The sequence below is a fragment of the Prosthecobacter sp. genome (genome assembly GCF_044222565.1).
In the GTDB taxonomy this organism is placed as follows: Bacteria; Verrucomicrobiota; Verrucomicrobiia; order Verrucomicrobiales; family Verrucomicrobiaceae; genus Prosthecobacter.
The window spans coordinates 1-45,775 of sequence record NZ_JBGANA010000038.1 but is presented as its reverse complement, the minus strand read 5'-3'; the positions used below and the strand labels follow the sequence as shown (position 1 = coordinate 45,775).

33 protein-coding genes and 1 pseudogene are annotated in these 45,775 nt (G+C 60.4%); 16 read left to right on the top strand and 18 right to left on the bottom strand.

What is annotated here, in order from left to right; translation table 11 throughout:
* Positions 1-253 precede the first annotated feature (253 nt).
* Complete coding sequence (locus ACILSR_RS31345) at positions 254-1,504, bottom strand: MFS transporter (protein ID WP_395753768.1); 1,251 nt, start codon at positions 1,502-1,504, stop codon at positions 254-256.
* Positions 1,505-1,635: 131 nt separating this feature from the next.
* On the opposite strand from ACILSR_RS31345, the gene trxB reads away from it, so the two are divergent.
* Positions 1,636-2,568, top strand: a complete 933-nt coding sequence (gene trxB, locus ACILSR_RS31340; protein WP_395753767.1) for a thioredoxin-disulfide reductase — start codon at positions 1,636-1,638, stop codon at positions 2,566-2,568.
* A gap of 109 nt (positions 2,569-2,677) precedes the next feature.
* Here the strand turns inward: trxB and ACILSR_RS31335 are convergent, their stop codons facing one another.
* Together ACILSR_RS31335 and ACILSR_RS31330 are read right to left on the bottom strand one after the other, a co-directional pair.
* Positions 2,678-3,568, bottom strand: a complete 891-nt coding sequence (locus tag ACILSR_RS31335) for a DUF1963 domain-containing protein (protein ID WP_395753766.1) — start codon at positions 3,566-3,568, stop codon at positions 2,678-2,680.
* 89 nt (positions 3,569-3,657) lie between these two features.
* A complete protein-coding gene (locus tag ACILSR_RS31330) occupies positions 3,658-6,084 on the bottom strand; it encodes an SMP-30/gluconolactonase/LRE family protein (protein ID WP_395753765.1) in 2,427 nt (808 codons plus the stop codon).
* Between the two features lie 182 nt (positions 6,085-6,266).
* Here ACILSR_RS31330 and ACILSR_RS31325 point away from each other — a divergent pair, with 182 nt between their 5' ends.
* The 3 genes from ACILSR_RS31325 to ACILSR_RS31315 all read left to right on the top strand — a co-directional run bounded on the left by ACILSR_RS31325 (position 6,267) and on the right by ACILSR_RS31315 (position 8,306).
* Positions 6,267-6,881: a L,D-transpeptidase family protein gene (locus tag ACILSR_RS31325; RefSeq protein WP_395753764.1), complete on the top strand. Its 615-nt coding sequence runs from the start codon at positions 6,267-6,269 to the stop codon at positions 6,879-6,881.
* A gap of 21 nt (positions 6,882-6,902) precedes the next feature.
* The gene (locus ACILSR_RS31320) at positions 6,903-7,247 is read left to right on the top strand and encodes a rhodanese-like domain-containing protein (protein ID WP_395753763.1); all 345 of its coding nucleotides are present in this window, start codon (positions 6,903-6,905) and stop codon (positions 7,245-7,247) included.
* Positions 7,248-7,331: 84 nt separating this feature from the next.
* A complete protein-coding gene (locus ACILSR_RS31315; protein WP_395753762.1) occupies positions 7,332-8,306 on the top strand; it encodes a magnesium transporter CorA family protein in 975 nt (324 codons plus the stop codon).
* Between the two features lie 252 nt (positions 8,307-8,558).
* On the opposite strand, the gene ACILSR_RS31310 is transcribed toward ACILSR_RS31315, so the two are convergent.
* The 3 genes from ACILSR_RS31310 to ACILSR_RS31300 form a co-directional block, all read right to left on the bottom strand.
* Positions 8,559-21,116: an autotransporter-associated beta strand repeat-containing protein gene (locus tag ACILSR_RS31310; protein ID WP_395753761.1), complete on the bottom strand. Its 12,558-nt coding sequence runs from the start codon at positions 21,114-21,116 to the stop codon at positions 8,559-8,561.
* A gap of 435 nt (positions 21,117-21,551) precedes the next feature.
* On the bottom strand, positions 21,552-23,066 hold the full coding sequence (locus tag ACILSR_RS31305; RefSeq protein WP_395753760.1) for an arylsulfatase: 1,515 nt from the start codon (positions 23,064-23,066) through the stop codon (positions 21,552-21,554).
* The gene (locus ACILSR_RS31300) at positions 23,063-23,218 is read right to left on the bottom strand and encodes a hypothetical protein (protein ID WP_395753759.1); all 156 of its coding nucleotides are present in this window, start codon (positions 23,216-23,218) and stop codon (positions 23,063-23,065) included. The genes ACILSR_RS31305 and ACILSR_RS31300 overlap by 4 nt, the downstream gene beginning before the upstream one ends.
* Before the next feature lie 73 nt (positions 23,219-23,291).
* Here ACILSR_RS31300 and ACILSR_RS31295 point away from each other — a divergent pair, with 73 nt between their 5' ends.
* Entirely contained in the window at positions 23,292-24,464 is a 1,173-nt protein-coding gene (locus tag ACILSR_RS31295; protein WP_395753758.1) for a right-handed parallel beta-helix repeat-containing protein, read from the top strand.
* Between the two features lie 543 nt (positions 24,465-25,007).
* On the opposite strand, the gene ACILSR_RS31290 is transcribed toward ACILSR_RS31295, so the two are convergent.
* The 4 genes from ACILSR_RS31290 to ACILSR_RS31275 all read right to left on the bottom strand — a co-directional run bounded on the left by ACILSR_RS31290 (position 25,008) and on the right by ACILSR_RS31275 (position 28,190).
* Positions 25,008-26,183, bottom strand: coding sequence for a serine hydrolase domain-containing protein (locus ACILSR_RS31290; protein WP_395753757.1), 1,176 nt, complete (start codon positions 26,181-26,183; stop codon positions 25,008-25,010).
* On the bottom strand, positions 26,180-26,665 hold the full coding sequence (locus ACILSR_RS31285) for a TPR end-of-group domain-containing protein (protein ID WP_395753756.1): 486 nt from the start codon (positions 26,663-26,665) through the stop codon (positions 26,180-26,182). Before ACILSR_RS31285 ends, ACILSR_RS31290 begins: the two co-directional genes overlap by 4 nt.
* Positions 26,666-26,808: 143 nt before the next feature.
* A complete protein-coding gene (locus ACILSR_RS31280; protein WP_395753755.1) occupies positions 26,809-27,384 on the bottom strand; it encodes a DUF2062 domain-containing protein in 576 nt (191 codons plus the stop codon).
* A gap of 2 nt (positions 27,385-27,386) precedes the next feature.
* On the bottom strand, positions 27,387-28,190 hold the full coding sequence (locus ACILSR_RS31275) for an undecaprenyl-diphosphate phosphatase (protein WP_395753754.1): 804 nt from the start codon (positions 28,188-28,190) through the stop codon (positions 27,387-27,389).
* 267 nt (positions 28,191-28,457) lie between these two features.
* On the opposite strand from ACILSR_RS31275, the gene ACILSR_RS31270 reads away from it, so the two are divergent.
* From ACILSR_RS31270 to ACILSR_RS31260, 3 genes are all read left to right on the top strand, one after another.
* Positions 28,458-29,312 (top strand): M23 family metallopeptidase, encoded by an 855-nt coding sequence (locus ACILSR_RS31270; protein WP_395753753.1) that lies wholly within the window; start codon positions 28,458-28,460, stop codon positions 29,310-29,312.
* Between the two features lie 317 nt (positions 29,313-29,629).
* Positions 29,630-31,132 (top strand): OmpA family protein, encoded by a 1,503-nt coding sequence (locus ACILSR_RS31265; RefSeq protein WP_395753752.1) that lies wholly within the window; start codon positions 29,630-29,632, stop codon positions 31,130-31,132.
* Between the two features lie 255 nt (positions 31,133-31,387).
* Positions 31,388-33,733: a tetratricopeptide repeat protein gene (locus tag ACILSR_RS31260; protein ID WP_395753751.1), complete on the top strand. Its 2,346-nt coding sequence runs from the start codon at positions 31,388-31,390 to the stop codon at positions 33,731-33,733.
* A 12-nt stretch (positions 33,734-33,745) separates the two neighbouring features.
* On the opposite strand, the gene ACILSR_RS31255 is transcribed toward ACILSR_RS31260, so the two are convergent.
* From ACILSR_RS31255 to ACILSR_RS31240, 4 genes are read right to left on the bottom strand one after another with little or no spacing between them, the layout of a single operon-like run.
* Positions 33,746-34,177 carry a type II toxin-antitoxin system VapC family toxin gene (locus tag ACILSR_RS31255; protein ID WP_395753750.1) on the bottom strand — a complete coding sequence of 144 codons (432 nt, stop codon included), beginning with the start codon at positions 34,175-34,177 and terminating at the stop codon, positions 33,746-33,748.
* Positions 34,177-34,449, bottom strand: a complete 273-nt coding sequence (locus ACILSR_RS31250) for a hypothetical protein (protein ID WP_395753749.1) — start codon at positions 34,447-34,449, stop codon at positions 34,177-34,179. The genes ACILSR_RS31255 and ACILSR_RS31250 overlap by 1 nt, the downstream gene beginning before the upstream one ends.
* Before the next feature lie 27 nt (positions 34,450-34,476).
* On the bottom strand, positions 34,477-35,118 hold the full coding sequence (locus ACILSR_RS31245) for a bifunctional nuclease family protein (protein ID WP_395753748.1): 642 nt from the start codon (positions 35,116-35,118) through the stop codon (positions 34,477-34,479).
* A gap of 55 nt (positions 35,119-35,173) precedes the next feature.
* Positions 35,174-35,740, bottom strand: coding sequence for a gamma carbonic anhydrase family protein (locus tag ACILSR_RS31240; protein WP_395753747.1), 567 nt, complete (start codon positions 35,738-35,740; stop codon positions 35,174-35,176).
* A gap of 120 nt (positions 35,741-35,860) precedes the next feature.
* Here ACILSR_RS31240 and ACILSR_RS31235 point away from each other — a divergent pair, with 120 nt between their 5' ends.
* Entirely contained in the window at positions 35,861-36,136 is a 276-nt protein-coding gene (locus tag ACILSR_RS31235; protein WP_395741013.1) for an HU family DNA-binding protein, read from the top strand.
* 138 nt (positions 36,137-36,274) lie between these two features.
* Here ACILSR_RS31235 and ACILSR_RS31230 read toward each other — a convergent pair whose 3' ends face one another.
* From ACILSR_RS31230 to ACILSR_RS31220, 3 genes are read right to left on the bottom strand one after another with little or no spacing between them, the layout of a single operon-like run.
* A complete protein-coding gene (locus ACILSR_RS31230; protein WP_395753746.1) occupies positions 36,275-36,565 on the bottom strand; it encodes a CopG family antitoxin in 291 nt (96 codons plus the stop codon).
* Between the two features lie 18 nt (positions 36,566-36,583).
* Positions 36,584-36,862, bottom strand: coding sequence for a BrnT family toxin (locus ACILSR_RS31225; RefSeq protein WP_395753745.1), 279 nt, complete (start codon positions 36,860-36,862; stop codon positions 36,584-36,586).
* A 17-nt stretch (positions 36,863-36,879) separates the two neighbouring features.
* Positions 36,880-37,257: a VOC family protein gene (locus tag ACILSR_RS31220; protein ID WP_395753744.1), complete on the bottom strand. Its 378-nt coding sequence runs from the start codon at positions 37,255-37,257 to the stop codon at positions 36,880-36,882.
* A gap of 107 nt (positions 37,258-37,364) precedes the next feature.
* Here ACILSR_RS31220 and ACILSR_RS31215 point away from each other — a divergent pair, with 107 nt between their 5' ends.
* From ACILSR_RS31215 to ACILSR_RS31185, 7 genes and pseudogenes are all read left to right on the top strand, one after another.
* Positions 37,365-38,123: an SDR family oxidoreductase gene (locus tag ACILSR_RS31215; protein WP_395753743.1), complete on the top strand. Its 759-nt coding sequence runs from the start codon at positions 37,365-37,367 to the stop codon at positions 38,121-38,123.
* 949 nt (positions 38,124-39,072) lie between these two features.
* Positions 39,073-40,521, top strand: a complete 1,449-nt coding sequence (locus ACILSR_RS31210) for an acyl CoA:acetate/3-ketoacid CoA transferase (protein ID WP_395753742.1) — start codon at positions 39,073-39,075, stop codon at positions 40,519-40,521.
* A 459-nt stretch (positions 40,522-40,980) separates the two neighbouring features.
* Entirely contained in the window at positions 40,981-42,126 is a 1,146-nt protein-coding gene (locus tag ACILSR_RS31205) for a thiolase family protein (RefSeq protein ID WP_395753741.1), read from the top strand.
* Between the two features lie 870 nt (positions 42,127-42,996).
* The gene (locus ACILSR_RS31200) at positions 42,997-43,413 is read left to right on the top strand and encodes an Imm70 family immunity protein (protein WP_395753740.1); all 417 of its coding nucleotides are present in this window, start codon (positions 42,997-42,999) and stop codon (positions 43,411-43,413) included.
* A 296-nt stretch (positions 43,414-43,709) separates the two neighbouring features.
* Positions 43,710-44,174, top strand: a complete 465-nt coding sequence (locus ACILSR_RS31195) for a hypothetical protein (protein WP_395753739.1) — start codon at positions 43,710-43,712, stop codon at positions 44,172-44,174.
* A gap of 31 nt (positions 44,175-44,205) precedes the next feature.
* A pseudogene (locus ACILSR_RS31190) lies at positions 44,206-44,316 on the top strand (hypothetical protein); the annotation flags it as partial.
* Positions 44,317-44,432: 116 nt separating this feature from the next.
* The gene (locus ACILSR_RS31185) at positions 44,433-45,161 is read left to right on the top strand and encodes a hypothetical protein (RefSeq protein ID WP_395753738.1); all 729 of its coding nucleotides are present in this window, start codon (positions 44,433-44,435) and stop codon (positions 45,159-45,161) included.
* A 363-nt stretch (positions 45,162-45,524) separates the two neighbouring features.
* Here ACILSR_RS31185 and ACILSR_RS31180 read toward each other — a convergent pair.
* Positions 45,525-45,775, bottom strand: a 251-nt coding sequence (locus ACILSR_RS31180) for a hypothetical protein (RefSeq protein ID WP_395753737.1), incomplete at its 5' end; no start/stop codon positions are given.

The following is a 45,775-nucleotide window of genomic DNA, read 5'->3' as shown; positions in this document are numbered from 1 at the left end:
GAGGCAGCGAGAAGCACAAACCCTTGATGGATAAAATATTGGAGTGGCAAAAACGAACTTCGCCGAAGCAGCCTCCCGACCAATTGCCCTCTCCAGACACAGATCTCAAAAACGCTGCTTAACTTCGGTATCCGGGTTAAGTGGGATGGGTGTGGCGTCAGCACGCCCGTCACCCACTTTTCCACAAATCATCGCATTGCCCATCGCAGGTAGGGCGGCTTGTCCCCGAGCCGCCGCCACCGCGCCCTATGCCTTACTGCGTCCTCGGTCGCCCCCGATACGCCACGGCGAAGAAAACGCACACCACCGCCGTCAGCCCCACCTCCCCCCACCAGAAGCGGGGCCAGTCGGTGATCTTTACCGTCAGCGACGGCGGGCACCACCACGGCCATGGCACATCGACGACCGTGGTGCAGGCATCATACCACCAGCCTCCGCCAAGGTACCCCAGCAGATTCCCCACGCCGCTCATCAGCATGGCCAGCAGCGCCTGCGCCCGCACGCGCCATTTGGGGTCTATGCGCTCCTCCAGATAGATCTGCGTCGTGATGAAATAAAGCGTGTACGCAAAGCCGTGCATGAAGGTGCCCAGCATCACCGCAGGCAGGCTGTTCAGTGCGTTTAGGGAAAACCGCACCACACAGATGGCGATTCCGGAAAAGAAAACCCACTTCAGTCTGAACCGCGCCATCACATTCGCCAGAATAAGCATCACCAGCACCTCCGTCGTCTGTCCCAGCGACATCACCGCAGAGATGTTCTCCACGCCAAGATCATGCAGCTGCCGTGAGGTGTAAGGATAAAACGCCGCCAGCGGTATGCAGTACAGCGCCGCCGTCAGAAACACCACGCGATGATCCCGATGCACCAGCAGCCCCAGTGCATCCAGCCCCAGAATCTGCTTCCACGTACGATGCTGCACCACCTCGCCCGGGGGGATCATCGGCAGCTTCCATGTCAGCGCCATCACCACCAGCCACAACCCCGCCGCCGTCACCGCCGCCAGCAGGGAGGCGTCCGCCCGCAGCACAAAGCTCACCACCCAGCAGCCCACCATCCACCCTCCCGTGGCCCACGCGCGCAGCGGGCCAAACTGCGCCTTCGCGTCATGCAGCTGGGAAAACACAATGCTGCTCGTCACGCTCCACGCCGGCAGGGCCACCAGCGCCAGCGCCTGTGCACAGATCAAAACCGCCGCGTCACTCCACGCCCAGGCCAGGGCGGCGCTTGTCAGCAGCAGGGTCAGGCTCGTCGCCGCCGTCAGCCAGCGCAGCAGCAGCACCGGCGAATGCTTCTGGTCCGCCATCGCCCCCACAAACAGCGGGGAGATGAACGCCGCCGTGGCTGTCGTCGCAAACACCCACGGCACCAGATGCCCTCTCCCGTGCGCATTAAAAACATTCGAAAGCGGCACGCTCCACATCCCCATGGGCATCGCTGTGCAGAAAAACAGCGTCGCCAGCGATTTGCGGCTGGCTTTGGCATCCGGGGCGGGGTTGGACATCGTTGTAAATTTGAAATAAGCCGGAAGCCGCGAAACTCCAACAACGAGTCTGGAAAAAGCTCAGGGTTGCGCCGCCGCTCCGCCTTTCCATCTTCCGCGACCTTTCTCGCCCCTCCCCACCTCCCTTTCTCATGGAAAACGTCATCATCATCGGCACCGGCTGCGCCGGCTACACCGCAGCCATCTACACCGGCCGCGCCAACCTCAAGCCCCTCATCCTCTCCGGCAACATGCCCGGCGGCCAGCTCACCACCACCACCGAGGTGGAAAACTTCCCCGGCTTCCCGAACGGCATCATGGGTCCCGAGCTGATGATGAACATGCAGACCCAGGCGGAAAAATTCGGCGCACGCATCGAGTACACCCTCGTGAGCAGTGTCAAAAAAACCGACGCAGGCCACTTCGAAGTCCACACCGAAGGCGGCACCGTCTATGAGACCCGCACCGTCATCGTCGCCACCGGCGCATCTCCCAAGCACCTCGGCCTCCCGAATGAAAAAGGTCTCATCGGCAAGGGCCTTACCAGTTGCGCCACCTGCGACGGTGCCTTCTACCGCAACGTCCCCGTCTGCGTGGTGGGCGGCGGGGACAGTGCCTGCGAAGAAGCCGGATTCCTCACTAAATTCGCCAGCACCGTTTATCTCATCCATCGCCGTGACGAACTGCGCGCCTCCAAGATCATGGCAGACCGCGCCCTGGCCAATCCCAAGATCAAGCCCGTCTGGAACTCCACCATCAGCGAGTACATCACCGACGAAAAAGGCGAGATGCGCGCCGTCACCCTCGAAAACCTCGTCACAGGTGAAAAGAGCGAGCTTGAGCTGAAGTGCGTCTTCGTCGCCATCGGCCACGTGCCAAACGGCAAGTTCCTCGGCGACCTCGTCGATACCGACGAAAACGGCTACATCCTGCAAACCCAGGGCACCCGCACCAAAACGGAGGGCCTCTTCGCCGCCGGTGACGTCGCCGACCACGTCTATCGCCAGGCCATCACCGCCGCCGGCCAGGGCTGCGCCGCCGCCCTCGAAGCCGAACGCTACCTCGCCGACCACGGCGTGCATTAAACTCAGCACACATCAAGCTCCCCTCGTAGGACGGTCGTGGCTTTAACCCGCCCGCCTGCGAGCGTGCTACAAGCAGTATGGCAGCAAGAACATAGGTCCTTGTGTATATTTAGTGCGATTGCATGATCGCCACCACACGATCAAAAGCCAGGGCAGCCAGATCTTGCTTGCGAATCATATAGCAGAGCATGCCCATGTCGGACCAGCATGTTCCGGTGGTTTCATCATAATCGCACTGGAGCAATTGGACCCAGTCTTGAGACATTGCTTTTTGTTGTTCCTCAAAGGCGATTCCATCCTCGGCAGGAAGCTCCCAAAATTCTTCGTCGCTCATCTCACACACATAGCTCTGGCATTCCCATTCCACAGGGTCTTGGACAAGTTTGGTGGGAAATCCACCCAGCGCATGCCAGGGTTCTGTTTCTTTTTCCGGCCACCCCAGGGTGCCCCGAAGATGGTCAAACAACCGAGTGTTATAATCATTGATTGCCAGCAAATCTTCTTCGCTGGGGGCCTGGGTGCTTTGCCAGATTGGAGCCCATGGAGGCGCGTTCTGCTGCAAAGGATGCCGCTCGATTTTGCAGAGAGGGCACTGATGTTCCGCGCCCTCTGCGATGTCAGCCGGGAAGTCTGCCCGGTGCAAATCTTTGCGCGAAGCCGGGGAATAAATGACACCTTGAAATCCTTCCTGCTTCGGCCCCAGTTCCCACGTGTGATCTTGATCGTGGAAGAAGTAAAGATGACCCGCTGCTGGAAGCCCCATCATTTGCGCCCAGCCTCCAAGATCCCCAAGTGCAAACTGCGCGACAAACACCAGATGTTTGCCTTCATATTGGGGCCATTCCATGTCCGCTGGCAGATCGGGCCGTCCTCCCATCCGGCTCTCGCCCAGCGCCAGTTCGCTCTCGGAAGCAGGAATTGGCCGCAGGACAATGCTCGGACGAAAGACGCTGTTAAAAACAGGAGGCAACGACTGAAATTCTTCGGCAAGAGTATGCATGAGGTGAGTGAGTCGGCACAAACGAAACGGCTGTTCCCATCTAGTTCAGCGCTTCACTTGGGTTCAAGCTCAAAAAATTGACAATAAAATCACTCCGTAAACAGCACCCGGTGAATCGGCGCCGGATACGGCGCATCCGGTCCCTTCGCCTCCGTCCACAGAATCCGGTTCAGCTCATCCTCAGGTGCCTCATCATACTCGTCAAAATCCATCATCGCACTCGCCTTCGCCCCGGGTGAGGCAGTCGTATTCTTCGCCAGCAGATCCACCTTCGGCTGCAGCACCTTGTATTCTTTCGCCACAGCCTCATTCGTGAAGCAGCGAAACATCGGCGTCGCTCCCGCATCATACTGCGTCATCGGCGGCAGGCCCAGGATCAGCTCCATCGTCCGGATCATGCTCGCCGTCGTGTAAAGCGTGTGGTCGATGCTCTTCTGCTTCACCCACGGGCTGATCACCGAGCCGATGGTGCGGTGCGCATCCACATGGTCGGGCCCGTTCTGCGCATCATCCTCGATCACGAAAATGGCCATCTGCTTCCAGAACTTCGACTTCGTCGCCGCCTCCACAATTTTGCCGAACGCCACGTCATTGCTGCCCACGCAGGCGGCAGGCGTGAATGCCCCGGGCGTGGTGCCCTTGGTGTGGTTCTCGCCCAGAGCCATGATGGTAAAGCGCGGCATGTCACCCGTCTTCTCCGCCTCATGCAGGTCTCGGATCCAGTTCTCGCATTTGTCCATGTCACGCGGCTCGCCCCACTTGCCGCGGTTCACGCTGGGCACCCGCTGCGCTCCTTCGCCGTACGTTTTGAAGCTGATCCCCGCACGCTTGCACTGGTCCCAAAGATAGCCCGCCGTGGGCGTTTCCAGCTCGTCATTGCCGGGCAGCTTGTCTTTGCGGCTGGAGTAGCTCTGCGTCCACGAGCGCTGGTTCCAGTCCGTCGCCATCGCGGCATCGCACCAGCTGTGCCCGTCCACGCTCACCTCGCCATTGCAGTACAAATTGTCCAGCAGCACGTAGTCGCGTGAGAGCTGGTGCTGGTTCGGCGTCACGTCCTCGCCATACAGGGTGATGCTCGGGTCGCCATTGCCCATCGGCTTCCCCTTCGCGTCCTTCATGTCTCCCAGCACCTGGTCATACGTGCGGTTCTCCTTGATGATGTACAGCACATACTTGATCGGGCATGGCGCGCCCACCTTGTCCGGAATCACGCAATCATTCGGCTTCTTCACCGCGCGCAGCATCTCCGGCGTGTAGGGAGAGTTTTTCCGCACCTGCGCCGTGTATTCGGTCATCTGCTTGTCATCTGGCTTGGCAATGAAGCTCACGCTGCCGTCCAAGGTGCGTCCAGGATGGATGGCCTTCTGTTTTTCCCCCGGCTTGAGCTCGCCGTCCCTGCTGGGATCAGGTGTGGTGACGATGCCCTTGCCATTGCCCACCAGCAGCGTGCCACCATCGCTGCTTACCACCAGCGAAGCCGGATACCACCCTACGGGAATAAATCCCTCCACCGTGCTGATCTTCTCCGCATACTTTTCACCCGGTTCATTCACCGACTCGCCGATGTTCACCACCATCACGCAGTTGTTGTCCGCATTGGCCACAAACAGCGTCCGCCCATCCGGCGAAACTGCCAGCGCATCCGGCGTGCTGCCTTCCGGCGACTGCGGATACAGCGATGTGGAAATAATCTCCCGCGTGCCATCCCACAGCCTCCGTGAGGAGTCCGCCTCCTCCCCCTTCTTTTCCAGCGTGCGCGTCTGGATCACATGCACCGTATTGTCTCCCGAGCATGCCACGTATAACCGCCCGTCCGGGGCGATCGCCATGTCATTCGGCCGCACTCCCACGCTCAGCTCACGCAGCTCTTTCCCGCTCTGCGAGTCCACGATCGACACACTGCGGGAGCCCCAGTTGCTCACATAGAGATGCCGCTTGTCCGCGCCAAACAGGCACGAATGCGGATGCAGCCCCGTCGGCACTGTCGCCTCCACCGCCAGCGTCTGCGCATTCAAAACCCACAGCTCATGGCTTGCCTCATTGCACACATACAGCCTCCCGTCCTCAGGGTGCACCGCGATGCCGGACACAAACTTCGGCGCTCCCTCCGGCGCCACCTTTACCGAATTCAGCGCTGAAAGCTGCCCCGCCTCATACTGAAACACATGCACCTCCCCCGAGGCCCCGCCACTGACGAACAGTCTCTTGCCTTCCCGGTCAAACGTCAGCCCGTTCCAGATGTGCGGGATGGGGATGAACTGTGTCTGCTTCTGCTCCACCACGTTCATCACCACAAGCCCGGGACTGTTGTAGCCCGCACACACCGCGATCGCAGACTGCCCGTCCGGGGAGAGGATCATCTTCAGCGGCATGTCACCGGGCAGCCCCACATGCTTGCCTGCTGGCGAGAGCTTCCAGCCGTTGAACAGCGTCCCGTTGCCAGGCGTTTGCAGGCCAGGCGGAGGTTCTGCGAGAGCGAACGAGACGAATACAAGGGGCAGCAGATGTCGTAGCATGGGTTTCAAAACGTAGCAGACAGCCCTTTTTCGCCGCCGGTTTGCAGCCTTTCACCCGGCCCATGTCAGCCCCGTTGTGCCCCAGTTTCGGCCCGGCCCGCCCCGATTGACGCTGGACAGAAGCCCTCTGTCACGGCATATCTCCGCGCCCTTTCACGCCACGCACACGTAACCCCCTACGCATGAGTCAATTGGTGATCCCCCAAGCCGTCCGCCTAGTCCTCCTTTCCGCCTTAGCCTTGCTGGCATCCTGCCAGAACTCGGGCGATCGCGGCCAGACCCAGTACCTCGAAGCCTTCGCCTCTACCAGCGTTCCCCATTCCGCGATGTACAGCGCCGATCAGGATTCCTACTGGGATGGTGACAGCATTCCCGGCTCTCCCAGCATCATCATCGATATCAGCGACCAGAAAGCCTACTTCTACAAAGGCGGCACCCTCGCCGGCGTCTCCGCCCTCTCCACCGGCGATGAACGCCATGCTACCAAAACCGGCAACTTCAAGGTCATTGAAAAAGATCAGTGGCACAAGTCCAACCTCTACGGCGACTTCGTGGACGGCGCTGGAAACGTCGTCATGGCCAACATTGACGTCACCAAGGACAAGGCCCCTCCCGGCACCCGCTTTGAAGGCTCAAAGATGCACCACTTCATGCGCTTCGTCGGTGGCATTGGCATGCATGAAGGTTTCCTTCCCGGCTACCCGGCCTCCCACGGTTGCGTCCGCATGCCTCCCCACATGGCGGCCGTTTTTTACAACAACGTCACCAAGGGCACCCCCGTCACCGTCCGCCCCTGATGCCCGCCTGCTGCTGATGTCATGACTCCGGAAACTCCGCTCGAAATCGGCCCCACAGACGTCAGCTACTTGCTCGAGCGTCCCGGCCAGCGCACCTTCCGTCTCATTGACTGCCGCGAGGAAAGCGAGTGGCAGATCTGTCACCTGCCGGACGCCCAGCTCGTCCCTCTCTCTCAGTTCGGCGAACTCGCTCAGCAGGTCTTCACCAATACTCAGGAGCACCTCATCATTTACTGCCACCACGGCATGCGCAGCCTGCGCGCCGCTCAATTTTTGCGCCAGCACGGCTTCGTCCACACGCAGAGCATGCGCGGTGGCATCGATGCATGGTCAGACATGGTCGATCCCGCGACGCCACGTTACTGAACTGATACACCTCTCAGGCGAGTTTGCTGTGGCGCATGGTTGCCCCACGCTTACTCTCCCTGCTACCCCCAATCGCACGCACGCATGGTTCGACTCATCACCCAGCAAGGACAGCTCATCGACTGGAACGACGAAAAGACACTTCCGTTCCCGGACAACCTCGTCTTCCTCGATCTGCTTAATCCTGCCCGTGCTGAAGAACTCGAGGCCGAAAAGTGGCTCGAATACCAGCTCCCGACCCGCGAAGAAATGCAGGAGATCGAGGAATCCAGCCGACTCTACACAGAAAAAGGCACCCTCTACATGACCGCCTGGCTCCCAGTCGGCCTCGACACGCCTGACCCGGACAACACCTCCATCTCCTTCGTCATCGCACCGGACTGCCTCACCACCGTGCGCTATGCCGATCCCCTGTCCTTCCGCATCCTCGCGGATCAGGCCAAGCGCCAGTGCAGCACTCCCCTCACCAGCGACGCCGTCTTTCTTCTCCTCCTGGAGCTCATCGTCGCCCGCATCGCCGATGCCCTCCAGAGCGTCGAAGGCGACATGAAAAAGATCTGCCGGGACGTCTTCAATCTCGATCCCCACAAGGCCCACGCCGGCGTGGAAAAAGACCTCAGCGATGTCGTCAAGCTCCTCGGCCGCCGCAGCGCCCTCGTCGCCAATGTGCGCGAGAGCCTTCTCAGCATCAGCCGCATGCTGCAGTACTTCCTCAACAACGCCGCCACCTGGATGCGTGGAGATCTCGCCGCTCAATTCCGCAGCGTCATGCGCGACATCAAGAGCATGGACGACTACACCAATCAGCAGACACAGGAGATGACCTTCCTGCTTGAGTCCACCCTCGGCCTCATCAACATCCAGCAGAACCAGATCATCAAGATCTTCACCGTGGCCAGCGTGCTCTTCATGCCGCCCACCCTCATCGCCAGCATCTACGGCATGAACGTCGGCCTCCCCGCCGCCTCCAACGGCTGGGCCTTCCTCCTCGTCATGATCCTGATCGTCCTCTCCGCGATCCTCCCCATCGTTTACTTCAAGCGCAAGCGGCTGCTGTAACGGCTGCTTCGATCAATTCTTCGCCTCTAACGGCGCAAGCATGATCGTAGAGACCATGTAGGCGCATGCCGGACCGTAGGATGAGTGTGGCGACAGCCCGCCCGTCTGCGAGCGTGCCGCAGAGACTGTGGCCTCCGAACGTCCTCGCAGTCGGTCGGTTTGGCGGAGCGGGTCGCAGACGTTGAAACGCCCTCGACGCCAAACACAACCGAGCTACGGCGGCAACGCCTGAGTCCCCCAAGCGCCCCCTCCTTAAAACCTGTAGCTGAACCTCACGCTCCCAAAGTGCGCCTGCAGGTCATGCCGGAAGAATTGCCCCTGATAAGACAGCAACATGCTGAACTGCTGGTTGAAGGCAAAGTTCACCCCAAAGCCGGCCACCAGATAATCCTGACCCGGACTCTGATTCCCTGCGGTGGAGGAGAACGGCACATTCAGCAGCGCCACACTCGTGCCGTTGTTGTTCCGGATGTTCTGCCGTTCATAGCTCAGACGCAGCTGCGGCGTGATCGTGGCAAAACCCGCGTCAAACTTCTTCGAGGCAGACCAGCCAACGCGGCTGACCAGAGATTGGAAGCTCTGCGAGCTGTAGTGCAGTGCCGCGAGCCCGCCTCCAGTTTCGTTGTACGCATCCACTGTCCCATGCAGGTAATCCAGCCCGATGAAAGGCCCGGTGACCAGCGTGTTGTTCTGAAAGCGGAAATTCCAGCCAGTATTGTATTGGATCGAATGCGTGTAGGCGCGCGTGGAGCCGTTCGCCACCGGAAACGGCGCTCCCGGATTGCGCACCGAATCCATCTGGTACGTGCCAAAGCTGTACAGCAGGCTGTTCCAGAACCCGCCGCGCACATACGAGACGTAGGTGGACAGCGCCGGACCTTCCAGATACAGGCTGCCTGCATTGCCAGTGTAGCCCTGCGTGCTCTGCAGGAAGGACGCGGCAAAGCCCACCGTCAGCCCCCGCGTAAAGTGGCGCTCAACGCCTGCGCCTGAGGCCCAGGAGTCCACCTGCACGCCCGACTGTGTGCGGATGGGGTTCAGCTTCACGTTGCCGTAGTTCACCGTCGCAAACACTTCCCACTGACGCGAGTGCGGCACACGTTTGGCCACCGGAGAGTCCTTCTTCTTCGGATCTCCATCGCCCTCGCCCACCAGCACACCTTCATCGAGGGCGGCAGTGATGGAACCAGAGTTCGCTTCATCCTCTTCTCCACCTCCCGCGCGCAGGTTGAAGAGGTGCCCGTTCAGATCCGCTGTCACCGTATTGCCACCCGAGATCAGTGCCTGCCCCTCGACCGCCGCCGTGGCCAGACCTCCATTCGTGTCGATCACGCTGAATACCCCTGTGCTACGATCCAGAAAGCTCGTCACCCCGCTCGCCAGTCCCAGGCTGCTGTCATTCAGCGCCAGATCCCCGGCGATGCTCCCCGCATTGGCGCTGCCCGTGTTGAGCTCAAAAAGCTGCCACTGATCTCCACCGTGGAACTGCGTCATGCCGTTCGGGTTGCCGACCTCCAGCGTGCCACCTGCCGTCGCGTCAAGCTTGCCATGCAGATTGATGGAGTCCGCAGCCGCCGCGTTACCCGTGTTGTTTCCGAGCCCCGCCCCGCTGAACAGATCCAGATGGATCAGGCTGCCTGCACCCAAAACCACCGCACCCGTGCCCGAGGTGGTCAGGGCAAAACTCGTCGCCACCGTAGCCACCACGGGATCTCCCACCAACATCGTGCCATTGATCAAAAGGGACTGATCCACCGTCGTGGTGATGCTTCCCGTCCCTGTCAGAGTGCTGTCGCTGCTGAGATCAAACTGAGTCGTGGTGATCGCCGCATTCGCCACCAGCGTGGCGCTGTTCTTCACCGTGGTGGGCCCGTTGTAGTCGCTGTCCGCACTCACCACCAGAGTGGTCCCGTCCACCACAAGATCCGAGTTCGCACTCGCCCCGCTGATACCCGTGCCGCTTACATGCACTGTGCCGCCGCCGGTGAGGGTCAAAACCGTGCCGTCTTTCACCAGACCACCCGTCAGGGTCAGAATGCCGCCGCCGGTATTGATGCTCGCATCCGTCGCCGCCGTGATCTGCCCCGTGTAAATGCTTGTGCCGCTGTTGCGCAGCGCACCGCCGCTGCTGACCCCGCTGCCATTGAGCGTGAGGGCTTCCGCCGTGCTGTAGTTCACATCCTTCAGCAGCAGCGTCGCGCCACTGCTCACCGTGGTGCCCGCGGCATTCGTGCCCAGCGCCTCATTGCTCGTCACAATCAGAGTGCCCGCCCTGACGCTCGTGGTTCCAGCATACGTGTTGCTCGCATTCAGAGTCAGCGTCCCGCTGCCCGCCTGCGTCACTGCGCCGCTGCCGCTGATCACACTGGCAAAATCCGTTCCCTGCGTCACCGCATTCGAACGGTTAAACACCAGCGTCCCATCGTTGTTCAGGGCGCTGCTCGTGGACAGTGCCCCCGTCGTACCACCATCGCCGATCTGCAGTGTCCCTCCACTGATCGTTGTGCTGCCCGTGTAGGAATTTGCTCCGCTCAGCACCCAGGTTCCCGCTCCGGTTTTCGCCAGCGCCGTGGCCCCGCCATTGTCACCAATGACCGCCGCCAGCGTATTGCCATCCGTGTTCGATCCCGTGAGCGTCAGTGTGCGAATGCCGCTCTGCCCATTGAAGCCCACACTGCCCGTGTTGGTAAAATTCACCGCACCCGTGCCCGAGGCATCCACCGTGCCGCCATTCGTACCCACGCTGAACAGACGGTCCGTGCTCACCGCCGCTCCCGTGTATTGCAGGGTGCCGCCGTTCACCACCAAATTGCCCGCCGCATTCGTTGACGCACCAATGTTGCTGTTCGCACCTCCATTGGCGAGCTCACCCACGCTCAGCACTCCGGCATTGATCGTCGTGCCGCCCGTGTAGCTGCTGCTTCCGCTCAGCGTCGTGGTGCCCGTCCCCGCCTGCGTCAGCGATCCGCTGCCGCTGATGGCATTGGCCACCGTGATCGCGTTCGACCGGTTCACAATCAACTGCGCATTGTTCGTCACCGCGCCGGTGCCCAGCACACCCGTCGTCCCGCCCGATCCCAGTTGCAGCACACCGGCATCGATCGTCGTCGTGCCGCTGTACGTGTTCGCACCCGTCAGCGTCATCGTCCCCGTCCCAGCTTTTTCCAGCGACAGCGCACCCGCGCCGCCGTCACGAATGATTCCGCTGAAGATCGTATCAGTATTGTTTCCACCCATCGTCAGCGTCGCCGCAGTGGCTGCGTTGTTCTGCACAATGCCAGAACCCGCCAGCGAACCGATGCTCGCATTCGCTCCATTGATCTCAAGCGTGGCATTCGCGCCAATGATGAGCGCGGAGACCAGGCTGCCCCCGCCGATTTGCAGCACCCCGGAACTCAGCGTCGTCGCTCCTGTGAATGTATTCGCCCCGGTAAGCAGCCACGTGGCCGCGCCATCAATCGTCACCGAAGTCGCCCCTCCAAAATCGCCGATCGCCGCTGCGATGATGTTCGTCCCGCTCGTGTTCGTACCCGTCAGCAGCAGGTTGCGCGCACCGCTCTGCCCGTTGAAGCCCATCGCTCCGGTGTTGGCAAAGTTAACCGTGCCAGTGCCGGAAACATCGATCACCGCACTGCCAAGGCCCACGCTGAAAAGCCGGTCCGTGCTCACATTGCTGATTCCGGTGTATTGCAGCGTGCCACCATTGATCACCAGGTTGCCCGCCGCATTGCTTGAGGCCCCGATGCCGCTGCTGCTTCCGCCATCGGCCAGGCTCGTCACATTCAGCACCCCGGATGTGATCGTCGTCACGCCCGTATAAGAGTTCGTGCCGCTCAGTGTCGTCGTCCCCGCTCCAGCCTGGGTGAACGAACCCGTGCCACTGATGGCATTCGCCACCGTGATCGCATCCGAACGGTTGATCACCAGCGCCGCATTGTTCACCACCGCTCCGCCGCCCAGCGTGCCCGTCGTGTTGCCATTGCCCACCTGCAAAGTGCCCGCGCTGATCGTCGTCGTGCCCGTGTAAGTGTTCGCTCCCGTCAGCACCCATGTTCCCGTACCCGATTTCACCAGCGCCGTGGCACCGCCATTGTCTCCGATCACCGCCGCGACCGTATTGCTGCCCGCGTTCGTTCCCGTCAGCGTCAGCGTGCGCGCGCCGCTCTGTCCATTGAAGCCCATGCTGCCGCTGCTGCTGAAATTCAACGCTCCCGTGCCTGAGGCATCCACAGTACCGCCGCTCGTGCCCACGCTAAACAAACGGTCCGTCGTGGCCGCGGCGCCCGTGTATTGCAGCGTGCCACCATTCAGCACTAGATTGCCAGCAGCACTGGTGGATGCTCCGATGTTGCTGCTTACTCCACCGTTCGCGATGGACGCCACACTCAGCACTCCGGAGTTGATCACCGTGCTGCCCGTGTAGGTGTTCGCTCCGCTCAGCGTGGTCGTGCCGCTGCCCGCCTGTGTCAATGAACCGCTGCCACCGATCGTGTTCGCCACCGTGATGGCGTTCGAACGGTTCACCACCAGGCTCGCGTTGTTCGTCACTGCACCGCTGCCCAGCGTGCCCGTCGTTCCACCGTCGCCCACCTGCAGCACACCGCCGCTGATCGTCGTGGTTCCAGTGTAGGCGTTCGCGCCCGTAAGCACCCACGTGCCGACATCAGATTTCACCAGCGAAGTTGCGCCAACGTTGTTCCCAATCACCGCCGCAAGTGTGTTGCTGCCCGTGTTCGTCCCCGTCAGCGTCAGGGTGCGCACACCGTTCTGGCTGTTGAATCCCATGCTGCCCGTATTGGTAAATGCGATCGCCCCCGTGCCCGAGGCATCCAGCGTGCCGCCGCTCGTTCCCACGCTGAACAGACGGTCCGTGCTCGTCGCAGCCCCCGTGTATTTCAGCGCGCCTCCGTTCAGCACCAGATTGGTCGATGCATTGATCGATGCTCCCAGATTGCTGTTGCTGCCGCCATTCGCGAGGGACGACACACTGAGCACGCCGGCATTAATGATCGTCCTGCCCGTGTATGTATTCGTGCCGCTCAGCGTCGTCGTTCCAGCCCCTGCCTGGGTCAGAGAGCCGGTGCCGCTGATGGTGTTGCCCACCGTGATCGCATCCGAGCGGTTGAAGATCAGAATCCCGAGGTTCGTCACCGCACCACTTCCCAGCGTTCCCGTGGTGCCACCACTGCCCACTTGCAGCACACCGCCGTTGATGCCGATGTTCGTCGTGCCCGTGTAAGTGTTGTTTCCCGTCAGCACCCAGGTGCCCACGCCCGACTTCGCCAGCGATGTCGCTCCGCCGTTGTCACCGATCGCCGCGGCCAGCGTATTGTTGTCTGTGTTCGTACCAGCGAGCGTCAGCGTGCGTGTGCCGCTCACGCTGTCAAAGCCCATCGCGCCAGTGTTCGTCAGGTTCAGCGCTCCTGTGCCCGACGCATCCAGTGTTCCACCACTGCCAACGCTGAAGAGACGGTTCGTGCTCGCAGCGCCACCGGTGTATTTGAGCACCGCGCCGGGAAGCTTGAGAACAAGGTTCGTTGCCGCGTTGCTTGATGCGCCAACGCTGCTCGCGCTGCCTCCATCGGCCAGATTGGAAACAATCAGCGTTCCTGCAAAAATTCGCGTGGCCCCTGTGTAGGTGCTCGCGCCCGAAAGGGTGAGCGTGTAAGCCCCCCCAAGTTTCTCAACGGACATGGTTCCCGCTCCCCCGTCGATGATCGTCCCACTGAAAGTGCTGCTCGTAACGCTGCCGCTTCCCAGAATGGCGATGATCTGGGCCGTGGCCCCGCCATTTTTCACCGTTCCATCCCCCGCGAGCGATCCCACCGCCGCGCTGCTGCCCAGCCCGCTGATGACCAGAGTCCCGGGAGCATTCACCGTCATGGCGGACGAAGGCCCAAAGCTGGACGTCGTGCCCGCGATCAAAGTCCCCGCATTCACCGTCGCGCTGCCCCATGAATTGCTGCCGCCGAGAGTCGTTGCTCCAGTTCCATTTTGAATGAAAGCGCCCGTGCCGCTCATGGCACCCGAAATCGTGATCGCATCAGACCGGTTCACGATCAGCGTCCCGTTGTTCGTAATCGCCCCGCTGCCCAGCGTTCCCGTCGTGCCACCATTGCCTACCTGCAACGTGCCCGCGCTGATCGTCGTCGTCCCGCTGTAGCTGTTCGTACCCGTCAGCGTGGTGGTGCCCGCGCCCGCCTGCGTGAGGGAGACGCCGCCAGAGATCAAGTTTCCAAAAGTCACCGCATCCGAACGGTTGATCACCAGGCTGCCGCTGCCGATCACGCTGCCAGATCCCAGAGTTCCCGTCGTACCGCCGCTGCCCAACTGCAGCACCCCGCCCACGATGGAAGTCGTACCCGTATAAGTGTTCGTCCCCGTCAGCACCCACGTGCCTGCTCCCAGCTTGTTCAGCGAAGTCGCCCCGCCGTTGTCCCCAATCACCGCCGCGATCGTGTTCGCTCCCGTGTTGTTTCCAGACAGAGTCAGCGCACGCGCACCTGTCTGGCTGTTGAAGGCCATGCTGCCCGTGTTGGTAAAATTAATCGCCCCGCTGCCCGAAGCATCCAGCGTACCGCCGCTCGTCGTCACTGAAAACAGCCGGTCTGTCGAAACGCCAGGCCCCGTGTAGCTCAGCGCACCACCCGTGAGGATCAGGTTGAAGGCCCCATTGCTGGAGGCGCCAATGTTGCTCGCCACACCACCATTCGCCAGCGTGGAGACGCTCAGTGTCCCGGCACTCACGACCGTTCCGCCCGTGTACGTATTGGCTCCGGTCAGCGTCAGCGTGCCACCCGTTCCTCCCTTGTTGATGGACATGAAGCCACTCCCGCCATTTTGAATGATCCCGTCAAACGAGGTGCTTGCCGATCCCCCGATGTTCAGCGTGGCCCCCGTCGCCGCCCCGTTTTGCACCGTGCCCGCCCCGCTGAGACCGCCCACGAGAGGGTTGAAACCGTTGACCTCCAGTATTGCTCCGCTCGCCACCGTCACCGCAGATGCCGTGCTAAACGCATTCGCGCTTCCCGCCTGCAGCTTGCCCGCGTTCACAAACGTCGCGCCCGAATAGCTCTTCGTCCCGGTGCTGAATGTCGTCGTACCAGTCCCCGCCTGCGTGAAGGTACCCGTACCACCAATCGCATTGGTGATCGTCACCGCGTCCGAGCGGTTGATGATCAGCGCCGAGGCAATCGTCACCGTGCCAGTTCCCAGTGTTCCCGAAGTACCGCCGTTGCCCACCTGCAAAGTGCCAGCGTTGACGTTGGTCGGCCCGGTATAAGTGTTGTTGCCCGCGATCACCCATTTGCCTGCCCCCGACTTCGTCAGGGTCGTGGCTCCTCCATTGTCACCGATCACGGCGGCCAGCGTGTTGTCGCCGGTGTTGCTGCCGTTCAAGGTCAGAATGCGCGCACCCGCGCCATTGAATTCCAGGCTGCCCGTGTTGGAGAAATTCACCGCTCCAGTGCCCGAAGAATCCAGCGCGCTGTTCGTGGCTCCCAGCGTGAACAATCGGTCCGTGCTCACAGCACCGCCCACATATCGCAGAGTCCCCCCGCTGAGCCACAAATTGGCCGCAGCATTGCTCGAAGCGCCGATGGGACTGGTCAAGCCCCCGTCAGCAAGGGTGGAAACAACGAGCACCCCGCTGAATACTCTCGTCGACCCCGTGTAAGTGCTGGCACCGCTGAGAGTCCAGGTCCCCGTGCCGACTTCAATGATGGTGGTGGCTCCGCCATTGTCCCCGATCGCTGCAGCAAGCGATCCCGTGCCCGTGCCTGATAGAGACATGGAGCGCGTGCCGCTCTGTCCATTGAACCCCATCGCCCCAGTGTTCGTGAAATTGATCGCGCCAGTTCCCGAGGCATCCAGCGTCCCGCTTCCCGTGCCGATGCTGAAGAGACGGTCTGTGCTCGACCCGGTCCCAGTGTATTGGAGCGTCGCCGCATTCAGCACCAAATTGCTCGCAGCATTGCTTGCCGCCCCGATGTTGCTCGCGCTGCCCCCATCCGCCAGGCTCGTCACCACCAGCTTGCCTCCGCTGATCGTCGTCGTCCCCGTGTAAGTGTTCGCCCCGGTCAGCAGCCACGTCCCGTTGCCAGACTTCGTCACTGAAGTCGTCACGCCGCTCTCGCCCACCGCGGCTGCCAGCGTGTTGTTCCCCGTGTTGCTCCCGGTCAGAGTCAGCTTGCGCGGACTCGCCCCACCCGGCGTCAGCCCCATGGCCCCGGTGTTCGTGAAATTGATCGCCCCGGTGCCGGAGGCATCCAGCACCGCTCCTGCTCCCACATCAATGCTGAAAAGCCTGTCTGTGCTCGTGGCCGCTCCCGTGTATTTCAGGGTCGCCGTCACGCTGCTAAATTCAATGTTGGCAGCGTCATTCGTGGCCGCGCCGATGCCGCTCGCGCTCCCCCCGTTGCCCAGGCTCGAAATGCTCACCACGCCGCCCCCGGCGATCAACGTCGGCCCGGTGTAGGTGTTCGTTCCGCTCATGGTCACGGTGGCGGAACCTCCTTGGACCACCCTTCCGCTGCCGCTGATGTTCTGCGCCATGGTCAGCGTACCGGTCCGCAGAAACATCAGCTGCCCATTGTTGATGATGTTGCCCGAGCCCAATGTCCCCGTGCTGCCATTGGCACCCACGGTCAGGGAGCCGGAATCGATGGTTGTCGTGCCCGTGTAAGTATTCGTACCGGTGATCACCCATCCTCCCGTGCCAGTTTTCACCAGAGAAGTCGCGCCTCCGTTGTCACCGATCACCGCCGCGATCTGGTTGGAAATGAAGGAGCTCGTCCCCGTCAGCGTCAGCGTGCGTGCGCCGCTCTGCCCATTAAAGCCCATGCTTCCGGAGTTGGAGAAAGTTATCCCAAACGAACCCGAAGAATCCAGCGTACCGCCGCTCGTCCCCACGCTGAAAAGCCGGTCCGTCGTTCCCGCCCCGCCCGTGTATTGCAGCGTCCCGCCATTCAGCACCAGATTCGTCGCTGCACTGGTGGAGGCCCCAATGTTGCTGGTGCTCCCACCATTTGCGATGGAGGTGATGCTCAATACCCCCGCCGTGATGCTCGTCGCACCCGTGTAGCTGTTGGTGGCGCTCAGTGTGGTGGTTCCCGTCCCTGCCTGAGTCACCGAACCCGTTCCGCTGATGGTGTTCGCGACAGAGACCGTGTCAGATCGCTTGAAGGTCAGATTTCCGTTGTCCGTGACCCCGCCGCTTCCCAGTGTCCCGCTGGTGCCACCGTTGCCAATCTGCAGCACGCCCGCGCTGATCGTGGTGGTGCCGGAGTAGCTGTTGCTTCCTGTCAGCACCCACGTGCCCGCCCCGCTCTTGGTCAGAGAAGTCGCCCCCACATTGTCGCCAATCGCTGCCGCCAGTGTGTTGCTTCCTGTGTTGCTACCCGTGAGAGTCAGCGTTTTCGCATTCGTCTGGCCGCTGAGGAAGGCCATCGCCCCCGTGTTGGTAAAATTGACCGCACCTGTACCCGAGGCATCCAGCGTCGCCCCGCTGTTGGAGATGCTGAACAAATGGTCAGTGCTGGACCCCGCTCCCGTGTACTGCAGCGTGCCACCGTTCAGCACAAGGTTGGCCGCATCATTGGTTGCGGCTCCGATGTTGCTGGCACTTCCACCATTGGCCAGGCTGGACACACTGATCACACCTCCTCCACCGATCGAGGTGATGCCGGTGTAGGTGTTGGCTCCTGTCAGCGCCCACGTACCGGAGGATAAATGTCTCACGCCGGTGGCTCCTCCGTTGTCACCAATGAGGGCCGCGATCGTGCTCGTCCCTCCATTCGAATTGCCCAGGTCCAGCAGGCGTGCGCCTGTCTGCCCGTTGAAGCCCATGGCTCCGGTGTTGGTAAAGTTCACTCCACCGGTGCCGGTGACTGTCAAAAAGCCACCCGCCGTGCCAAGGCTGAACAAACGGTCGGTGCTTGTTGCCGCTCCGGTATAGTTCAGATTTCCGCCATTGAGCACCAGATTGCTCGCGACGTTGGTCGCGGCTCCGATGCCGCTGGCAATGCCGCCATTGGTCAGCGTGCTGACCTTGAGCTCTCCGTTGGTCAAGTTGGTGACTCCCGTGTAGGTGTTCGCTCCGCTCAACACCCAGATGCCGCTGCCCGCTTTGGTAATCCCCGTCGCGCCGCCGCTGTCGCCGATCACCGCCGCCAACGTGTTGTCGGCGCTGTTGGTGCCGCCCAAGGTCAGGGTACGCGCACCGCTCTGGCCGTTGAAACCCATGCTGCCCGTGTTCGTAAAATTCACAGCGAACACACCCGACGACTCAAGCGTCCCGCCGCTGGTGCCCACGCTGAAGAGCCGGTCCGTGCTGGCAGAACTGCCGGAAAACCGCAGGGTCCCGCCGTTCAGCACAAGGTTAGGTGCGATGTTGCTGGAGTTGCCGATGCCACTGGCAGACCCGCCATTGGCAAGGGTGATCACATTGAGCACCCCGCCGTTGATCGTCGTCACCCCGCTGTAGGTGTTGGACCCGTTCATGGTCCATGTGCCGGCTCCCGACACGGTCAGAGACGTGTTGTTGCCGTTGTTCCCGATCACAGCGTTGATAATGTTCGTGCCTGCATAGCTCCCAGTCAGGTTCAGTGTCCGGGTCCCGCTGGCCACGAAGCCCATGCTGCCCCCATTCGTGAAGTTGATCCCGCCCGTGCCGGATGAATCGATCGTGCCACCGTTGGTGCCCACGCTGAAAAGCCGGTCTGTGCTGACCGCTGCGCCCGTATATTGCAAGGTGCCTCCGTTGAGCACCAGATTGCTCGCGACATTGCCTGAGGCACCGATGTTGCTGTTGCTCACGCCATTGGCCAGCAACGCAACGCTCAGCACGCCGCCATTGATGGTTGTCGGATTCGAGTAGCTGTTCGCACCCGTGAGCACCCAGGTCCCCGTACCCGTCTTCGTCAGCGAAGTCGCACCAGTGTTGTCCCCAATGACTGCCGCTATCGTGTTGGCTCCTGTATTCGTTCCCGTTAGTGTCAGGATGCGCAGGCCCAACTGACCGTTGAAGCCCATGCTTCCCGTATTGGTAAAATTCACCGCCCCCGACCCGGAAGAGTCCACCGTGCCACCGCTCGTCCCCACACTGAACAGACGGTCCGTGCTCACCGCTGCACCCGTGTATCGCAGCGTGCCGCCGTTGAGCACCAGATTGGTTGCCGCGTTGGTCGATGACCCAATGTTGCTGCTGCTGCCGCCATTGGCCAGGCTTGAAACCGACAGCACGCCGCCAGAGACAGTGGTCACCCCTGTATACGTATTGGTTCCAGCCAGGACCCAGGTCCCGGTCCCAGACTTGGTCATCGTTGTTGCACCCCCGTTGTCCGCAATCACGGGCGTCATCGTGTTGTTCTGAGTATTGGTCCCGCTCAGGACGAGCGTTCTCACACCAGTGGTGGAGGCGAACCCCATGGATCCAGTATTGGTAAAGACCAGCGCCCCGGTCCCGGACGCGTCGATGGTGGCCACCGGATTTGCCGTCCCATTGGGAATTGAAAACAGACGGTCTGTCGAGGCTCCCGCCCCGGTGTAGCGCAATGTGCTCAAATTGGTGATTAACAAATTGCCAGCCGCAGAACTTGAAGCCCCAATCCCGCTGGCAACACCACCGTTGCCGATATTGCTGACCTTCACCACCCCGCCGCCGCCCAGGATCGTGGTCACGCCTGTATAAGTGTTTGTGTCACTGAGACTCAGCGTTGCACTGCCATTCAGGGTCACACCCCCACCACCGCTGATGGTCTGGGCCAGGTTCACAGTTCCTGAACGCGAGGCAACAAGTGTTCCGCTGTTGATGATGATGTTTCCGGTGCCAATGCTTCCAGTACTGCCGCCGATGGCGCCGATCATCACCGTACCTCCGTTGATCGTCGTTGTTCCTGTGTATGTGTTATTGTCACTGGTTAGCCGAACAGTTCCAAGCGTGCTCGATTTCACCACCGATGTCGCCCCGCCATTGTCCGAAATCCCGCTGCCCATGACAATGACTCCGCCGAAGATGCTGTCGCTAAAGGCAAAGGTCAAAGTGCGCGCCCCGCTTTGACCGTTAAATCCCATGCTGCCGGTGTTGTTGAAATTGAGCGTTCCCGCGACAGGAAGACTGATCGTTCCCCCGGAAGTGCCTACGCTAAACAGACGGTCCGTATTCCCTGTCACGGTGTTGTTATATTGCAGCGTGCCCCCGTTCAGCACCAAATTGCTCGCCACATTGGAGGCCGCGCCGAGGTTGCTATTGCTGCCACCGTTGGCCAGCGTCGTCACACTCACCATGCCCGCATTGATCACCGTTGGCCCAGTATAGCTGCTCGTCCCCGAAAGCGTCAGCGTGGCTGCGCCATTCTTGATCAGTCCCGTGCTTCCGCTCAGCGCCGCGCTGATCGTCGCCGCCGAATTCGCCGTGATCGTCGAATTCAAAAGCGTCAGCGCATTTCCCCCGTCCGCCAGTGTGTACCCAGAATTGAACACCATGTTCCCCACCGTCACCGCGCCCCCCAGCGTCACCGTGCCCACCGTCCCGCCAAAGGTCGCTGCATCGGGCGTCGCGCTGTTCCAGGTGGTGTCCCCGCTGCCGGTGTTCCAGTTGCCCAGGCCGTTCGTCCAAGTGCCCGCCCCCCCCGTGATGGTCGCCCCGTCTCCCGCCACCGTATCCCACGTAAGGGTCGCCGCCTGAAGCGAAGGCCGGATTTGCCAAAAGCCCGTCAAAGCAGCCATTAGAAACGCCATCGGCTTTCTGAAGCGCCTCAACACGGTGCTTGTTTTCGCTCGATTGCGGGAACTGTCAGTCAAAGTTGTCATGAAATGTGAGTGTGATTATTCAAAATTTTAAAAGTCAGCCGGGTAGCCCTTCGCGAATTCGATTCGCTGCCTTCCCAAGAGCCGGCCATCGGCTCGAACAGTTCAGCTGCCCCGGCAGTTACCTTGAGCAATCGCTCCGGCGCCTTCAATCCCCTCGCTCAAGCCAGACACCCGGCTCGCAAAGGCGCGCAAGACACCTTTTTGCCGGTCGAACACCGAGGGAACAGAGCGAGTATCAATTTGCATAGTCCAAGATCAACGAAGGGAATTTAATTCTATTTAAACAAAATTAAGATATAAGCTTATCCATCTGCAAGACCAACGATCTCGTCAGCCGAAATTTGTTTGAGATACAATCCCACAGTTTTCCCATCTCGATCCTTCTCTCGCAGGAGGGAGCCTTGGCCGCAATGCCGCACAACCTAATAGAACACCTTAATCCAGCGCTTTCATAGGAAAGTCTGAACTCGGCGCGTGCTGCGTCGCCATCATCGCCTTCATCCTCGCGATCAGGTCCGGATGCTCCGCCGCCACGTCCTTCGTCTCCGCAGGATCTTGGGCAACATTGAACAGCTCCTCCGTCACCGCCAGCGTCTTGCCTTTCGCCTTCGCATTCCCTTTCCCCGTCAGATTCCGCCGCACCAGCTTCCACTCGCCCATCCGGAGCATCTGCTGCCCCCCGTAGCTCGGAAACTCACGGTATAAAAACTCCCTCTCCGCCTGCTTCTCCCCCAGCAGAGTCGGGGCAAAACTGATCCCGTCGGTCCGCGGCGTCTTTTCCTTCGCTCCCACCAGCTCCAGCAGCGTCGGCATCCAGTCCTCAAATCCGCAGATCCGGTCGCTCACGCTTCCCGCCTTGATCTTCCCCTTCCATCGCACGATTCCCGGCGAGCGCACCCCGCCCTCATACAGCGTCCCCTTGCCATCCCTGCGGCCTTCGCTCGAGTTAAAAAACGCACAGTCCGTCCCAGCCAGCCCTTGGTGCGTGCCGCTCACCGGTCCGTTGTCACTCACAAACACAAACACCGTGTCTTCATCCAGCCCCAGGTCCGTGATCAGCGCCATCATCTTCCCGATCTCCCGGTCCATCCGTGTGATCATCGCCGCATAGGCCGCCTTCGGCTTGAAGTGCGGCAGGTAGCCGTTCCCTCCCGGATACGGCGGATCGTCAAACTTCCCCAGGTATTCCTGCAGCGAGTCATCCGGCACCTGCAGCGCCACATGCGGCACCGTCGTCGGCCAGTACAAAAAGAACGGCCGGTCCTTGTTGTCCCGCGCAAACTTCAGCGCCTGCTCCGCGATCAGATCTGCCGAGTACTCGCTCCCCTTGAATCTCGCGTAGCTCTCCGGCTTCGTCGGGTCCTCATCCGGCTTCAGCTTGTCCGCTGCGGGAAATGGCGGGTTCTTCAGCTCGATCGTGTGATCATTGTCCCACAAATAGGTTGGGTAAAAATTATGCGCCACCCCCTGGCAGTTGTAGCCAAACCATCGGTCAAACCCATGCTTCAGCGGCTCTCCCGTCGAGCCAGGCCCGCCCAGCCCCCACTTGCCAAATCCACCTGTCGCATATCCCTGCGGCTTCAGCACCTGCGGTATGAGAACCGTCTCCGCCGGGATCGGAAACTGCCCCTCATGCTCCGGTTTGCCCATGTGCGGCAGCCCCTTCGCATTGTCCGCCTGCCGGTTGTCACGGATGAACGCGTGTCCCGGGTGCAGCCCGCTCATCAGCACGCAGCGCGAGGGCGCGCACACCGCATTCCCGGTGTACATCTGTGTAAATTTCATCCCCTCTGCAGCCATGCGGTCGATGTTCGGTGTCCGGATGATCTTCTGCCCATAGCAGCCCAGATCTCCCGGCCCCAGATCATCCGCCAGGATGAAAACAATGTTCGGCTGGCGCGCCTGCACCATCCCGGTCAGGGCCAAAAAAAGGAGAAGCTGCTTCATCATGGTCCATGAGAAACGGCAGCGGGCGCTTTTTCTTTTGCCTCTTTCCGTTTCGGCAGTCCCTCCAGTTTCCAGCTCATCCACATCGTCAGCATCAGCATCACTGCAATGAGCAGCACAATGACATAAAATCCGGGGCGGGTGAGCAATTGCATGGCAGAGATGGCGGCAGACGAAACCAGTCGAAAAAAGCGAGTTTTATCCTGCTCGCTCCGTCTTTCCCATGCCATGAAATTCTCCGCCCTGCTCCTCCTCTTTTTCGCCGCCCTCCACTCGGCGCACGCCCTCCCGGAGGCGGAGATCCAGCGCTACATCGATGAAGCCATCAAAGCCGGCGGCGGCGAAGTCATCATCCCGCCGGGCGTTCATCTCATTGAGCATGGCCTCGTCCTTAAAGACGCCAAAAAACTCCGCATCATCGGTCTCGATGCCGAGGAGACGATACTCAAACTCCCTCCCGTGGCTTACGCACTCGCCACCGGCACCACCGCCGCCGGCGCCACCTCCATCCCCGTCTCCGCACAGCGCGGCTTCAAACCCGGCATGCGTTTGAAAATCGAAGCCGATGGTGAACTCGACAGCTTCACCAAAAAACCAAGGCCCTACCATCTCACCATCGTCAAAGCTGTCGAAAAAAACACCATCCAGCTCGATGCCCCCCTCAAGTTCCCTGTCCCCGCTGCTACCATGATCCGCCATGAGGACGCCCCTAATCTCATCGAAATCCGCGGTGCCAGCGAAGAAGTCCGCATTGAAAAACTCACCCTCGATGGCGGCCGCGCAGACGGCGATCCCCCCATCCGCGGCCACGCCCAGCTCTGCGCCATCTTCGCCTCCGGAATGTACGACTACGAAAAAGGCCCCACCGGCCCCAAGGTGAAAAAGCTCCGCATCGCCCGCTGCTACATTCAAAACTGCCACGGCCGCGGCGTAGCCCTCTATTCCGTTGAGAGCGCCGAGATCGACGGCTGCACCATTCGCGACACCTCCGACGAAGCCATCGACTTTGACCACTTCACCGAAAAGTCCGTCGCCACTCACAATCACATCACCCGCAGCCTCATCGGCGTCGAGTTAAACGATGCATCGAATTGCCTCGTCGCCGGCAATGAATTCCTCACCTGCGGCACCGGCATCAATCTCTGGCGCTGGTGCAAACACCCCGGCCTCAACGAAGGAAATCTCATCGTCAAAAACTCCTTCGACCGCACCCAGGGAAACGCCATCCAGATCGCCACCGGCACCAAAGCCAACACCATCGCCCAAAACGAAATCACCGCCTCCGGCAAAAACGGCATCATCCTCTCCGGCGAAGCCCAAATCGTTAAGGCCAACAAGATCACCGCCAGCGGCATGAAGCCCATCCTCATCCAGGAAGGCAATCACGACATCTCAGAATGAAGTGATGCAGGCACTCCTGGGACCGCGGCACTCCGATGCCGCTCTGGAAACGCTTTCTTTAACATAATAGGCAAGCACCCAGCGCCCCCATCGCTCGCTGCCGCTCCCTCGCAACCTCCCGCAGCCAGCCCGGCTCTCCCTCTCCCCATCGAGGGCATCGTTGCTCTGCACTTCACCTCGGGGAACCGTAGCGAAGCGGAGATAGACCAGTTCTCGAAAAGATTGTCATATTGAACCGGCGAGCGCAGCGGCCCCAGTGGCAAGGCGGGAGCGCCGCCTGCTATTGAAGAATAACAGGCAAGCGACCAACGCAGCCAATGGGGCCGCTCCGCCGCCCGGGCAATGTGACAAGATTTTTGAGAGTTGGTCTAGACTGCCGCAGGCAGCCCGAAGGGCGAACGTAGTGAGTCAAAGGGTTGGGGTGCGGGGACAACAATCCCGCCCCGCCAACTTCTGCAAGACCACTCCACCACCGACCGCGCCCCCTTCATCCTTCATCCTTCATCCTTCATCCTTCATCCTTCATCCTTCATCCTTCATCCTTCATCCTTCATACAGTGCCCTCACCAGCCCCACCGCCCTCTCCCCTGGCAGCGCCCCCACCTCCATCTGGTTCATCGTATAGGCAAAACTGATCCCGTTTTCCGGATCCGCAAACGCCAGGCTCCCGCCCGCTCCCGGGTGCCCAAACGCCAGCCGGCTTGGCCCATAATGCTGCCGTAGCTTCTCGCCACCAGCCTCAGGGTCCTCGTTAATGGGGTCCTGCATCATCCCCGTCGAAAAGGCGATCGGCGTCAGCAGCACCGCATCATTTTCCTGCGTCAGCGTCTGCTCCAGCCTACGCACCACCTTTTCAGGAATCATCTGCACCCCGTTCCACCGCCCCCCTTGCGCGAGCATGGAGTAGAACTTCGCCAGCCCCCGCGCACTTCCCACGCCACCCATGCTGGCGTAGCCGCGCGCCCACGTCTCGCTCTGGTTGAAATCACTCACCGCATTCAGCCCCAGCGGTGAGGTGAAGGTCCGCTGGGTCATCGATCCTCCCGTGTTGAAAGCCTTGATAAACGGCTGATCCCCATTCGAGATGCTGATCTTCCCCGGATACACCGGTGAGACCCTCTCCCACTGCGCGCTCGGCAGCCCGATCCAGAAATCCAGCCCCATCGGGCTTCCAAACACCTCCCGGCAGTATTCCCCCAGAGACTCCGCTTCCGTCAGCCTCCGCACCACTTCATCCATGAGAAAGCCAAACGTCCGCGCATGGTACCCCTGCCGCGTCCCCGGTTCCCACAGCGGCCGCTGACGCTCCAGCGCCTCGATCACCGCATCGTAGTTGTAGATAGGCGCCCGTTCATCCAGCGCGCACAGACCCGCCGTATGGGAGAGCAGGTGGATGAAGGCCACGTTCGCCTTGCCCCCTCCCACAAACTCCGGCCACACCTCCGCCACCGGACATTCCAGCGGTATCCCCGCCTCCTCCAGCGCCAGCAGGCAGCACACCGCCGCTGGCCCCTTCGTCGCAGACCACACCGGCACCAGCGTGTTTTGGTCCCACTCACGCGTGCGCGCACGGTCACAGTGCCCATGCGCCAGGCTCAGCACCTCCTGCCCGTGCTGCCAGATCGAAACCGATGCCCCCATCTCCCAGCGTGTGCGAAAACTTTCCTCAAACCACGCCCTCACGGCCTGGAGATTCGCGGGGCTTGCGGGGGCGCTCATGCGTGGTTGGACTCCAGTTCAGCCCGCAGGCAGTCGAGGTCTCGGTCCTTCTTGGCGTGCTGGCGCAGTTCACCGTCCATCTCAAACGCCCGCTGCAAATACGCCAGCGACTTCTCCAAATGGCCCAGGCAGGCGTGGTAGCACCCCATGTTGTAATAATACACCGGCTTCGCCCTCAGCGTGGCGGGCCCGCGGGAGAGCACATCCACTGCCTCCAGCGTGCGCCCCAGCTCATGCAGGCAGAAAGCCGCATGAATAAATCCGCCCGGCTCCATCGGCTCCTGCGCGCACAGCTTGGTCGCCAGCGCCAGCGCCTCCGCCCACCGGTTTCCCCCCATCAGGCACAGCAGAGTAATCTCGATCACATCCACCCTTCCGTGCATTTCCGCAGGCAGCGGCGACAGCTCCACCCGAGCCTCTTCATAGAGACCCAGTTCCACATAGCCCTGGGCGGCGATGATCCTGCGTTCGGCTTCGGTCATTTTTGGCGCGTTGTCTCATAGAGAACTCAAAGCACGCACCGCAACAAGATTTTTCGCAACAGCAGCGCAAAATCCAAAACCGTCACCTTCACCGTCCGCAAAAAAATTAGCTCCGCCTCCGGCGCATTCGCTTCCTACTTCACTCAGGTCGCCGGGGCGTTCAGCTTCCGCAGTTTCTTCGCCGCCTCAAGGCGCGCCCCGATCGCCCAGCACCCCCAGGTGGCCACGTAGGTGACCGGTGCCACTAAGGCTCCCAGGATGATCCCCCCCACCAGCACCACCGGCGCATGCTCCTTCAGCACGATCCATGCATCCACCATCGAATCCGGCAGATGCGTTGGAAAGGGCGTCGTCGGCACCGTCGTGTAAAACGCCAGAAACCATTTCCCGATCACATATTCCAGCCACGCGATGAACACCAGCGTGAATGGGTTGCTCAGCCAGCACAGCGCAATCGCAATTGGAATGTTCACCCGGAAGATCGCGGAGAGAACCGTCGCCGCCGGCATCTGGATCGGCAGCAGCTGCAGCGTGATGAACATGCCCACCGCCATCCCGCCGGAAAACGTGTGCTGCGTGGGCTTCCACACCCGCTTGTCCAGGAAATGCCGCGCAAACCACCGCATCGCCGGACTCTTCCGCAGCTTCCGCGGATGCTTTAGAAATCGGATGGTCTTAAACACCGAACGGCGGAACCACCCTCGCACATAATCCAGCATGGCTACTGCCCTCCCCCATTGTACACCCAGATCAGCAGCGCACTTCCCAGCGCGATGCGGTACCAGGCAAAGCCGTTGAAGGTATGCCCCTGCACAAATCGAATCAGCCACTTCACCACGATGAAGGCGCTCACCGCTGCCACCACCGTGCCCAGGATCACCATCCCCCAGTCCTCATTCCCCGCCTCTCCGTCCTTGATCGCGGACAGAATCTTGAACGCGCCCGCCGCCATCAGCGTCGGGATCCCCAGCAGAAAGGAAAACTCCGTGGCCGCCGGGCGCGACACACCAAACGCCAGCGCCATCAGGATGCTCGCCCCGGAACGCGAAGTCCCCGGAAACACCGCCGCCAGCAGCTGCGCCAGCGCCACCGCTACCACCACCGTCCACGAGATCTCCTCCACGCCTTTCTTGCCCTTGTGCAGGTACTCCAGCACCAGGATGATGATCCCCCCGATCAATGTGGCCCACGCCACCGGCGGCACTTCCTCTGGCAGCTTGATGTTCAGCTTCTTGATGATCAGCCCCCCAGCCGCCGTGATGAAAAACGCCACAAACAGCTTCCCCAGATAGCTCCGCGTGCTGGGATCCCCCAGCGTCGTCGCCAGATGCTTCAGCCGCTGGGTGAACACCGCCATCACCGCCAGCACCGCCCCGCTCTGGATCACCACATTAAACAGGTCGCTCTTGGCAGAGAGCAGATGCAGGTTCTGCGGAATGAGCAGGTGCCCCGTGGATGAAATGGGGAGGAATTCGGTGACACCTTCGATGATGCCGAGGATAATAGTCTCAAGCCAGGGGGGCATTTGCGGGGAGCGAGTAAAATAGGAAGAAGCAAAACATACAATCAGGTGCCCGGCTCAGTTTGCAAGCCCACTGCGCTTCACTCAATGGATTGATTCTGAAAGTTCGTTGCACCGATTCTCAAAAATACGATACCTGAACCCCTTCGGCATTACGATACATGACCAGCTGGGATCGAGGCCTGAAAATCTGCCTACTCACCTCCTCATCAATGCTTTTCAAGCTGGCCTTTGCACCGTTTTCGACTAGCATGACCTTCCCACCCCGGCATGCCCGCTTGTGCCCCCCAACCACTTACCACCCGTTGCGCCGGTCCTTCCCTGGGCTGGCACCTCGTCCTTTGCGCCTGCGTCGCCCTCCTTTTCTCCTCCCACGCCGCCGCCCAGTCTGGTTCCACCCTGCGCGTTCGTCTGGCGGATGGCTTTGATTTTCCCGTCGGCAAACCCGACGCCGATGGCTACTACAAAGCCCGCGGCTACTGGCCCAACGGCCACCTAGGCGAGGACTGGAACGGCCGCGGCGGAGGCGACAGCGACCTCGGCGCCCCCATCTATGCCATGGGCCGCGGCGTGGTCATCTTTTCCCAGAACATCGGCGTCGGCTGGGGGAACTGCATCCTCGTCCGCCATATCTTCCGCGAGGCCGACGGCAAAATCGCCATGGTGGACTCCCTCTACGGCCACCTCCACGAGCGCAAGGTCAAGCTCCATGACCTTGTCGAAAAAGGCCAGCTCGTCGGCACCATGGGCGGAAACAACGGCATGTACGCCGTTCATTTGCACTTCGAGGTCCGCAAAAACCTCCACATCGGCATGAATCGCTCCCAGTTCGCCCGGGACTCGTCCAACTACTACAGCCCCACCGCCTTCATCAACGCCCGCCGCGTCCTCAACTCCAGCACCCAGAAATACGACGTTCCGGTGAACAACTTCGCCCCCTACGGGCGCGCTCTCGCAGACACTGGCAGCGATGGCTCCACCACCGCCAATGTGGACGTCCCCGCCTTCAAGGGCGGCGCCACCGCCTCCAAGGACGAATCCAAGCAGGACGATGACTTCTGGTCCCGCCTGAAAGCCAAAATGCGGTCCGGTCAGGCCACCAGTGCCTCCACCGACAAGCCCTGAGCCTCCCCTCTCTGGAACGAAATCCGGTCAGGATCAGAGCCCCTCAGGTCCATTCAGGTTGCCCCCCACAGCCTCAGTCATCCGTGTTAATCCGTGGTTCCCCCACTCTGAAATAAAATCCACCAGAGTGATGACCACGAAACAGACCGTATAGGAAAATCTTCTCTGCGGTCTTCTAATCTCTCGCGTTGTAAATCCTCCCTCCCATCCCCTCTCCCATCCCCTCTCCCATCACAATTCCCGCCTCATATTAGGCCTTGATTCATCACCATCCGTGGTGGCATCTTTGCTGCTCACAGGTCAGCCTCCTCCCGGCCATGCATATTCCGCCCCGTCCCCACCCCGTCCGATCCGTTTACGGCGGAAGCCTCGTGCCTGTTCTCATCGTTGTCGGGGCCCTCGTGCTCAGCACCGCCATCTTCTTCCTCTTCACCAAAAAGAAAATGCAGGAGCGGCAGCAGACCGCCGCAGCCACCGCGGAAGACTCGTCCTCCTCCAAGTCTGCAACCGCCAAACCTTCCCCGGACTCCTCCAAGCAGTCTGCAACTCCAGCCTCCCCTTCCACCCCGCCAAAGGCCGCTCCCCCTGCCCCGCCCAAGCCTCCGCCTCCCGCCTTTGCCTTTGCCCGTCCGCTTGATCTCGGCAGGCAGCTCGCTCGCAGCCTCGCCACCGGAGACTTTGCCACCGCCGGCAAGCTCGCCGCCGCTTCCGATGAAGCTCAGTCGGAAGACGCCACCGCTCTCTTCCAGAAGCTCGCCGGCATGGGCTACAAACCTGCGGCGGAGGATCAGGTCGAACTTCTCGGCCTCGTCGAAAGCCGCACCCGCATCGCCATTCCTTTCGTCATGCCCGGCTCTCAGGAAACCGTTCGCATCCAGCTCGATCTGGAGCGCGACGATAAAATGGGATGGAAAGTCGCCAAGGCCACCCTGCCCAAATCCATGAGCAGTGTCATCGCTTCCGCGGGTTCCCCCGCCCCCATGACCGCTTCCACCGCCACTCCTGGCGCTCCGCCCACCCCCACCGCACCTGCCAGGGCCACAGTCCCCGCCAAGCCGCTCTTCTCCGTGGAAGACGGCACCGATGCCCTGTCCTACGCCAGCGACTTCGTCCGCCACCTCCTCAAGCATGACTTCAAGACCGCACGCGAATACGTGGACGACAAAAAAGTCCCTGTCGAACGCCTCGTCGGCCTCTGCATCGTCTTTGAAGAAGGCCAGTATTCCCTCAACCCCGCCAAGCCCCTCATCATCACCATCGCCAACCCCGAAGTCTCCTGGGTCATCGCCCAGGTCCAGTCGGAGTCCCTCCAGCAGAACACGGAGTTTGGCCTCGAACTCAAGCGCACGGACATTGCCAAACCCTGGCAGATCGTCGGCCTCAATCTCTCAGACATCCTCGGCTCCTTCGCCAAGAGCGCCGCCAAAACCGGCGTCCCCTACACTCCCATCGTGAAGAATCCAAAGGGCGGCGAATCCCTCGCCCTCTACTTCGAATACGACAGCGCAGACCTCCATCCCCGTGCTTTGAAACAGCTCGAAGTCATCGCCGCCGTGATGAAGGCGGACCCCTCCAAAAAACTCCGCATCGCCGGCCACACCGACGAAAAGGGCCGCGAGGACTACAACATCCAGCTCTCCCGCGGACGTGCCGAAGCCGTCAAAAAACAGCTCGCCGCCCTCGGCGTCCCCGCCGCTCAGGTGGAGACCACCGGCCTCGGCAAAGCCCAGCCCCTCAGCCCCAACAAAAAATCCGACGGCACCGACGACCCCGAAGGCCGCAGCCACAACCGCCGCGCCGAGATCTATCTGGATTTCTGAGGCCTCCCGCTTGAGTCCCCCTTTGACGTAGCGCAACGCATACCCCAGGGCTGGTAGGGCACCGCTGCGTCGGGGCCGAAGTTTCGGGTCTGTGACGTCGCGGGCGCCCAAAAAGGTTCGCCGTCCTTGAAACGCGGAAAGGCAGGTCGATGCGGCATCGGTCCCCTGTCTCCTCCAACGCGCACGAATCCCCCAACTCCCTGATTCTTCCACTCATCTTGCTTCGTTGTCGCGTCCGCCTAGTCTGACGCACGCATGAAGAAAAAAGCCCCTCCCGCCCCGTCTCCACCGCCCGAAAAGGCATCATCGTGGCTGGGCACAGCGGTCATCGGCGGCCTTACCGCAGGCGTGGTGGCTCTCGTGGCCTGGGCTTTGTGGCCGCAGAAAAGATACACCCAGCTTCCCGTCCCAGCTCCAGCGCCAGCACCTGTAGTCTCCCTCGCCAAAGTCGAGCCCTACATCATGCCCGATGAGAAGGCCACCTTCGCCCAATACGCCGGCTCCCAAAGCTGCCGGGAATGCCACGCCGACCAGTTCGCCAAGTGGCAGGGCTCCCACCATGGCCTCGCCGAGCGCAAGCCCGACCCCAAGCTCGACGACCCCGCCTTCGTCCCCACCCGCACCTTCACCCACGGCACCCAGACCACCGAGACCAGCAAAAGCGGCGCCGACTACATCCTCACCGCCCTCGGCTTCGACAACAAAGTCGCCCCCTACCGCGTCGAGCGCGTCATCGGCCACGATCCCCTCCGCCAGTTCCTCGTCAGCGGCGGCAGTGGCACTGGCCGCCTCCAGGCCATGGAAGCCTGCCTCGATCCCAAAAAGAACGAATGGTTCAATGTCTATGGCAACGAAGACCGCAAGCCCGGCGAATGGGGCCACTGGACCGGCCGCGGCATGGTGTGGAATCAGATGTGCGCCACCTGCCACAACACCCGCCTCCGCAAAAACTACGAGGCCACCACCGACTCCTACCGCACCACCATGGCCGAGATGTCCGTGAGCTGCGAGTCCTGCCACGGCCCCATGAGAGCCCACAACGAATGGCAGCACGCCAATCCCGGCAAAAAAGCAGACCCCACCCTCACCAAATGGACCCGCGACCAGCACATCGAAAACTGCGCCGGCTGCCACGCCCTTCGCGGTGAAGTCACCGGCGACTTCGTACCCGGCCAGTCCTTCTGGGACCACTACCGCCTCACCATCACCGACCAGAGCGATACCTTCTACCCCGACGGCCAGATTCGCGGAGAGGACTACGAGTACAGCTCCTTCCTGAGCAGCCGCATGCACAATGCCGGCGTCCGCTGCATGGACTGCCACGACATGCACAGCATGAAGACCGTCCTCCCTGGCAATCAGCTCTGCATGCGCTGCCACACCCCCGGCGGCTTCCCCAATGCCCCCGCCATCGCGCCAGAGGCCCACAGCTTCCACCAGACCGCCAGCACCGGAAACCAATGCGTGAACTGCCACATGCCCCAGACCGTGTACATGCAGCGCCACCCCCGCCACGACCACGGCTTCACCATTCCCGATCCGCTGCTTACCAAACAGTTCGGCATCCCGAACGCCTGCAACAAATGCCACACCGACAAAGATACGGACTGGTCTCTCGCAGCCACCCAGAAATGGTGGGGCCCCAAAATGGACCGCAAGACCCGCACCCGTGCCACCCTCATCGCCAAAGCCCGCCAGGGCGACTCCGAAGCCCGCTTCGGTCTCGTTGAGCTTCTCGGCAGCGATGAAATCCCCCACTGGAAAGCCACCGCCACCCTCCTTCTCGACCAGTGGATCGACCAGCCCACCGTCCAGCAAGCCGTCACCGCCCAGCTTCAGCACCCCCACCCCCTCGTGCGTGAAAGCGCCATCCGCACCCTAGAGCCCATGCTGCAAAGCGGCTCCGTTCAGTCCGCCATCGAGCCACTCCTCAAAGACCCCGCACGCAGCGTCCGCGTCTCCGCCGCCTGGGCCTTGCGCGACTCCCTCCATCTCGACTCCGCCGCTGGCAAAGACCTGCTGCACATGCTCAATCTCAACGCTGACCAGCCCAGCGGCCAGATGCAGCTCGCCCAGTTCGACTTCGCCCGCCGCGACGTCCCCTCCGCCATTCAGCACATGGAAACCGCCATCCGCTGGGACCCCAACTCCCCGCCCTTCCATCACGATCTAGCGATGATGTACAGCACCACAGGCCAGACCCAGCTCGCCATCGCCAAGCTGCGGGACACCATCAAGCTCGCCCCCAAGCACGCCCAGTATCACTACGAGCTCGGCCTCGCCCTCAGCGAGACCGGAGACATGCCCGCCGTCATCCAGTCCCTCCAGGAAGCCACCCGCCTCGATCCCACCCTCTCCCGCGCCTGGTACAATCTCGGCCTCGCCAAAAAAGCCCAGGGCGATATCCCCGGTGCCCTCGACTCCCTCCAGCGCGGCGAACTCGCCAACCCCCGCGACCCCGCAATCCCCTACGCCCGCGCCACCATCCTCGCCCAGCAAAACCGCAAACAGGAAGCCCTCGCCGCCCTCGACCGCGCCCTCACCATCTCCCCCGGCTACGGAGAAGCCCTCCAACTCCGCGCCGCCTTGATGCAGCGCTAAGGTAAAGTCCGCCTATTGCAGCACAATCAGCCCAGCCGCAGAGGCCATCAGTGACTGGCGATGATCAAACGTACAAAACTCCGTGGCTCCAAGCTCACGCGCCAGCGCCACATGCAGCATGTCTAGTGAACGGCAGAGCGTGCTGACACTGTGTAAAGCAGAAAGGGACTCCGCTGTGGCGAAAACATCGGACCAAACGACCCTTGCTCGCTCATGCACGTTTCCGTCAAGATCCGCTTTCAGTTGAGCGATCAGTGTCTCACATTCTGAGAGAGTGATTTCGCCACGTCCTGCTTTCTGCCGCAATGCGGACCGCATCTCCAGCTCATGCAAGGGTGTGATAGGCGGACGATTGCCACTGGCATTGACATGAGCCACAGCTTCCGCTGCACGAGGTTCGGGCAGATAAAGCTTGAGCAGAACACCGGTATCAAAATAGCGCATCAGAAACGCTCCGCTCTCAATTCATCCATGATTGCCTGGGAATCCGACATCACACGATTGCCAAACATAGCCTGCTGCCGGGCCAAAAAATCAGGTTTGCCCGGCGCTGCCGCATGCATATCAGCGGCCCCCTGCGCCAGACTTTTCCTGCTTTTGAGAAACAAAAGGTAGTCGTAGGCCTCCTGAACCAGCGCCTCCGGCGCGATCTTGATCTCATGAATGATGGCTTCCCGGGTGCTCACAGCAGCAAGATATGGCATCGCTGGCTGCATGGCAAGCTCGCATGATCCCCCACTCCCTCACCCATCCGCCTTCTTCCACTCCTCCCCCTCTTCATCATCATCGTCCCCGCCAAACCCATCATCATACTCCTCATCGCTCTTCCCCGCTTCCAGTCCCGCGATCGAATTGATGTCCTCATCGCTGAGTTCCTCGATGTCGTCATCCTCCTCGTCGCCCTCTTCCTCCGCGGCTTCAGCCGCCTGCTGCGCCTCCAGCCCCTTCTTCTCGATCTGCGCCAGCGTCTCGCTCACATCCTCCACGGAGTCCCACACCTTCTTCGCCACAAAAATCGGCGCGCTCTGCTGCACCGCCATCGCGATGCTGTCGCTCGGCCGCGCATCCAGCTCGATCACCTTGCGCGTCGTCTGCAGTTCGTTCTCCGCGGAGATGATCAGCCGCGCATGAAACACGCTGCCATTGATATTGTTGATCACCACCCGCTCCACCTTCGCGCCAAACGCCAGCAGCAGATGCCCCACCAGGTCATGCGTCAGAGGGCGTTCCTTTGACACGCCTCTCATGAACATGGAGATCGCCGTGCCCACCGACTCGTCGATGTAGATCACGAAGACCTTCGTTTCATTGCCCAGAAAAACGGCAAAGCTCCCCTCCAGCGGCAGCACCGCCCGCACCTGCACTTCGATGACATCCTTGTTCATTAACTCCAATTAAAAACCCCGCCCCGCCCCATGGCAACACGCACCGTGTTTTTTTCTATGCACCATTAGCGCTCTTCGGGACCTCCGTCACCCCGCTCCCCAGCCCCATCGCCAGATAGCGCTGCGAAATTTCCACATACTTGAGCGCCAGTTTCCCATTCGCCTCCTGCTCCTCCGCAGACAGCGCCCTCACCACCCGTGCCGGCGATCCCACCACCAGCGATCCCTCTGGGATCACCGAATTCTTCGTCACCAGCGCTCCAGCAGCGATCGTGCTTCGCGCGCCGATTTGAGCCCCGTCCAGAATGATCGCCCCCATCCCCACCAGCACCTCGTCTCCCACCGTGCACGCATGCACCACCGCACGATGCCCCACCGTCACCCGCTCCCCCAGTACACAGGCGTGGTCATCGCTCACATGCAGCACGCTCCCATCCTGCACATTGCTCTGCGCTCCCACCACGATCCGGTTGATGTCCCCCCGCAGCACCGCCCCATACCACACGCTCGACTGCGCCCCCATTTCCACTGCTCCCAGCACCACGGCCCCCGGCGCGATGAATACCCCCTCGCTCACAGCAGGTTCCGACTCAGACAGCAAGAATTTCTTTAATGGATACATGGCGGAACGAAAAGATTTTATGATTGAGAAACCGGCCCGGACACGCCATAAAAAGCGCCGTGCCTCGCCCATCTTGGAACGGACTCACCTTCAATCCAACAACGAATCTCAGCCACGCTCATGAACAAAGCCCAACTCATCGACTCTGTGCAGGAAATTCTGGGTGGCGACACTTCCAAACGCGCCGCTGCAGAGGCCCTCGACGCCGTGCTTAAAGCCATTACCAAGGGCGTGAAAAAAGGCCCCGTCCAGCTCATCGGCTTCGGCACCTTCAAGCCCGTCGAGCGCGCCGCCCGCATGGGCCGCAATCCCCGCAAGCCCGAAATCGAAGTCGAGATCAAGGCCTCCAAAACCGTCCGCTTCGTCGCCTCCTCCGCTCTCAAAGACTCTCTTTGATCCAGGTCACCCGCCTCCGTCTCCAGCCAGTTTAAAATTCTCAGTTTTCAGCTCTCAGTTTGCAATTCAGAGCGCCCACTGATTGAGAAAGTATTCTCTGCGGTCTTCTAATCTCTGCGTTGTTAAATCAGTGTCTCTCTAATCCTTCAGCTCCTGCTCCATCCTCTCGCTCAGCCACTGCTTGATCATGCTCTGGTAGTTCAGGTACCGCCGCCTCGCCACCCTCTTGATGCGGCTCAGCATCCGCGGATCAAACCTCAGCGTGATCGTCGTGCTCTCCCTCACATCCGCACGGTGGATCGACGCCAGCATCAGCCTCGCCTCCAGCTGATGCGTCGCCCAGAATTTCGCTTCCGCCTCCTCAGATTCAAATAGAGGCACGTCCTTCCACGCTTTCACGGGCTTCAAATCAGCAGGTGCGGTATCCATGATCGTAGTGGGTCAAAGTCAAAGTTCCTCCGCCTTCTTGCGCTCAAAAAACTCATGCTCTCCCGGCGTCATCAGCCGCGCAAAGATCACCCGGTAGCGCTTCCCGTCCGTCCAGAACACACTGAACACCGGCTTGCCCTGCAGCGACTTCCCCAGGTTGTAATACCTCGCCTCGCTGTCCTCCGGCTGTCCGTCTGGCAGCAGCTTGATCGAAAACGGATCCTCAAACGACTCCTCAATATCCTTCGGGGGAAGTAGGGAGAGGTCAAAGGCGGCGCCGATCCAGTCAAAGTCCATGCACGTGTTATAACGGGTTATTTGCGGTATTCGATCAGTTCTATCTCATAACCCTCTGGCGCGTCAATAAACGCAAACACCCCGCTCGAGCTCGGTGTCGGCCCGTCAGACAGCGGATATCCCAGCGCTGCGGAATGTTTCGCAAACTCCTCGATGCTCTCCACCTCAAACGCCAGATGCGTCAGATCACTGCAAAAAGTCACCGGCCCGCTCGCTGGAAAACTGCAGATCTCGATCAGTTCTTCACTGTTCGGCGTCTGCAGAAACACCAGCTCCGAACCCCGCGGAGACTTGTGCCGCCTCACTTCCTTCAGCCCCAGCACCTGGGTGTAGAAGTGGATCGTTTTTTCGAGATCGTTCACCCGGTACCGGGTGTGAAGAAGTTTTTTGACCATGGTTGCCTCCCTATGCCACAGGCTGCACAGCGTGGCAACTGATCGTCCCTGTAGATCAAAATAGGGGAAAGCTTGAAGTGTCTCTCGCCGTCCCGTAAAAACTACCAATGATCTCCATCAATCTCACCGGCAAAGTCGCCCTCATCACCGGCGCATCCCAAGGCATCGGCGCTCAAGTCGCCCGCACCTTTCACCGCGCAGGCGCCACCGTCGTCATCAATCACCTCGGCACACCCGGCACCACCGTGGACGCCCAGGCCCTCGCCGACGAGCTCAATCTTCTCCGCACAGACAGCGCCAGCGTCTTCCCCGCAGACGTCGCCAATCCCGCCCAGGTCCAGTCCATGATGGGAGAAATCCAGGCCCGTCACGGCGGACTCGACTTCCTCATCAACAACGCCGCCATCATCAAGGACCGCACCATCGCCAAGATGGGCCTCGATGAATGGGACGCCGTCATCGATGTCAATCTCTCCGGCGTCTTCTACTGCTGCAAGTACGCCCTCGAAATCATGCGCGATCACGGCGCCATCGTCAGCTTCGGCAGCATCGCCGCCATCCAGGGCTTCTTCGGCCAGGCCAACTACGCCGCCGCCAAATCCGGTGTGCAGGCCATGATGCGCGTCCTCAGCCGCGAAGCCGCCCGCCGCCAGATCCGCGCCAACGCCATCGCCCCCGGCGTCATCGACACCTCCATGGCCGCCACAATCCCCGAAAACGTCCGCGCCGAGATGATCAAAAACGTCCCCCTCGCCCGCTTCGGCACCACCGAAGAAGTCGCCAACGTCGTCCTCTTCCTCTGCTCCCCCCTCTCAAGCTACATCACCGGCCAGACCATCGAAATCAACGGCGGCTGGCGCGGCTAAGTAAAGACTCCATGGCAGCCAAAACAGTTCTCCCTCTCCCCGCCCTTGGCCCACGACAACAACGAAGATTCCTCTTCGGGGAACCGGAGCGCAGCGGAGATAGACGAAGTCAAAGGGTTGGCGTGAGGGGCCACCAAACATCCCGTTGCTCTCCCTTCCGCCATCAACCCACCTCGAGTTTTAGGTCCTCCGCAGTTCCAATCATACCACAAGACAAAGCAGTTCTCCCTCTCCCCGCCCCTGGCCCACGACAACAACAAAGATTCCTCTTCGGGGAACCGGAGCGCAGCGGAGATAGACGAAGTCAAAGGGTTGGGGTGAGGGGGGCCACCAAACATCCCGTTGCTCTCCCTTCCACCATCAACCCGCCTCGAGTTTTAGGTCTTCCACGGTGCCAATCATCCCCCAAGACAAAACAGTTCTCCCTCTCCACGCCCCTGGCCCACGACAACAACGAAGATTCCTCTTCGGGGAACCGGAGCGCAGCGGAGATAGACGAAGTCAAAGGGTTGGCGTGAGGGGCCACCAAACATCCCGTTGCTTTCCGTTCCACCATCAACCCGCCTCGCGTTTAGGTCCTCCGCGGTGCCAATCATACCACAAGATATTGAAAACAGGTCCGCTCTCTTGTCGCCTCAAACTCTCCGCCCTGCTCCAGCCCCAAAGGGGCGTAGGATTCAGCCCAGGGCGCAGCGAGGAACGAGCAAGCCCTGGGTCACTCCACGCAAAATCCGGAGAAGCAAACCCAGCACTCCGCCACACCCACCGGCTTCCAGCAGCGTCTGCACCGCGTCCCGCAACACCTCTGAACCGCAGGCATCCATCGCCCTCATTGAACGATTCGCCCCATCCCCCGCGCCGCCTCCAATATCAAAACTCATCTCTGCGGTCTTCTAATCTCTTGCGGTGTTAAATCAGTCCCTCCTTAGCCACCTCCTGCCTGTAAAACATGCGCGCCCCCGCCATCCTCTCAACCGCTGACGAAGCCATCGCCGCCATCCCCAGCGGCTCCACCGTCGCCATCAGCGGCTTCGTCGGCTCCGGTCATCCAGAAATGCTCACGCTCGCTCTCGAGCGCCGCTTCCTCCAGACCGGCACCCCCACCGATCTCACCCTCTACTACTGCGCCGGCCAAGGCGACCGTATCGAGCGCGGCATGGGCCGCATCGCCCATCGCGGCCTCCTCAAACGCATCGTCGGCGGCCACTGGAATCTCGCGCCAAAGCTCGGCGCCCTCGCCCTCGCCAACGAAGTCGAAGCCTACAATCTCCCCCAGGGCGTCCTCTCCGTCCTCACCCGCGAGATCGCAGCCAAGCGCCCCGGCCTCTTCACAAAAATCGGCCTCAATACTTTCATCGATCCCATCCACGGCGGCGGCATGCTCAACGCCCGCACCACCGAACCCCTCGTCGAGCGCATCACCCTCGATGGAGAAACATGGCTGCGCTACAAATACATGCCCATCCACGTCGCCCTCATCCGCGCCACCTATGCCGACCCCCGCGGCAATCTCAGCATGGAAGGCGAAGGCATCATCAGCGAAGTCCTTCCCATGGCCCAGGCCGCCAAAAACCACGGCGGCATCGTCATCGCCCAGGTCGAATCCATTGTCGATCAGCTCCCCGATCCCAAGTCCGTTCGCGTCCCCGGCATCCTCGTTGACTACATCGTCACCTCCGGCGGCCAGTATCACGATCAAACCTTTGGCGAAGTCTTCCTCGAAGACTTCGTCGTCACCAGCGACGGCTCCTTCACCCTTCCCCCCATGGCCGAGTGCGACCGCAAACGCATCGGCGCCCGCGCCCTGCAGGAAGTCCGCAGCGGCGACATCGTCAATCTCGGCATCGGCCTCCCCGAAGCCGTCGCCATGGTCGCCGCCGAAACCGGCCGCCTCAGCGAATTCACCCTCACCGTCGAAAGCGGCCCCACCGGTGGCGTCCCCGCCTCCGGCCTCAGCTTCGGCTGCAGCCACTTCCCCGAGGCCATCATCGACCAGCCCGCGCAGTTCGACTTCTACGACGGCGGCGGCCTCGATATCGGCGTTCTCGGTGCCGTCGAAATCGATGCCGAAGGCAGCGTCAACGTCGCTAGTTTCGCCGGCCGCTTCGCCGGCGTCGGCGGCTTCGTCAACATCGCCCAGTGCGCCCGCCGCCTCGTCTTCTGCTGCACCTTCCAGGCCAAGGGAAACCCCAAGTTCGTCAACAAAATCCAGCACGTCTGCTTCCACGGCCCCTCCGCCATCGCCCGCGGCCAGCAGGTCCTCTACGTCACCGACCGCGCCGTCTTCGAACTCACCCCCCACGGCCTCCGCCTCATCGAAATCACCCCCGGCCTCGACCTCCAAACCGACATCCTCGCCCACATGCAGTTCACTCCTCTAGTCGACCTGCACCAATGACGGCTTCACCGACTTCGTAAAATAATGCATGCCACCACGCCAGGTCGTAGGATGGGTGTGGCGACAGCCCGCCCGTCTATCAGCGCACGGCACACACCATTTCGTACGAGCCCCCCTCGTATCACGACAGCTTGGCAAATCGGCGCTCGTACTGTGATCATTCATTTCACCCACACACCAACTTCCGCTGATGGCGTAGCCATCCAAGCCTGTAGCGAGGGGTTGAGCGAAGCGACACCCCTCGTTCACCCATCGACTACCTCAAACGCACTCGCATCGCGTAGCGATGCCAGCACTCACGTTCCATCGCTCCCCCATTTCCAAAAATTCGTTTTTTTGAACTTCTTTCCCCTCTTTCGGCCATGACCATCCGGTCATTCACATCGCCCCACATCCCCCCCCGCTTCGCGCCCAAACAACTTTAAACTTACAACTTTAAACCTGTAACTCACCTTCCCCATGCCCCCCATCTACCTCATCGACGCCCGCCGCACCCCCATCGGCCGTTTCGGCGGCGGCCTCAAAGACCTCTCCCCAGCGGACCTCGGCCATGCATTAGGAAATACCATGCTTCCACAAGAACTGCGATCCCACATCCAGCAGGTCATCCTCGGCCAGGTCCTCCAGGCCGGCTCCGGCATGAACGTCGCCCGCCAGATCAGCCTCAAGCTCGGCATTCCCCAGGAAGTCCCCGCCTACACCGTCAACATGGCCTGCGGCTCCTCCCTCAAAGCCGTCGCCCTCGCCGCCGACTCCATCCGCTCCGGCGAAAGCGATCTCGTCCTCGCCGGCGGCGTCGAGTCCATGAGCCGCGCCCCCCACTACGCCACCGACCTCCGCTTCGGCAAAAAGCTCGGCGACTCCTCCCTCCAGGACGCCATGTTCGTCGACGGCCTCACCGATCCCCTCCTCAAAATCGGCATGGGCGAAACCGCCGAACGCATCGCCGACAAGCACGCCATCACCCGCGCAGAACAGGACGCCTTCGCCGCCCTCAGCCAAAGCCGCGTCGCCGCCAACCGCACCGCCTTCGCCCGCGAAATCATCCCCGTCGGCGATGTCACCGCCGACGAGCACCCACGCGCCGACACCACCGTCGAATCCCTCGCCAAGCTCAAACCCGCCTTCCGCAAAGACGGCACCGTCACCCCCGGCAACGCCTCCGGCATCAATGACGGCGCAGCCTTCGCCCTCCTCGCCAGCGCAGACGCCGTATCACGCCACAGCCTCAAACCCCGCGCCCGCATCATCGCCACCGCCGCCGTCGGCTGCGATCCCGCCCTCATGGGCCTCGGCCCCGTCGGCGCCATCAAAAAACTCTGCACCCTCACCGGCTGGAACCTCCACGAAATCGACGCCATCGAAATCAACGAAGCCTTCGCCGTTCAGGCCCTCGGCTGCGCCAAAGAACTCAATCTCGACACCACCAAGCTCAACCCCCGCGGCGGCGCCATCGCCCTCGGCCACCCCATCGGCGCCAGCGGCGCCCGCGTCCTCGTCACCCTCCTCCACCACCTCGAAGACAATCACCTCCGCCGCGGCATCGCCTCCCTCTGCATCGGCGGCGGCATGGGCATCGCCATGGCCATCGAACTAACCAGCTAACAAACCACCCCACAATCCCGCCAATCTTCCTCCTCGTCTTACTCCGACTCCTCCTCCCTGCCTTTCCCTGCAATCCACGGCTGAGGTGGAAAAACCATGCAGCAAACCTGCATCCCCATCTCAGCCTCTCCGTTTTCTAAATCCCCGGCATGAATGGCACTCGGTTAAGACAGGGATCGTACGCGTTACCTCCTGGTTTTAGACCAGTTCTCGAAAAGATTGTCATATTGAACCGGCGAGCGCAGCGGCCCCAGTGGCAAGGCGGGAGCGCCGTCTGCTATTTGAAAATAACAGGCAAGCTACCAACGCAGCCAGTGGGGCCGCTCCGCCGTCCGGGCAATGTGACAAGATTTTTGAAGTGGGTCTAAGCACCAAAGGTGCGGCCTATCGCAGCCCAGGGCAAAGCGAGCCTCGGCGAGCGCCGCCCTGGGTCAGTGCACCACCAGCATGGGCAGCAAACCCAGCGATTTCATCTCACCTCGCGCCCACCAGCAGCGTCCTCAACGCCCCTCCGCTGCAACTTGCGTCAACTGGCTGCCAAAATCCACGATGAATACCTTTAACCGAGTGCCATTCATGCCTTGCAAGTTTTTCATTGAGAAGGAATAGAAACGCCATGATAAACTACCGTTACACACGTCATCAGGTGCCGAGAGTCGCGCTTCCAGATGCCCGGGATTTTACTCGTTTATTCCTCTTCAAAAATGTATCGCGACTTACTGCCACATATCAAATCAAGCTTCTTGCGTATAATGCTTCAGAAGAGGGTAAAAAGTTGGTCATTCGAGTTCCGAAGTCGTGTGAAATTCAGTTGCCGCTGAAGCGTTTGATCAAAGATACTGGGCGAACCATAATCGTGGAGAAAATTTAATGGGGCTTTATCTCTGTATTTTGGATGCTGATGACGAGGAGATTGATGGTCTCGAGCTTGGGTCATACGCAGATTATGGATCTTTGATTAAACAGGTCGTCCATAAGCTTGAAGGTGGCACGGCAGGGATGCGTTTCCCTGTGTTTGTTTTGCATTCGGACTGTGATGGATCCTGGACTCGCGAGGATTGCGCCGCGTTGGAAACGGAGCTTTGCAGCATTATAGAGGAGTTTAAGAAACTTGAGGCGGTTCCGTTCAACTCTGATTGGCAGTTCAAGATCGCAAGACAAGTTGGACACTGCCCGCGGAATCTCCATCAGTCCTTCATTGATGTTGATGGCGAATTGTTGTTAGACCGGTTGCTTGAACTAGCACGCAAGGCTCAACGCGAGAACGCGCCTATCGTTTTTCAATAGTCGCAAATAGAAGACCCCAGACATTTAGTTTGCTCCTCCATCACATGGAAGACCACCACCTCCGCCGCGGCATCGCCTCCCTCTGCATCGGCGGCGGCATGGGCATCGCCATGGCCATCGAACGCGACGTCCCCTGAGAACATTCCCACCCAAATGGAAGAAAAAAATAAGACGCCATGCCACAGCCACAACTGAGTGCAAACAAGTGCCAGCACACCATCATCAAACCAATTACAATCAGTTGAACATCCCAATTCAACGAAGCTCTTCCCGTTAAAAGGCCAGCATCTTTTATTATGAAATTTCTTTTTGCTGTCAGTTATTTCTTATTGGTAACTGGAGCCACGGCTAGCGAACCTGCAAAGGTCTTTGAACACCAACTCGAAGCTGTGTTTGCCCATTCGCCGGTAGTTGTGGAAGGTTGGATCAAGCGTACGGACGGTGAGAGAGACCTCACCGAGGTTCGTTGGTCAACACAAGACAAGATTTCGGTGCAAAAGCTCCGTGATTTTATAGCAAAAATGAAACTAACTAACTATGTAATTCCATCGCAAGGCGGTGCTAGTTCTGCAATGTATTTGAGGTTTTCATCTGCCACCGGGGTGGGAAAAGGCGAAAACTATGTTTACGTGGGATTTTCGTGGGTCGCAACTAAGCCTGTGTCAGCCTCACATGATCCTGGGGAAGGTTACTTCGATGAGCTCTCCCGCTTGGTCTTTGCATTGTACGCGCAAGATGCCAAAATTAAGGTCATTCAATAAAATTGAAAAATAGTGCCGTGCATGAATGGCACTCGTCCCCCTTTTGCACCATCTCGAAAACAACAACCTCCGCCGCGGCATCGCCTCCCTCTGCATCGGCGGCGGCATGGGCATCGCCATGGCCATCGAACTAACCAGCTAACAAACCACCGTCCCATCCCGCCAACCTTTCTCCGCCTCCTCCTCTCCACGCTAATCCGTGCCATCCGTTCTGAATGTGTCAGGCCTCCTTTTTCTAACAAATCCCGTGATATGAAAATGAACCCATTTTTTCGAATTGCCGCCTTGCAACTTCTTATCCCGTGGATGTCGCCAAATCTCTCGGCTCAATCTTTTAATAATCAGGTCCCTCCACACCAACACACCATAACACTCAAGCGATGGACTCTTGCGATGAAAGAGGGAGACTCGCCCCTGCTTGTAGATGTGGAATATGATGGCAAGCTCATTCAAAAAGACCCGATCACAACTTACTTCGGTCTTAATAGCCTAAAGTTCGAAGTCGGAAGTATCGTCAAAATAATCCTTCCTCCGGGACAAATGCCCGCTGACAATCTCTTCCACGACAGACTTTTATTAAATCATGCAATTGATGATGGTGCGATCCTTGAGTTTTACCAAGGTGACAAAAAGCTAAATTATCACACACTGCTATTTAGTGGCCTTCGAATGGGTCCTGAGTCAAAAGAAAAAGGCTGGGGAGGAGGCTGGAACACGGATACCGCCACGTATGTGCTGGATGGAAAGAAGTACTTTGACGGTCCTAGTACTGCAGTTGAACTGAAGAAGCTTGCATTGGAAGACCTCGTTATCATTGTCCTTTTTCCCACAGGCGATGAGAGACTTAACATCAGTTTTCACAATACTGACAAATCAGAAATAGATCGCTGCGTTCAATCCTTGAAAGAGAAAAAAGTGAAGTTTTACTCGGTGGGAGGAGGGGGCTACGATGCTTGGCCCGTGTCAATTTCGCTCCTTCCGAAATGAACCCACGAGCCCCAACCGCTCTAAATAATCGGCATCTTTTTTGAAACGATGCGGGATCACTGCAAAAATAAATCAGTGGCTCTTTCCTCCGCATGCACAGCACACCCTCCACCCCTGAATCGTTTCATCGAATTCTCGGCCATACTTCTCCTAACGTCGATCGCCTCCATGATAGCCTCAGCGCTCTGCATTGACGCCGTCGACCACTTTCCAACCCACCAAGACCAAGACAGCTTAACCAATGGGCAGTCGGTGTTGGTTTAGGTCGCTTTCTGCAGCGTTGTCGTATTCGGAGTTTGCGCCGCAATCATCTGGTTCTACGGCCTCGCCTGGTTTTGGAAAAACATGCCACATCATTCCTTTTCAAAAAATGCAGCACTGTTGTTCCTCCTTGTCGGCTTCTCCTGGCTCGCAGGCCTTGTGATCTACTTTCGTGAACGCAAGCGGAGCAATACAGAATTGCAAGTCGGCATATAGACCAGTTCTCGAAAAGATTGTCATTTTGACCGGCGAGCGCAGCGGCCCCAGTGGCAAGGCGGGAGCGCCGCCTGCTATTTGAAAATAACAGGCAAGCGACCAACGCAGCCAATGGGGCCGCTCCGCCGCCCGGGCAA

What these genes read in the sequence shown, in the direction of transcription:
- ACILSR_RS31260 (WP_395753751.1), top strand. Translation starts at nt 31,388, where the DNA reads ATGAAGAAAAAAGCCCCTCCCGCCCCGTCTCCACCGCCCGAAAAGGCA.
- ACILSR_RS31280 (WP_395753755.1), bottom strand. Translation starts at nt 27,384, where the DNA reads ATGCTGGATTATGTGCGAGGGTGGTTCCGCCGTTCGGTGTTTAAGACC.
- ACILSR_RS31270 (WP_395753753.1), top strand. Translation starts at nt 28,458, where the DNA reads ATGCCCGCTTGTGCCCCCCAACCACTTACCACCCGTTGCGCCGGTCCT.
- ACILSR_RS31245 (WP_395753748.1), bottom strand. Translation starts at nt 35,118, where the DNA reads ATGAACAAGGATGTCATCGAAGTGCAGGTGCGGGCGGTGCTGCCGCTG.
- ACILSR_RS31315 (WP_395753762.1), top strand. Translation starts at nt 7,332, where the DNA reads ATGGTTCGACTCATCACCCAGCAAGGACAGCTCATCGACTGGAACGAC.
- ACILSR_RS31210 (WP_395753742.1), top strand. Translation starts at nt 39,073, where the DNA reads ATGCGCGCCCCCGCCATCCTCTCAACCGCTGACGAAGCCATCGCCGCC.
- ACILSR_RS31215 (WP_395753743.1), top strand. Translation starts at nt 37,365, where the DNA reads ATGATCTCCATCAATCTCACCGGCAAAGTCGCCCTCATCACCGGCGCA.
- ACILSR_RS31240 (WP_395753747.1), bottom strand. Translation starts at nt 35,740, where the DNA reads ATGTATCCATTAAAGAAATTCTTGCTGTCTGAGTCGGAACCTGCTGTG.
- ACILSR_RS31310 (WP_395753761.1), bottom strand. Translation starts at nt 21,116, where the DNA reads ATGACAACTTTGACTGACAGTTCCCGCAATCGAGCGAAAACAAGCACC.
- ACILSR_RS31205 (WP_395753741.1), top strand. Translation starts at nt 40,981, where the DNA reads ATGCCCCCCATCTACCTCATCGACGCCCGCCGCACCCCCATCGGCCGT.
- ACILSR_RS31335 (WP_395753766.1), bottom strand. Translation starts at nt 3,568, where the DNA reads ATGCATACTCTTGCCGAAGAATTTCAGTCGTTGCCTCCTGTTTTTAAC.
- ACILSR_RS31195 (WP_395753739.1), top strand. Translation starts at nt 43,710, where the DNA reads ATGAAATTTCTTTTTGCTGTCAGTTATTTCTTATTGGTAACTGGAGCC.
- ACILSR_RS31320 (WP_395753763.1), top strand. Translation starts at nt 6,903, where the DNA reads ATGACTCCGGAAACTCCGCTCGAAATCGGCCCCACAGACGTCAGCTAC.
- ACILSR_RS31230 (WP_395753746.1), bottom strand. Translation starts at nt 36,565, where the DNA reads ATGGATACCGCACCTGCTGATTTGAAGCCCGTGAAAGCGTGGAAGGAC.
- trxB (WP_395753767.1), top strand. Translation starts at nt 1,636, where the DNA reads ATGGAAAACGTCATCATCATCGGCACCGGCTGCGCCGGCTACACCGCA.
- ACILSR_RS31290 (WP_395753757.1), bottom strand. Translation starts at nt 26,183, where the DNA reads ATGAGCGCCCCCGCAAGCCCCGCGAATCTCCAGGCCGTGAGGGCGTGG.
- ACILSR_RS31250 (WP_395753749.1), bottom strand. Translation starts at nt 34,449, where the DNA reads ATGCAGCCAGCGATGCCATATCTTGCTGCTGTGAGCACCCGGGAAGCC.
- ACILSR_RS31225 (WP_395753745.1), bottom strand. Translation starts at nt 36,862, where the DNA reads ATGGACTTTGACTGGATCGGCGCCGCCTTTGACCTCTCCCTACTTCCC.
- ACILSR_RS31185 (WP_395753738.1), top strand. Translation starts at nt 44,433, where the DNA reads ATGAACCCATTTTTTCGAATTGCCGCCTTGCAACTTCTTATCCCGTGG.
- ACILSR_RS31305 (WP_395753760.1), bottom strand. Translation starts at nt 23,066, where the DNA reads ATGATGAAGCAGCTTCTCCTTTTTTTGGCCCTGACCGGGATGGTGCAG.
- ACILSR_RS31255 (WP_395753750.1), bottom strand. Translation starts at nt 34,177, where the DNA reads ATGCGCTATTTTGATACCGGTGTTCTGCTCAAGCTTTATCTGCCCGAA.
- ACILSR_RS31295 (WP_395753758.1), top strand. Translation starts at nt 23,292, where the DNA reads ATGAAATTCTCCGCCCTGCTCCTCCTCTTTTTCGCCGCCCTCCACTCG.
- ACILSR_RS31220 (WP_395753744.1), bottom strand. Translation starts at nt 37,257, where the DNA reads ATGGTCAAAAAACTTCTTCACACCCGGTACCGGGTGAACGATCTCGAA.
- ACILSR_RS31200 (WP_395753740.1), top strand. Translation starts at nt 42,997, where the DNA reads ATGGGGCTTTATCTCTGTATTTTGGATGCTGATGACGAGGAGATTGAT.
- ACILSR_RS31235 (WP_395741013.1), top strand. Translation starts at nt 35,861, where the DNA reads ATGAACAAAGCCCAACTCATCGACTCTGTGCAGGAAATTCTGGGTGGC.
- ACILSR_RS31300 (WP_395753759.1), bottom strand. Translation starts at nt 23,218, where the DNA reads ATGCAATTGCTCACCCGCCCCGGATTTTATGTCATTGTGCTGCTCATT.
- ACILSR_RS31325 (WP_395753764.1), top strand. Translation starts at nt 6,267, where the DNA reads ATGAGTCAATTGGTGATCCCCCAAGCCGTCCGCCTAGTCCTCCTTTCC.
- ACILSR_RS31275 (WP_395753754.1), bottom strand. Translation starts at nt 28,190, where the DNA reads ATGCCCCCCTGGCTTGAGACTATTATCCTCGGCATCATCGAAGGTGTC.
- ACILSR_RS31265 (WP_395753752.1), top strand. Translation starts at nt 29,630, where the DNA reads ATGCATATTCCGCCCCGTCCCCACCCCGTCCGATCCGTTTACGGCGGA.
- ACILSR_RS31345 (WP_395753768.1), bottom strand. Translation starts at nt 1,504, where the DNA reads ATGTCCAACCCCGCCCCGGATGCCAAAGCCAGCCGCAAATCGCTGGCG.
- ACILSR_RS31330 (WP_395753765.1), bottom strand. Translation starts at nt 6,084, where the DNA reads ATGCTACGACATCTGCTGCCCCTTGTATTCGTCTCGTTCGCTCTCGCA.
- ACILSR_RS31285 (WP_395753756.1), bottom strand. Translation starts at nt 26,665, where the DNA reads ATGACCGAAGCCGAACGCAGGATCATCGCCGCCCAGGGCTATGTGGAA.